The following is a 57,671-nucleotide window of genomic DNA, read 5'->3' as shown; positions in this document are numbered from 1 at the left end:
CGTGGTTTCGACATTCGTCGCACTGGTAGTAAAACCAATGTAGTCACCCGACCCTGCCGGATCTTCACGTAGCTCAACGGCTAAACCATTCGATTTAAGATCATCGTTAGTATTGAACTCCGTTGGCTCCATACGGAAACTAACCACATCATCACTTTGATTGGTAAACGTGATGGTTTGAGTGGAGCTTACCGCGCTGCTACTCGGAGCAGAGCCATCACTCAAATTAGTTTCAGAAACAGTAACGCTTGGAATAACGTCAATCGTAGGGTTATCACCATCCGTAATCGTCAGCGTTACGGTTGAAGTCAGAGCGTCATTATCAAAATCACTTGAAGTAACCACAATCGACTTCACGATGTCTTCGCTTACCGAGTGGTCTAAATTACGGTTCGGCTCAAAGCGCACTTCACCTTCAAGGGTGATATACAGTTCGCCTTCTGTGAAGCTGAATTGCTGCTCGCCTGAAATACTTTGATCCAGTGTGTTTACGACACCATCATAAGTGAACTGAGTGATCGTCGCACCATCGGCACTCTGATTTGGCATCACATCAATGGTATTGGTTGTGATTGTGCCGTCTGCAAGATTTGGCTCGATAATATCTAACGTACCGTCTTGCATGATTTGAACATCATCACCGATAGTCACATTGAGTTGAGACACCAATGAATCGTCACCGTCCGTATCAACCGCATTAACAGGTAGATCAAAGCTCAACTCGTTATTATCTAAACCATCCACATGGTCTAGCGCTTCAAGCAGAGTAAAGGTGTATTCCCCTAATGTGGTCGTAGAGAAGCCAATGGTGAATACCGGAACTTCGGTATTCGAGCCATCAGTAATAAAACCGATATAAGTGCCCGGGTTAGCAGAATCTTCTTTTATCTCAACCGCAAATCCATTCGATTTTAGTGCACCGCCCACATTAAACTCGGTTGGCTCAATACGGAAACTCGCCACATCGTCGCTTTGATTGGTAAAGGTGATGGTCTCAGTTTGACTTACTGCACTGCCGCTTGGTGAAGAACCATCTACAAGATTCGTTTCAGACAAAGTAACGCTTGGCACGGCATCAATGGTTGGGATATCACCATCCGTAATGGTTAGCGTCACTGTGGAAGTCAGTACATCGTTGTCTGAATCGCTTGAGGTCACCACAATCGACTTAACGATGTCTTCGCTAGCCGTATGGTCTAAGTTTCGATTTGGCTCGAAGCGAACTTCACCTTGAAGAGTGATGAACAACTCACCTTCTGTGAAGCTAAATTGCTGCTCACCATTGTCCGTTTGATCCAGAGTTCGAACTTGACCGTCATACATAAACTGGGTGATCGTCGCACCATCGGCACTCTGATTTGGCATCACATCGATGGTGTTGGTTGTGATTGTGCCGTCTGCAAGGTTTGGCTCAGTGATATCTAACGTACCACCTTGCATGATTTGAACATCATCACCGATGGTTACATTTAACTGAGACACCAGTGAATCATCGCCATCGCTGTCAACCGCGTAAACAGGAAGATCAAAGCTCAGATCATTCCTAGCTAAGCCATCCACATGGTCTAACGCTTCGAGTAAGGTGAAGGTGTATTGGCCTAAATTAGTATCCGAGAAGCTAATCGTGAACGCGTTGGTTTCAACGTTTGAACCATCCGTAACAAAACCGATGTAACCACCCGGAGTAGTTGGGTCAGCTTTTAGCTCAACCGCCAGGCCGTTTGATGTCAAAGCACCACCGACGTTGAACTCAGTCGGTTCAATACGGAAACTTGTTACATCATCACTTTGGTTGGTAAAGGTAATGATTTGAGTTGAGCTAACCGCGCTGCCGCTTGGTGCAGAGCCATCACTAAGATTAGTTTCAGACAAGTTCACAGTTGGAACATTATCAATGGTTGGGATATCACCATCGGTAATGGTCAACGTGACGGTTGAGGTCAGCACATCGTTATCGGAGTCACTAGACGTCACCACGATCGATTTCACGATGTCTTCGTTCAGCGTGTGATCTAGATTACGATTGGGCTCAAAGCGCACGTCGCCTTGAAGCGTGATGAATAATTCGCCTTCCGTGAAGCTAAACTGTTGCTCACCAATGTCATTTTGATCCAGCGTTCGAAGCTGGCCATCATAAGAAAATTGCGTCACCGTTGCGCCATCAGCGCTTTGATTCGGCATCACATCGAAAATGCTAGTTGTTACCGTGCCATCAGCAAGATTTGGTTCAACGATATCTAACGTACCGTCTTGCATAATTTGAACATCATCGCCGATAGTGACATTTAACGGCGACATCAGTGAATCATCGCCGTCACTGTCTACCGCATAAACAGGTAGGTCAAAGCTGAGGTCGTTATTGCCTCGGGCATCTTGGTGGTCTAATGCTTCGATGAGCGTGAACGTGTATTCGCCTAATGCCCCAGAATTAAAGCTTAATGTGAATACTGTAGTTTCTATGTTTGTGGCACTGGTCGTAAAACCAATATAGTCACCCGACCCTACAGGGTCTTCACGCAACTCAACAGCTAGACCGTTCGATTTAAGATCATCGTTAGTATTGAACTCTGTTGGCTCAATACGGAAACGAATAACGTCATCACTTTGGTTGGTGAACGTGATGGTTTGAGTCGAACTTACCGCGCTGGTACCTGGAGCAGAGCCATCACTCAGATTAGTTTCAGAGAGGATAACGCTTGGAATAACGTCAATCGTAGGGTTATCACCATCGGTAATGGTCAGCGTTACAGTAGAAGTCAGAGAGTCGTTATCGAAGTCACTTGAAGTCACAACTATCGACTTCACGATATCTTCACTCACTGAGTGGTCTAGATCGCGGTTCGGCTCAAAGCGCACTTCTCCTTCAAGAGTGATAAACAGCTCACCTTCTGTGAAACTGAACTGCTGCTCGCCTGAAATACTTTGATCCAGTGTGTTTACGACACCGTCATAAGTTAACTGAGTGATCGTCGCACCATCGGCACTCTGATTTGGCATCACATCAATGGTATTGGTTGTGATTGTGCCGTCTGCAAGATTGGGCTCGATAATATCTAACGTACCGTCTTGCATGATTTGAACATCATCACCGATAGTCACATTCAGTTGAGACACCAAAGAATCATCGCCATCGCTGTCTACCGCATATACAGGAAGATCAAAACTCAGATCGTTATTCGCTAGGCCATCTACATGGTCCAACGCTTCCAACAAAGTAAAGGTGTATTCGCCCAACGTGCTCGTAGAGAAGGCAATAGTGAACACTGGAACTTGAGTATTCGAACCATCGGTAATAAAGCCGATGTAAGTACCCGGGTTAGCAGAGTCCTCTTTTATCTCGACCGCAAAACCATTCGATTTCAGTGCACCACCCACATTGAACTCGGTTGGTTCAATACGGAAGCTCGCCACATCATCACTGCCCGCGGTAAAGGCAATCGTCTCGGTTGCGCTAACAGTACTTCCGCTTGGCGCAGAACCATCAGCTAGGTCTGTTTCAGATAAAGTGACAGGTGGAATAAGATCTATTGTTGGGTTCTGACCATCGGTAATACTCAGTTCAAGTGTTGCAGTATCAGTATCGCCATCACCATCTTCAGCCAAAAATGAAAACTGTTTGACGATAGTTTCGCTGCTTGAGTGGTCGATATCACGAGCGACTTCAAAACTGAGATCACCATTCAGTGAGATAGTGACCACACCCTCTGTAAAACTGAAGATCTGATCAGCATCAGGCAATAAACTTTGATCTAATGAATAATCAACACCGTCGTAGTTGAACGATTGAATTGTCGAACCATCGGCGCCTTCGAAGTTGAATAGGTTATACGAAACAACGGTATCGCCCGCTAAGGTCGGCTCGGTGACTGATTCAACCTTATCAACTAACTCAACGACATCGTCTTTAACGTTGACGAGAATCTCAGCGGCTTCTGGTGTGTTCGAACCTCCGGACAGTGCAGAACGATCTCCATCCGCATCAACGGCATAAATAGGCAGAGCAAAAGTTAACAGCGCATCTTCAGCACCTTGATGTGAAAGCTCTTCATACAGATTAAATTCGTAGCTCCCTAATGAAGGGCTATCAATTTTAACGTCAAAGACTGTAACTCTCGAACCATTGACCTCAACATAACCTTCGTAAGTTCTTATACCGTTGGTTTCATCAATAAGCTCAAGTAGGACGGCCTCACCATTTGAAACCAAGGTGCCACCAGTATTAAATTCTGCCGGTTCGAGTTCATAGTGGTCAATGATGTCACTTTCAAAAACATCTGCCGTAATACTGCCGCTGCCAGACACTTGCGCTGTGCCCTCTTGTGAGCCACCAACAATGCCCGCTTCATCAACATCAACACTGTCAACATTAGTGATAACAGGGCTATTGCCATCAGTAATGGCAATATTGATCGTATTGGTTACAACATCTTGGTCAAAATCAGTAATCGTGATCGGCAAAGCGAACGTCAGTGATTCGGTGCCAACTTGCTCTATCGGATTAGACTGTTCGAATTTATAGGTGCCATCGGTGTCGAGAGAAATAGTGAGAACAACCTCACCTCGGCCTTGGATGGACACAGTAATCGATGTTCCATCATCAGAAAGTCTGGCAAGCGTATTTTGATTGTCACTGAGCAACCCATCAAACTGGTCGAGTGCACTTACATCAAATACGGCTGATTGAAGGTTATCACTACCAATATTCGAGAACGTCCCTTCGATTGCCGCGCTGCTAGTTTCAACATTAGTGATATTGACACTTTCAGCAGACGGATCTATCCCGTCAAATACTGAAACTTGTGCGTTGACGGGTGTTGCTAGCGGATTCCCAGCGCTGTCTTCACCTTGAATATCGAAGGCGATATCGATTTGATCGCCAGTGTAGGAAACTTGACCACCGCCAACAGACGGTACATGGTCAACCGGCTGAGAAATCGTTGTAGTTAGAGAAAGCTCCAGGTTATTGCCAACACTGACGGCATCAATGTCGATACGTAATACTTCGTCGGTACCTTGAACACCAACGATAGAATTCGTTGCAGAATCATAAGTAAACGTGACAGGTTGACCGCTTGAAGTAATGTCGCTATCTAGTTCACTAAGCAGTGAAGTAAGGGATAAAGCTTCTGGAACAAAAGAATCAGGTGCGAGCGCTAAACTACCAGCAATAATCGTTTCTGTCGTTGTTATAGATTGGGGATAGGTATTGCCAGAAATGGAGCCTTCAGTAAGCACTTCACTGATTGATTGACCGCCCGATGAACGAGTGATCGTTCTGAATTCTTCTCTGTCTTCATCGACAGTTTGTACTTCTAGGCCTGCGGTCTCAAAGAAAGTCGATGGCTGAGTCTGTGTGTAGTTATAGTCAATCGTCACGAAGCCGGCGTTTGCGGAACCTAGTCCGCCACCAGCAGCCGTTGCTTCTAAAATTTGAGTCGGATCGGCACCACCTAAAATGGCTTCTTGGATAGCAGCAAGGTCATCATCAGTAAAGGTTCCTGCGTCCGCTTGCTCTAAGTCAAAATTGACTTCACCTGCAATTGGCGCTTCTACCCACGCTACATTATTGTCAACACAACCGATACAATTCTCGCCCACTGGAATAGCAGCGTTTTGAACACCTAATAGAATTTCAGATCCGTTCGAAGTAATAACGATCTCATTTGCACGGATAATATCACCAGCTGAAATCTTTCTGGCACTGCCGTCAGGCTTAACTACGACAACATCTCCACTCACTGCTTCAACTACTGCCGCCTGGCGCGAAACTTCAATATCCATACATCCCCCGTTGTCACAAAACACTGTTCTTCAGAGCTGTGAGAATTATTTGTATTAGTAATTTCAGGTTTTAATCGAATTCATACTTAGCTCTTTTCAACGGCAATTCGTTCTTATCTCCAAACCACCCTTAAAGAGAGATGTATTTCACCTGTTTTATTATAGTTTACTTACCCTTAAGCCTAGTCTTCCCCATAAAAAATGCCATGTCCGTGCTTAGAGACACCTTTTCTAATATCTAAGCATTCTTTGAAAGCTTGAAAAGACTAGCTAAAAGTTAGTAGGACGCTGATTGATATGCAAGAGATATCACAATGTAATTGCACCTTTTCATTCTATAAATATATACAGCAATAAAGTGGATAAATCATTAGCGAATACAGGGCATTAACTGAGGTGAGCTATGCATCCTTAGTAAAGAAGAGGTAAGTCCCAGCTTTGAGACATCACTCGAAATTAAGGTGATGATTTTTGGCTCAAAAACTATGCAATTACTACATGTTACGTCTTTGCCTGCACATTAGTTCACAGAAACGGCAAGACGATTCGCACAACTCTAAATCTATGGTTTTAGTTCTCTTAAAAACAAAAAGCCCATCAAATTTAACCTGATGGGCTTCTAAATAAATAGGTGACACGTTCGGTTAGCTAACTAATACAGTTAACCACCGTTGTCATTTTGTTAGACGATTCGCTGTCCAAACGTAAAGCAGCTCAAGTGCGATAGTTGCGCCTGCCAGGGCTGTAATTTCGCTTTGGTCATACGCGGGTGACACCTCAACAACGTCCATACCAACCATGTTGATACCCTGCAAACCGCGGATAATTTTCAGGACTTTATCTGAGTTCAAACCACCGCATACAGGAGTCCCTGTACCCGGTGCAAAAGCAGGATCCAGACAATCGATATCAAACGTTAGGTAAACTGGCTTATCACCAACAATGCCTTTCACTTGAGCAATGATCTCATCCACGCTCATGTCATTCGCTTGCATCGCATTGATGACATTAAAGCCGTGACCTTCCTGCTTGTACTCTGTACGAATACCAATTTGCACTGAATGTTCAGGCGAAATTAAACCTTCATTTGGCGCATGGTAGAACATGGTGCCGTGATCGTAGCGACTGCCCTGACTGTAAGTGTCAGTGTGCGCGTCGAAGTGAATCAGAGCCATCTCACCGTACTTCTTGCCGTATGCTCTTAGCAAAGGCAATGTAATGAAGTGATCACCACCTAAACCTAACAATGTTTTACCACTGTTTAGAATCGCATCAGCGGCTGCTTCTAAACGCTGAGTTAAGTCTTCAGCATCACCGCAATCAAACACAAGATCGCCAGCATCAATCACCGAGGTATGTTCAAATACATTGAAGTCCCACGGAAATTTCTTGCCTTCCCACGCCAAGTTTACTGACGCACGACGAATCGCATCAGGTCCCATGCGCGCGCCCGGACGACCCGACGTCGCCATATCTAAAGGCGCGCCCAACACAACCACATCAGCGTCGTTATCAATTGGGTTCTGTACCAATGGACGACGCATGAACGTCATTGCATTGGAGTACAGTGAGTAATCAGGTTTAGTAAATAGATCGTTCATTAAAAATCCTCAAGATAGGTGTAACCCATCAAGCCTTGCTCTAACTCTTCAAGTACACTTTGTTGCTCTTGCGCTGATACTTTCGCCGTGACCAAATCTTTGTAGTTCTGACGAATCAGATCCGTATCGATGTGAACATAACGCATCATGTCTTCAACAGTATCGCCTTCGTTGATGTAGTCGATATTCGCTTGACCACTTTCATCAACATTCACCACAACACTATGCGTATCACCAAATAGGTTATGCATATCACCCAAGATCTCTTGGTATGCACCCACTAGGAAGAAGCCCATTAGGTATGGTTCATCTGGGTTCCAAGCAGGTACTGGCAATGTTGTTTCAATGCCTTGACCATCAACATACTGGTCAATCGTACCGTCAGAGTCACAAGTGATGTCCAACACCACAGCACGACGCTCATCCGCATTATCCAAACCACTTAAAGGTAATACAGGGAATACCTGATCGATACCCCAAGCATCTGGTAACGATTGGAACAGCGAGAAGTTCACGAAGAACTTGTCTGCTAAACGCTCGCTCAACTCGTCCAAAATAGGACGGTGGTAACGGTTCTTAGTGCTCATACGAGAGCTAAGTTCGTAGTTAATACGCAAAGACATCTGCTCAGCCCAAGCACGGTGCTGAAGATTCAGCATACCTGTTGCAAATTGGTTGTGCGCTTCTGCGATATCGCTCTGCGTGTCGTTGTAGATCTCGATCAACGCTCGGTCATCATTACCCGCATCTAGCTCTAAGAAGTTCTTCCACATGTTGTTTAGCAACATTGGTGCGTCAACTTCAGGAGCCGCCATATCTTCCGGAGAATAGCTTTCTGTACCGATCACGTTAGTAACAAGCACAGCGTGATGCGCAGTCAACGAACGACCAGATTCAGAAATGATCACAGGTTGTGGCTGATTGTAGAGCTTACAAATATCGCCTACTGTCATCACAATGTTTCGAGCGTATTCAAGCAAGCCGTAGTTCATTGAGTTTGAAGACTGGCTACGTGTACCGTCGTAATCCACAGCCAAACCGCCACCAACATCTAAGTACTTCAATTGAGCACCGATATCGCGCAGTTCACAGTAGAAACGAGCCGCTTCGCTCACACCATTTCGTACATCACGAATATTGGCCATTTGTGAGCCAAGATGGAAATGCACTAACTCTAGAACATCAAGCTGATTTTCTGCTTTTAAACGTTCAATAACGGTCAGCACTTGTGATGCAGACAAGCCGAACTTCGACTTCTCGCCACCACTTGCTTGCCATTTACCTGCGCCTTGAGAAGCAAGACGAATACGTAAACCTAAACGAGGTTTCACGCCAAGCGCTTTCGCTTCAGAAAGAACAAGATCAAGCTCTGATAGCTTCTCTAGAACGATAAATACTTTATGACCCAGCTTTTCGCCAATCAACGCAAGACGGATGTATTCTCTGTCTTTGTAACCGTTACACACGATCACTGAGCTTGCTTTTTGAGCCAACGCCAATACTGCTAATAGTTCAGGTTTGCTGCCCGCCTCTAGTCCCAGCTGCTTCTGCTCTAATTGAGCTTGGCTCGCTAAGATCTCGTCAACCACTTCTTTCTGTTGGTTAACTTTAATCGGGTAAACAAGCAGGTAACGGTTGTCATACTGATATTCGTCGATCGCTTGGTTAAATGCGTTACAGATATTGTGCACACGTTGGTGCACTATTTGAGGAAAACGCACAAGAGCAGGCAAACCAATATTTCTCTGCTCTAACTGTTTTACGATCTGACTAAGCGGAACTTGATGATCCGTTTCGCTCGGTGAAACATACACCTCGCCATTATCATCAATTCCATAAAAACCTTGGCTCCAGTGCTTTACATTATACTCAGCACGGATGCGTTCCAAATTAACCGAATTTTCCAATTCTAGAGACCTCACACTATAGGGCCATCGACAGAAGATACCTCATTGGAATAGCGAGGTATAACCCAACAAAAAACGTTCGAAAACGATTTGTTGGCTGCATTAACCGATATTATTAAGAGTGAGTCCAACCATTGATATTTGTGGTTACGATTGCGTTTTTTTATCGTCGATCCGACTTAAAGTGACAGGTAAGGTATTACAAGGTTTTAGGCCAAAAAACAGGCTGAAGCGTATTAGATTTAAAGCACTTTCTAACAAAAAATTAGGTCAATAACATACCAATAACACATAAAATTCTTAGCTACTATGGTCAAGTTTAGTCAGGGTTTCGCCAAATAGAACCACTTCTCTATCACAACTCTCGCTATCACCGACATAGCTTGTATCCTGTGATTTAATAGCGACTAATACTTCGTTATTCGAACTAAACATCACTCACTTCAATGCTGTAGCCGCTCAGTTATTAAACTCTTCTCGCGTATATCTTGTATTCGATAGGATATTCTTGTAAATTCAACTGACCGACCAATCGGTCAGCTTTCGAATTTAGGGGATGCTATGAGCCATAATCTAGACCTTGAACCAACCACGTCGAACACCAACGACATGGATCAAATATTCAACCGACAAAAAGATCACTACCGCAATAATGTTAATCCAACGCTTGAGCAGAGAAGAAAAGATCTCTCAGTACTAAAAGCGTTGTTAATGCGCTATCAAGAACAACTAATTGAGGCGTTGTCTGAAGATTATGGCCACCGAGCAAAGCACGATAGCTTAATTGCTGATATCACCCCTTCTCTTCACCAAATCAATTACAGTGATAAGAACCTAAAGAAGTGGTTAAAACCATCTCATAGAAAAGCAGGCTTAATGCTGACACCCGCGAAGATCACCGTTCATTATCAACCAGTGGGTGTTGTGGGTATTATCGTTCCTTGGAATTTTCCTATAATGCTCTCTTTGGGCCCTTTAATCACTGCGTTGTCGGCGGGCAACACTGCGATGCTCAAGATGTCGGAGTTTACCCCTGTGACTAACCGAGTTTTAAAAGCCATGTTAGCTGAAGGTTTTAACGAAGGTCAGATTGCGATTATCGAAGGTGAAGCTGACGTTTCCGCGAAATTTAGCCAACTCCCGTTTGATCATATTCTATTTACTGGTTCAACCTCTGTGGGTAAGCACGTAATGAGAGCAGCAGCCGACAACTTAACGCCAGTAACTTTGGAGTTAGGCGGCAAATCTCCAACGATTATCGCCCCTGACTTTGATATCGCTGACGCCGTTGAGCGTATCCTGTTTGCAAAAAGCTTAAACGCTGGCCAGATTTGTGTGGCGCCCGATTACATCTTATTGCCACGAGAAAAAGCCGACGCGTTCATCACAGCTTATAAGCAATACTTCAAAAAGCTGTATAAAGCAGGCATTGAAAGCAAAGACTTAACCTCAGTGATCGATATGCGCCAGTACAATCGCTTGAAAGGTGTGATTGCAGATGCTCAAGCGAAAGGGGCGGTGGTTCACACTGTCAGCGAGCAAGCACAAGACGATGTGAACCATAGAATGACGCCGCACCTTCTCACCGAAGTGAATGACGACATGGTCGCAATGCAAGAAGAGTTGTTTGGCCCCGTGCTGCCTATCGTTCCTTATGATTCTATTGAAGAAGCGATCAACTACATCACGGCAAAAGAACGTCCACTTGCTTTGTATCTGATGAGCCATGATAAGCAGACTCAAGACCTATTCTTATCGAATACGCATTCTGGCGGTGTTTGTATTAACGACTCGCTAGTGCATGTGGCGGCAGAAGATGCGCCGTTCGGTGGCATTGGCCCTTCAGGCATGGGACACTACCACGGCATTGAAGGCTTCAAGACCTTTAGCCATGCCAAAACCGTTCTAAGTAGAGGAAAAATTAACTTCACCAAGTTAATGCACCCTCCTTACAACAACCCAATTAAAAAGATTCTGTTCAAAGTACTAAATAGATGATTACGAAAAGGCAAAAAATCCTAGATGCTGCACTCCTGCTCTTCTCTCAGCAAGGGCTAGAGGGCACATCTACCGGACAAATAGCGAAAACGGCAGGCGTAGCGAAAGCGACACTGTTTCACCACTTCGAGAATAAGTCGCTGTTAATTGATGAACTATTTCGCGAACTGAAACTTGAGCTATTCACTACGCTGGCTAAACACACAGATGTCTCTGAACAAGATCGCTATCAAGCATTGAAGTTCATGTGGATCACAGGGCTTGAGTGGGCGTTAGAAAATCCAGTTGCGATGAAGTTCTTCACCAATGTTCATTTTGATCCGACGACTCAAACTCGAGAAGTTATCGTCTCACAGATGTTCGCATCGCTAGATGAAATCATTTTGAAAGGGCAAGAAGCCTGTGAGCTGATGGTGTTAGACATCAACCTTGTTAGGCACTTCATCCATAGCCACTTTCTGATTTGTGCAAACTGGCTTGTTGAGCAAAACGAATCTCCGCCAGAGCAGACATCAAAGTACATCAATGATAGCTTTGATATGTGTTGGCGAGCCGTCGGTGGACAAAACCTATAATTTGCACATTATTTGAAGCTCTTGCTTTCAAAGAACACTCTAAAGCGCCTCATGGTTATATATAGGCGCTTTAATTATTTGGACAAATTTTAATCACATCACCATATTGACTTTAAGCACCCTCTTTCAGTAACATCACACCATCATTTCAAAAGAGAATAACGCCATAATGAAGTACTAACATCCTGACATCCGATTTATTTTTATAAAAATCATTTGGACACTCGGGGTTAGTGGGCGTTACTTCGTCATCTATTTTCGCGACAAATCAAGCTCTTAAAGATCCGCATTTTGACAACATGTATCTTGCAGAACTGTACTTCAAAGACAGAAATTATCTCAGCGCAGCTTTTCTATCTTTGATTGGTCATCTACCTAAGTAACGTCTTGGCGATCTATTCTTAGAGTCCTACATTGGAGTCTATGTAGAAAAGCGCCTCACCCCTTTTACTCGTTTACACGTAAAGGGAGGTATTTCTATGCCTACTATATTAGCCAGCAATCTCTCATTCCAGCTCGATACTGGTGAGTGGTTATTCAAAGACATCACCTTTAATTTAAGCACTCGCCTCACCGGCCTAGCCGGAAGAAACGGGGCTGGAAAGTCATTGTTGCTCTCGTTACTCGTTGGAAAAAAGCAGCCCACGTCAGGCAGTGTTTTGCGCCAAGGATCGATCGGCTTTTACTCTCAATTACCATCAACGCTACTGGATACCAACATCACCATCGCTGACTTCTTAGGGATAACCGAAAAGTTAGACGCATTACACGCCATAGAACAAGGCAGTTGCGAACTGCAGCACTTCAATATCATTGGTGAAGATTGGGATTTACAAGCGAACACGAAGCAACTTTTAGCCACATTGAAAATAACCAGTGGGTTAACCACGCCGTGCCATACATTGAGCGGTGGGCAGCTCGCCCTATTGCAGCTTCATCAATTATTCACATCAAACAACGACATACTGATTCTCGATGAGCCTTCAAACCATTTAGACAGTGACGGACGCAATTGGGTACTCGAACAATGCAAGTTGTTTGAAGGCAAGGTACTTATCGTCAGCCATGATCGAAGCTTATTGAGACATATGGAGGGGATCTACCACCTAAACAGCTTGGGCCTACGTTTCTATAAAGGAAATTACGATGATTACTTCAAACAAATTTCTAGCCAAAGCGAAGCGCTAGACAAACAGATTGCTCATCATCAATCCGAAAAGAAACGACTCGATCGCCAAACTCAAGCCAACAAGGAAAAGGCGCAGCAGCGAGAGTCTCAGGGAAATCGACTGAGAAAGACAGGTAGCCAACCCAAGATATTATTGGATGCTATGAAAGATAAAGCAGCTCAAAGCCAAGCAGCGTCTGCGACAAGCCAAAGGAACCTCATTGACCAAAACCAACATAAACTGCAGTCGCTTAAAGAACAACAAGAGCAACTGAAGCCGCAAGCGTTGTACCTACAACAAGCGAATAGTTCTAAAAAACACTCACTATTAACCGTTGAAGAGTGTCGCCTAAGTTTTGGTTCCGGTGATCCTATTAGCTTCTCTCTATCACAAGGGGAACGATGTTATCTAACCGGGGCTAATGGGTGCGGAAAATCGACGCTATTAAAATCCATTCATGGCCAACATTCGAACTATATCGGTTCCATTAAGCGCTTAGGGGCGACGGTATACTTGGATCAACACTTTGGCCTGTTAGACACCAATGACACCATGTTCGATAGCCTGATGACACACAGTTTTGGGTTAACAGAAAGTGACGCACGAACCCTTTTGGCAGGGATTGGGTTCAGACGAGACTCTGTATACCGAAAAGTCGCTCACCTCAGTGGTGGCGAGAAAATGAAACTGGCGATGTTGATCGTTAGCCATAAGCAAGACACCCCGCTTCTATTGCTCGATGAACCGGACAACCACCTAGACATCGACTCAAAGCAAATATTGGCATCCGCTTTACGTGAATACCAAGGCGCATTTATCTTGGTGAGTCATGACAGCGACTTTGTTGAGGAGGTCGGTGTTAGCCAAAACCATATAGAGCTTTAACCTTCGCAAATTCGTTCACTTAGTTTAGTTAAGCGAGCATCGTTCCGGTGCTCGCCTTTCTCGATTGAGACAAGTAAACTACGCGCCTCGAACATCTATTCATAAGGCTAAGGTTTGCATACTCTAGAACAACTAAAATCAGGGCAACTTAAAGGTATTAAACGCTTACAACTGTCAGAAGGTCTCATCGAGTTTCCTCTAGAAATCATGGAGCTTGCAGATTCTCTTGAGATTCTGGACCTCTCAGGAAATCAGCTATCAGACTTACCAGCTGAGTTATCGCAGCTGACCAATCTGCGTATTATCTTCGCGTCAAATAACCTGTTTACGCGCCTGCCTGATGTTCTGGGGTCGCTTCCCAAACTTGAAATGGTTGGCTTCAAAACCAACCAAATCAAAACCGTTAGCGAGCAATCTTTGCCAGCTCAATTACGTTGGTTGATCCTGACAGATAATGCAATCGAGGTTTTGCCTAGCTCGCTAGGTGAAAGACCACGCCTACAAAAACTCGCATTGGCGGGTAACAAGATTCGCGTTTTACCAGAAAGCATGGAAAACCTATCAAGCCTTGAGCTAGTTCGCCTGTCTGCAAACCAACTGACTGAATTCCCTGAGTTCCTCATCAAACTACCAAAACTGGCTTGGTTAGCGTTTGCGGGTAACCCGTTTTGCAAACACCCAAGCAGCTTAGATAGCGTGCCTGCCGTGAGCTCACAATGCTACTCACTCAATCAAGTGCTTGGTCAAGGCGCGTCTGGCGTAATTTCTCATGCTAACTGGTTAAACGATGATTTTGATTTCCCACAGGAAGTCGCTGTTAAAGTATTTAAGGGTGAAGTAACAAGCGACGGCTACCCCCACGATGAGCTCGAAGCTTGTTTGCAAGCTGGCCATCATAACAACCTAGTGAAGTCTATCGCTCAAGTTGACGAGTCAGACTACCTAGCGTTAGTCATGGAACTTATCCCAAGCAACTATTACAACCTAGGCTTGCCCCCTACTCTTGAAAGCTGTACTCGTGATACGTTCAACGAAGGTTTCGAGCTTCCGATTGCGCAAATCGACAACATCGTTACTCAAATGATTAATGTATTTAATCACCTACATGACAACAAAGTCTGTCATGGTGATCTATACGCACACAACACCTTAGTCAATGAGCAAGGTCAGATGATCTTTGGTGACTTTGGCGCTGCGACTATCTACGGTTACCTGACTGAAGAGCAGCAACAAGGCATTCGCAGAATTGAAGCGCGTGCTCTCAAGTACTTTATTGAAGACCTATTGACCGTATGTGCAAAGCAAGACCAAGACAGCGAGCTTTATACTAAACTGGCGAACTTCGAAGCTTAATGGCTTAACTTAATAGCGCGTTGATTAGAGATACTCGGTCGAATTGAAAACAACAAAGCCAACATCACTGTTGGCTTTTTTATTCTTGGAACATCACTCATTTTAATGGGCGAGCAAGGTCGACTCAAAAGGATTAGCGTTCAGCTTGCACCAATTTCAGATACGAATGCAGCTCACCATTTTTATATTCCACCGCAGAGTGAATATTAAGGTCAGCACGAGCAACTACTGCAAACTGGTAGCGGTTCTCGCCCTTCAAAATTTCAACGTGCAACAGACCTTCTTTTAACTTCCATTGCCCTGTTGTTTCAAATCGGTCGAACAAACGATATTCAATCAGAGAACCATCGGCATTGAAGTGTACTTCCGTGATATAACCGCCGGGGCAACTTTTCACCCACACTCGCTCCTGGATATCACTAACAGTAAAGTCACGCTTTGTTTTACGCCACGCTAAAAAGCTTCCACTCTCATAAAGACCAGTGTCGAGATCAGTTCTAGAAATTAACGGCAACTCCGTTTGCTCACGACAATAAAGTTGAAGCAATATTTGCTGAGTTGCGCCGTTCTGTAATTCGCTCATTGTGAATCCCCTTTCTTATTCCAAGTAAACATTGCATTGATCAACGAAATCCTTTTAAAGCGGGCTACACAAGCTCGTAAGAAACCACATACAGCTGAGAGATACCCGGATAGATATCTTGAATCACATCTTTCAGTGCTTGCAGCGTCATGTTCTCTTGCTGAGCATGGAACTCACCTAAGTCATCAAACAGGATTGGTTCAACGCTGATGATCTTAAGATTACAGAACACACGGCCTTGCTCTAGCGTCGATACTTCCACAACGCTACCCGGCTGGTAGTCGCGTTCAGATTCATCGCGAATAGTAATGGTCTTTTTGCCAGAAAGGATGTCAGTATCAAAACGTTCGAAGAACGTCATCGTGGTAGGTGCGGTCATTTATCTCGGTCGCTTAACATTAGAGGTTAGGTAGATGTTTATATACCAGAATGCCTGCTCAAGCGAATAAAAATTAGATGCGAAATTTCACCTCGTCATTCCCTAGACTGACGAAGGAAGGAGTAGGGAATCTCTAAAGAGCCAAATTACAGGCAATAAAAAAGGAGAGCCGAAGTTCTCCTTTTCTTAAACCTTTAAGCTAACTCTAAATTATAGAGATGCTTTCGCTTTTTCAACTAGAACAGCAAATGCTGCTTTGTCGAATACTGCGATGTCAGCAAGAATCTTACGGTCGATCTCGATAGATGCTTTCTTAAGGCCATTGATGAAACGGCTGTAAGATAGACCATTTTGACGAGATGCCGCGTTGATACGTGCAATCCAAAGTTGACGGAATTGACGTTTCTTGTTGCGACGGTCACGGTAAGCGTATTGACCAGCTTTGGTAACTGCTTGGAAAGCTACACGGTAAACACGTGAACGTGCTCCGTAGTAACCTTTAGCTTGTTTTAGAACTTTCTTATGACGTGCACGAGCTTGTACACCACGTTTTACGCGAGGCATTATGCTTCTCCTAAACTAAACGAATTTATAAACTAAAAAGAATTAAGCGTATGGCATCATACGTAGAACTGCAGCCACTTCACATTTTGGAAGGATTGAGTTCGGACGAAGCTGACGCTTGTTCTTAGTAGTACGCTTAGTCAGGATGTGACGTTTACCAGCGTGCTTAAACTTAATACCACCAGCAGTTTTCTGGAAACGCTTAGCAGCACCTTTGTTGGTTTTCATCTTAGGCATGATGAATAACTCCGCATTGTTGAGTTGTTAATAACATAGTAATTAGGGCGAATAAAACCCTACAGCCTATGGCTGCAAGGTTTAATTACTTGTAAAGCCGTTAATTACTTCTTTTTAGGGGCCAACACCATGATCATCTGGCGACCTTCAATTCTCGTTGGGAAAGATTCGACAACTGCAAATTCTTCAGTATCGATTTTCAAACGATTAAGAACGTCAACACCGATTTCTTGGTGAGCCATTTCGCGGCCACGGAAGCGAATTGTTACCTTCACTTTGTTGCCGTCTTCAAGGAAACCAGTCAGGTTGCGTAGTTTTACCTGATAGTCTCCAATATCAGTTCCAGGTCGGAATTTAATTTCCTTGATCTGAACCTGCTTTTGCTTTTTCTTCTGCTCTTTCGCAGCTTTGCTCTTCTCGAAGAGGAACTTACCGTAGTCCATCACACGACAAACTGGCGGCTCGGCGTTAGGGCTGATCTCTACGAGATCCATACCAGCTTCATTTGCAGCTTCCATCGCTTCCGCGATTGTTACTACACCAACAGCTTCGCCGTCTGCGCCAGTTAGACGCACTTCACGAACGCCACGAATGTCACCGTTTAAACGGTGCTGGTTTTGTTTGGCCGGTTGTTGGCCACGTCTTCCGCCTTTAATAGCTATTCCTCCAGATTGAGCTTACGGCTTGAAACCTCGGCTTGGATGTATGAAATAAAGTCATCCACTTTAAATTTGCCAAGGTCCTTACCTTTACGTGTACGTACTGCTATTTCGCCGGCTTCCATTTCTTGGTCACCACACACAAGCATGAACGGTACACGTTTCAAAGTATGTTCGCGGATTTTAAAGCCAATCTTCTCATTTCTCAAGTCTGCTTTGACTCTAAATCCACTTTTTTGCAGTTTTTTCGCAATTTCTTGTACATATTCAGACTGTTTGTCCGTAATGCCCATAACAATTGCTTGTTCTGGCGCCAACCACGTTGGGAAGAAGCCAGCGTATTCTTCAATAAGAATACCGATGAAGCGTTCTAGTGAACCTAAAATCGCGCGGTGGATCATAACTGGCGTGTGACGCTCGTTATCTTCACCTACGTAAGTTGCACCTAAACGTTCTGGTAATGCAAAATCGAGCTGCACTGTACCACATTGCCATGCACGGTCCAAACAATCATGCAAAGTAAATTCAATCTTAGGTCCGTAGAACGCACCCTCGCCTTCTTGAATCTCGTATGCAATGTCCATTGCCTCTAGCGCTTGCTTAAGGTCAGCTTCTGCACGGTCCCACATTTCGTCTGAACCTACACGTTGTTCTGGACGAGTAGATAGCTTAACAACAATGCTATCGAAGCCGAAAGTTGTGTAAGTATCGTAAACCATTTCAATACAAGCTTTAACTTCTTGCTGAACTTGGTCTTCAGTACAGAATACGTGAGCATCATCTTGAGTGAAGCCACGAACACGCATAATGCCATGAAGTGCGCCAGACGGCTCGTTACGGTGACATGAGCCAAACTCAGCCATACGTAGCGGTAGATCACGGTAAGATTTCAAACCTTGGTTAAAGATTTGAACGTGACCAGGACAGTTCATTGGCTTAATCGCGTATTCACGGTTCTCTGAAGAAGTAGTGAACATCGCTTCAGCGTACTTATCCCAGTGACCAGAACGTTCCCAAAGAACACGGTCCATCATTAATGGGCCTTTTACTTCTTGGTAATCGTACTCAGTCAGCTTCTGGCGAATAAATACTTCTAGCTCACGGAAGATAGTCCAACCGTTGTGATGCCAGAACACCATGCCTGGTGCTTCTTGCTGCATGTGGAATAGATCTAAGTGCTTACCGATTTTACGGTGATCACGCTTAGCCGCTTCTTCTAGGCGCACTAGGTGAGCCTTAAGCGCTTTCTTGTCGTGGAATGCAGTGCCGTAGATACGTTGAAGCATCTTGTTGTCACTGTTACCACGCCAGTAAGCACCCGCTACGTTAAGTAGTGTGAAGTGTTGGCAGAAGCCCATATGTGGAACGTGTGGACCACGACACATATCGATGTATTCTTCATGATGGTACAGGCCTGGACGATCGTCTTTAGAAACGTTCTCATCCAAGATTTCGATTTTGTAAGTCTCGCCGCGAGCTTCGAATGCGTCACGCGCTTCCTGCCAGCTAACTTTCTTCTTAACAACCTGATACTTGGTCTTCGCTAGCTCTTTCATACGCTTTTCAATCTTTTCTAGATCTTCTTGCGTTAGAGAGTGCTCAAGGTCGATATCGTAATAGAAACCGTTATCGATGGTAGGACCGATCGCCATTTTCGCTTCTGGAAAAAGCTGCTTAATCGCGTGACCTAAAAGGTGAGCACAAGAGTGACGAACGATCTCAAGGCCATCAACTTCATCTTTAGCTGTGATGATTTCTAGGCTTGCATCGTTTTCGATAAGATCACAAGCATCAACACGCTCGCCGTCTACACGACCAGCAATGGTTGCTTTCGCAAGACCAGGACCGATTGATAGGGCAACATCTAGAGTTGATACAGGGTTGTCAAATTGACGCTGACTACCGTCAGGAAGAGTAATAATTGGCATTATTTGTCCTTTACAGTGGTGTTGCACACCAAGCAACACATGAAAATGTTTAATATATGTTTTTCAACCAACAAGTATGTTGATCGGAGATATATGCATAATAAAGATACCCACATAGAAGCAAATACAGATGCCCCATCTGTGAGTAGCCAAACATTGTAACGAAATTATATGAAATGACAATGACAGAGAGAATCTGCCCGCTCTCCAACCACTTCGTTTCATAAGGTTTTATCGTAATAGTGTTAACTTCCCTACCCCTTCGAACCCTCTTTCCAATCAAGCTGTATCAACTCAATTAATTCTCCTATCTCTTTTAAGTTCGCTCTTCCAACTTATCTCTTACAAACGAGTATTTAGAACTAAGCTATATAGAAGCAACGGAATACGGATGAGATGCATATGGGAAAACAGGCTACTGTTATATCGTTCAAACCACTTTTACCATTACTAATAGCAACGGTTGTTTTTGCTCCAACCGCATGGGCCAACAAAGATTACGGACCGCTAATCAGTTATACCCAAGCACCATTACAGTCCGTTCGCCTTACTCCAACGCTCCGCTCTGGCTTTCCACTCGAAGAAAGTAAGGTTGAAGTATTTGCTTCTTTAACCGCTGCGAGTATCTGGGCCAATTCCCACGACTATCATTTAGACTATTATCAGAACCAACTTCAAACAGGCCTGAAATGGCAACTAACCACAGCATGGCAAGTCGAGTTCAATTATCGCTGGCTATACGCTGCTAACAATCACATCGATAAAATAACCATCAACTACCACGATTTACTTGGCCTCGACCAAGCAGGGCGAACTCGTAAAGAGCGACACCAATTTGATATCTACGCACCAGACCACGACATAAATACTAGAGACTTCTCCGGCGACACACTGACTAACGCTTTCACCCTCTACACCCAATACCAAATCATAGACCTTGAAAACCACGGTTTATCCTTTGGTGTATCCCTTTATCACAACAATGTCAGCCACGGCGCCTTCGAAGGAAACAGCAACGAGCAAAGCGCTCAATTCAACTATGCATACCAACTAGACATCAATACCTTTTACACAAGCTTAGGGTTTGCCAATCAGTCTAATCGACAGGTAGAAAATGGCTTTTCACACAAGAAAACAACATGGTCATGGATGGGAGGATATCAACTCACGCTATTTGAAAATCATGAGTTACACCTAGAATATCGTTGGTATGAAGGTGCAGAAGGTAGTGACACTGAGTTTTCAGAAGCCGCGAATGAGATGATGTTTGGGTATCGGTATCTCATGCAACGCTCAGCGGTCGAGATATCCATTATCGAAAACATCTTCAATATGGATAACTCTACCGATGTTGCCTTCCAATTGGCTTATCGTCATCAGTGGTAAACCTATTTAAGGTCGGGATAGTAGGAACAAAAAAGCCGAACGGATAAGTTCGGCTTAGGGAGTCTATGTTGTTCTATATAAGTCAGAGCGACTACGCACTCATGATTCTTGATACAGCGTTGCGGATATCTGAGTCGGCAGCGTTAACTGGCAAGCTGAATGAGATGTATTGGTCGCCGCGAAAGCTCATTGATCGGTCGATTTCTGCTAGGCAGTGAACCATTGAATCTTCTACGATGAATGACAGCTCGATCTCTTTGTTATTCATGAAACCGCCACTGCGAAATTCAATCTCTTGGTAACAACCAGAGCGAGAAGCAAAGCTGTTGCCTTTCAAGAAGCCCTTCTCTACATCAGCTTTCACCATTGCCATGCCCGAAGCTTCAACACCTTGGATGATTTTAGCGACCGTTGGTAGTGGGTGTACGGAGATAAAGTCGCGGTCTTTAGGATCAATCGCGAAGCCGATATCTAGGTTGGTTTCAATCCACACATGGCATTGATTCATTTGTGCATTCAACGCGGTGACTGGCGTTTCGTCATTTAACTTAAGACGGAATGGAACCAGTTTGGTTTCACCCGGTTGAATAACGAAAGGCTCTACCGCTTGAATACGACCCAGTGAAAAGGTTTCGTAGTTGGTACTGTCTTCCGTTTCTACTTTTACTTCTGTGTTGAGAACCAAGTTAATCAAGTCGATTTGTTGCTCAACGTCGCCACCAACAATGTGAACATTGCCAGACAACTCTCCACCTTGGAAAACTTCAATATTATCTAAGACAGTATCAACCTTTGCTGCACCGATGCCCAACGAGGCCTTTAATTTCTTAAACATATTATTTCCCTTTCTAATTATCTGATTTACGAATAGTTATTGCGTGACAATTTGCGACACTTGCCTCACAGAATCAAGTAATTTGCCCCATCTATGTTGAATAGGGTCACATTGCCCGAGGAAATGTTGAAATCGTGAAAAATTCCGTTACTCTATTTGTATAGTCAAATAAGGTTTCATTATGTCGAAAGCGCCGCTCTACCTTCAGATAAAACAGTTCATAGACGATAATATCAACAATGGTCACTGGCCAGTGGGTTACCAAATAACCACAGAACTCGAACTCACAGAGCAGTTCAATGTGAGTCGAATGACGGTCAATAAAGCCATTCGAGATCTGGTGTCTGAAGGCAAGCTCATTAGGAAGCCAAGGCTAGGTACGTTTGTTTGTGAACCCGACGAAAAAGCGCAATCTCCGCTGCTTGATATCAACAACATCGCACAAGAAATCAAAGACCGTGGCCAAACGTATACTAGCCAAGTTATCAAACACGATAGCATTAAGGCTGATGAAAGCACCGCCACACGGTTAGGTGTAATGATTAACGCCGAAGTATTCTATAGTGAAATCATCCACTTTGCTGACAATACACCGATACAATTGGAAGCGCGCTGGGTGAACTCTCAAGCCGCTCCAAAATACCTAGAGCAAGACTTTTCAACCTCGACACCCAATGAATACCTTTCAAAAAACTGCCCGTTAAGTGCTATCGAGCACACGGTTGAAGCCATTATTCCAGACTTACAAATCAGAACGTCACTAAAGCTATCAGAATCAGAGCCTTGCCTACTTTTGAATAGGAGAACATGGAGTAAAGAACGCCTCATCAGCTTTGCATTGCTCTACCATCCTGGCTCTAAGTACAAATTAAGCTCCAAGATACTTCTAGATTAAAGAACATCATCCTGATCGCCGATCACATTTTTGCAACATCAACTTGATTCGGGTCAGCGTTTAGCCTATTTATTTGTATATACATTTAATGTTTAGCAAAGATCTAGGTGATTATGAATTTGATCCTCAAAAACGCACGAGTGGTCTTCATGAGTTCGGGAACCGACGGTTATCAGCCCTCTTCCCCTCAAAATATCGTTATCGAAAGCGGTAAGATCGTGTCCATCTCTTGTTCAAACCACGAGGCACTTGCTTCTGAATTAGAACAAGTAAGTGTTGATGGTTCTTTGGATTACGTCACCTATGACTGCAAAAACAAACTCGTCACCCCTGGGTTAATTGATTGCCACACTCACCTTGTATTTGCAGGTAATCGTGCCAATGAATTTGAGCAGCGTTTGAATGGTGTGTCTTACACCGACATAGCCAAGCAAGGCGGCGGCATTCTGGCGACAGTAACCGCGACCCGCGCAGCGCAAGAATCCGAACTGGTTGAAATGGCTTTGCCTAGACTTGATGGCCTGCTAAGAAGTGGCGTAACCAGCATCGAAGTAAAATCTGGCTATGGTTTAACACTTGAAGATGAGCTCAAGATGTTACGCGCAGCTAAAGCGTTAGAGAATCATCGCCGAATTAAGATCACCACCACTCTCCTTGCAGCCCATGCTGTGCCACCTGAATATAAAGAACAACCGGACAGCTATATCGATCTGGTTTGCCAAGAGATCATTCCTAAAGCTGCAGAGCAAGGCCTAGCCGATGCGGTTGACGTGTTCTGTGAATCTATCGGCTTCAACCTTGAACAAACCGAACGTGTATTTGCAGCAGCCAAAGAACACGGACTAGCGATTAAAGGCCACACAGAACAGCTTTCAAATATGGGCGGCAGTGCGCTCGCAGCTAAATACGGTGCACTCTCTGTCGATCATGTTGAGTACCTTGATGAAACCGGAGTCAAAGCGCTGGCAGAATCAGGCACAGTTGCGACATTACTGCCCGGCGCTTTCTATTTCTTGAAAGAGACTCAACAGCCGCCAGTCGCCCTACTTCGTGAACACAACATTCCAATGGCGATCGCGACCGACTTAAACCCCGGCACCTCCCCTTTTGCAGACTTAACGCTGATGATGAACATGAGCTGCACCCTGTTTGGTACAACACCTGAAGAAGCGCTGCGCGGTGTAACTTGTAACGCTGCTGCTGCCATTGGCGACTCACAAACCAAAGGTAAAGTTGAAATTGGTTATGCCGCTGATTTGGCTATCTGGAATATCGAGCACCCAGCAGATCTGAGCTATCAAGTTGGTGTTCCTCATCTGCATAAACGCATTGTTAACGGCGAGGTGTGTCATGACTCAATCTAATTCTAACGGCATTCAAAAGAACTCAGAAACCGTACATAACTTCGTGTGGACGGGACGCAATGATCTTGAAGATGGCGCACTCGGCACACGCGTACATAACATTACCAAGCAAGTGCAACATAGTGACTTAAGTAATGAGCTTAATGACCGAGCCATCGCCTTGGTAGGCTTTGCCAGCGATGCTGGAGTTGCAAGAAATAAAGGACGCGTAGGCGCGAAACAAGCACCTAACCTGATTCGTCAAGCGTTGGCTAATATGGCTTGGCACAGTGACGCGCACATCGCGGATCTTGGTGATATCGAGTGCCATGATGGTCAACTTGAAGTCAGTCAAAAACAGTGTGCTTCGGTTATTGCCTGTGCTTTATCAACCAACAAAGTGATTACCCTTGGCGGCGGTCATGAAGTGGCTTGGGCATCTTTCCAAGGCCTCGCTGAGCATCTACATAAAACGGAACACCGACATAAAGCGGAACGCCTTGATAAAGGTCAGCCTGTACACAAACCAAAAATAGGCATCGTCAACTTTGATGCTCACTTTGATCTTCGTGAATTTAAAAGCAACATCACCGACGTTAAACCCAGTTCAGGCACGCCTTTTAACCAGATCAGCGATTACTGCCACAAACATCAATGGCCATTCCAATACGCTTGCCTTGGTGTGAGTGCAGCCAGCAATACCAAAGCGCTGTTTAACAAAGCTGACCAACTGGGTGTTTGGTATGAACACGACCGCAACATGACCCAAATAAACCAAGTCGCTCAACTAGTTAAGTTACAAAGATTCATCGCTGAGTGTGATTACCTTTATCTCACTATCGACTTAGACGTATTCCCCGCCACTACGGCACCGGGCGTAAGTGCACCAGCAGCAAGAGGTGTGAGCTATGAAGCGCTCGCTCCTTTTCTAGAACAGATTTTCAAACACAGTGAAAAACTCATTATCGCGGACATTGCGGAATACAACCCAGACTACGACATCGATGGCCAAACGGCTCGATTGGCGGCGCGTTTGTGTTGGGACATAGCCAGTGCAATGGCCAGCGACTAATCCAGCTATACCGATAACTACAACTACAACTACAACTACAACTACAACTACAACTACAACGATATAACGTGAAACAGAAGGAATTCCAAATGACGGAACACCACAACAGTGACCCTCGTCTCGACACGACTCGCGAAATTCGCGCACCTCATGGCACCACTTTGCGCGCTAAATCTTGGTTAACAGAAGCACCGCTACGTATGCTGATGAACAACCTAGACCCTGATGTGGCAGAACACCCACATGCACTGGTTGTGTATGGCGGCATCGGTCGCGCGGCGCGTGATTGGAAATGTTATGACAAGATTGTTGAAGTATTAGAGCGTTTAGAAGACGACCAAACGTTGCTTGTTCAATCAGGTAAACCTGTGGGCGTGTTCCCAACTCATAAAAACGCACCTCGCGTACTGATCGCGAATTCTAACCTTGTTCCACACTGGGCGAACTGGGAACACTTCAACGAGCTCGATAAAGAAGGCTTGATGATGTACGGCCAAATGACAGCAGGCAGCTGGATTTACATTGGCTCGCAAGGCATCGTTCAAGGCACTTACGAAACATTTGTTGCTATCGCGAAGAAACATTTCCAAGGTGAAGCCAACGGCAAATGGGTTCTTACTGGTGGCCTCGGCGGTATGGGTGGTGCTCAACCTCTTGCTGCAACAATGGCAGGTTTCTCGATGATTGCGGTTGAATGTGATGAATCACGAATCGATTACCGCTTGCGTACTGGTTATGTCGACAAAAAAGCCACCAGCATCGATGAAGCGATGGCAATGATTAAAGAATCAGACACGCCAATCTCTGTTGGCCTACTCGGTAACGCTGCAGACGTATTCCCAGAACTAGTTGAACGCAATATCACACCTGACGTAGTGACTGACCAAACCTCTGCCCACGATCCACTAAACGGCTACTTGCCGCAAGGTTGGACGATGGAGAAAGCAGCGCAAGAACGTTTAGTTGATGAAGCGAAAGTAGTGAAAGCCGCTAAGCAATCAATGGCTATTCAAGTTCAAGCGATGCTAGACCTACAATACCGTGGTGCTGCAACCGTAGATTACGGCAACAACATTCGCCAAATGGCATTGGAAGAAGGTGTGGAAAACGCATTTGATTTCCCAGGTTTCGTTCCTGCTTATATTCGTCCTTTATTCTGTGAAGGCATCGGTCCGTTCCGTTGGGCTGCCCTTTCTGGTGACCCAGAAGACATCTACAAAACAGACCAAAAAGTAAAAGAACTGATTCCAGATAACCCACATTTACACAACTGGCTAGATATGGCGCGTGAACGTATTCAGTTCCAAGGCCTACCCGCTCGTATTTGTTGGGTTGGCTTGAAAGATCGTGAACGTTTAGGCCAAGCATTCAATGAAATGGTTAAAAATGGCGAACTAAAAGCACCCGTTGTTATCGGTCGTGACCACCTAGATTCAGGTTCAGTGGCAAGCCCGAACCGTGAAACAGAAGGCATGATGGATGGCTCAGATGCCGTTTCAGATTGGCCTCTATTGAACGCTCTGCTGAATACTGCAGGCGGCGCAACATGGGTTTCTCTGCACCATGGTGGCGGCGTTGGCATGGGCTTCTCACAACACTCCGGAATGGTGATTTGTTGTGACGGCAGTGAAGATGCATCACAGCGTATTGCTCGTGTACTTCACAATGATCCGGCCACTGGCGTTATGCGTCATGCTGATGCGGGTTACGATATTGCCAAGCAGTGTGCTAAAGAGCAGAAGCTTGATTTACCAATGCTAAACGAAGAACTTCGTCGCCTTTAATTTCTGGAGAAAACATGTTGAATTTATTACTTAAACCAGGACTTCTTGGCCTACCTGAACTGCGTAAGATTAGCCGTAGCCCTGTAAATTTATCACTCGACCCTGCTGCAATCCCTGATATTGAAGCGAGCATGCACGTTGTCGAGCAAGTGATTGCTGAAGATCGTACTGTGTATGGCATTAATACGGGTTTTGGCTTATTAGCGAATACCAAAATCGCCCCAGAAGATTTAGAAGTACTCCAGAAAAGTATCGTGCTTTCTCACGCAGCGGGCATTGGTAAATTCATGTCTGATGAAACTGTGCGTTTGATGATGGTGTTAAAGATTAACAGCTTGTCTCGTGGTTACTCGGGTATCCGACTCAAGGTCATCAACGCTCTTATCGATCTAGTGAACGCGCAGGTTTACCCATGTGTTCCACAGAAAGGTTCAGTAGGAGCTTCTGGAGATCTCGCTCCCCTCGCACACATGAGTACAGTTCTACTAGGTGAAGGCCAAGCACGTCACAACGGAAAAATCATCACAGGCTTAGAAGCAATGCAGATCGCAGGCCTTGAGCCAATCACGTTAGCGCCGAAAGAAGGCTTAGCGCTGTTAAACGGCACACAAGCATCGACAGCATTCGCATTAGAAGGTCTGTTCGCAGCTGAAGACTTGTTTGCATCTGCAACCGTGTGCGGTGCAATGTCTGTAGAAGCCGCGCTAGGTAGTCGTCGCCCATTTGACCCTCGTATACACCGCGTTCGTGGTCACCGTGGCCAGATGGATGCAGCGCTTGCTTACCGTCATATGCTTGATCAAAAGAGTGAGATTGGCGAATCACACACTTGTTGTGAAAAGGTTCAAGACCCTTACTCACTGCGTTGTCAGCCTCAAGTGATGGGTGCGTGTTTACAGCAAATTCGTAATTCAGCAGAAACCTTAAACATTGAAGCAAATGCGGTATCCGACAACCCACTTGTTTTCGCTGACGATGGCGACATCATTTCTGGTGGTAACTTCCACGCAGAACCGGTCGCAATGGCAGCCGACAACCTTGCATTAGCCATTGCCGAGATCGGTAGCTTGTCAGAGCGAAGAATGGCACTACTGATTGATAGTGCACTAAGTAAGCTTCCACCTTTCTTGGTCGATAACGGCGGCGTGAACTCGGGCTTTATGATTGCTCAGGTTACCTCCGCAGCATTGGCAAGTGAGAACAAAACATTGGCTCATCCTGCGTCAATAGACAGCCTGCCTACTTCTGCAAACCAAGAAGACCACGTATCAATGGCCACCTTTGCCGCTCGTAGGCTTAGATACATGGCTGAAAACACCCGTGGGATATTGGCAGTAGAATATTTAGCAGCAGCACAAGGGCTAGACTTCCGCGCTCCGAATCTATCTTCTCCTCGTGTGGAAGAAGCGAAACAGATTCTGCGTGAAAAAGTGAGCTTCTACGACAAAGACAGATATTTTGCACCGGATATTGAACAAGCTAACCTGTTACTCAAGTTATCCGTTCATAATCACCTAATGCCAGAAGGCACTTTGTGTAGTTTTTAAAGCAGAAACACTCTAAACAACACCTCATAAAGTGTTGTATAAACAAGGGCTATTGATTAGCCCTTGTTGCATTGAGTCAAAGACCATATCCTCTTAAAAATCGTCACATACCATCCAACGTATTTATCTAATTGACTGATATATAAACAAAGTTAACTGGATAGACCATTAGATCGAAGTTAGTTAGCTATAATCCACCCCAGATTTGATGACTAATAGCGATACTATGTTTCTGAGACCTTACTTTTCTACTGAAGACAATCAATTTCAATTCACTCGTGAACAGGCTAGCCACTTTGCTAAAAAAGTAGCCGCTGACTTCAACCCAATTCACGATGAAGACAACAAGCGCTTCTGCGTGCCTGGCGATCTTTTGTTTGCAGTGCTTCTGCAAAAAAAAGGTATCAGCCAAAAAATGCGTTTTGATTTTTCTGGTATGGTGGGTAACGGTATTGCATTAAGCGTTGACAACAAATGTGAGAAAGAAAGCTCACTGGTTGACGAGAAAGGCAAAGAGTACCTACACATGTCTTGTGAAGGTGAAAAGAGCCAAGATCAAGCGTTCATCGAACACGTAGTAACAAACTACGTTAAGTTCTCTGGTATGAACTTCCCACACATCATGGTTCCTCTTATGGAAGAACAACAAATGATGATCAACTGCCAACGCCCTCTTGTGATTTACGAGAGCATGGAAGTTGAATTTACTCGCCTAGATCTTTCTCACCCAGAAGTTGAATTCTCTGGTGCAACTTTTGATGTTGAAGGCAAACGTGGCATCGTAACGCTGAACTTCGACTTCAAAGAAGACGGCGAAGTAGTAGGTAAAGGCGTAAAACGCATGGTAGCAAGTGGCCTTAAGCCGTACGACCAAGCTTCTGTAGACGACCTAGTAAACCGCTTCAACGAGCGTAAAGAGATGTTTCTAGCTCAGTTCGCAGCTGCTGCTTAGTCAACATCCTTATTTACACCACTTGATGTAAATAGCTCTAGAACAAGATCAGTAAAGCCCAACTTGATATCCTCAAGCTGGGCTTTTCTTTTTAGATTCCGTTCACAAAAAACATTCAAAATAGGCTCAGATCCAGCGCCTAACCTTTTGTTTGTAATCAACATATTCAGCGCCGAATAACTGCTCTAGAGCGCGTTCTTCTGGCTTAATTTGGAACTGATTCATGTAGATTACGAAGCCAAAGCTGAGTAGCACACTGAAGATATTCTGGAAGAAGTAGCCAAAGCAAAACAGTAGGATGAATAGCCCTAGATACATTGGGTTTCGTGTGTAACCAAAGATTCCACTGTCCACGACTGTAGAAGCGGTCTCGACTTTGATCGGATTAACAGTGGTTTTCTGTTTTCGAAACTCCCATATACCAGCTAATCCAACCACACCACTCAATGCAATTCCGATCCCCAAGACGATGAACTTATAAGGCAATAACACCACTCCTGCATTCAGCTGATGGGCACTGAAATAAGATGTTGAAAATACAATAATGAACAGCGCAACGGGTGGGACTTTTAATTCTAGAGATTTCATACTTTTCCTTTTTAACATTCCTTTGTTAGTTTAGAAAAAAGCCCAGCAATTGCTGGGCTAAATGTATTAAAGAATTTTGGCTAGTGCCTGTAATGGGTGAGCAAGCTTTTCACCTTCAAAGCGCTTCACTTGACTACGACAGGAATAACCCGTCACTAAGCAACGCTCTTTCGGTAAATCTTGCATTTGAGGTTTCCAGCTTAAACCGTATATGTCTTTCGACATTTGCAACTTGTCAACTTCGTGGCCAAAGGTACCAGCCATACCACAACAACCGACAGGAACGCTGGTTAACGCAGCACCAAAGTGTTTAAAGATAGCGCCCCACTCTTTTTCAGCGTTCGGCATTTTGGTCTTCTCAGTACAGTGGGCAAACAAGTACCACATCTCTTCACTTGCAGAGCGCTCTTCGAACTCACCTAACGATGGCATTAACCATTCATGCACGGTCAGTACATCAAAGTCGCCACGCTTGTCACCTAAGATCTCGACGTATTCATCACGGTAGCAAAGTACCAGTGCAGGATCGACACCGACCAAAGGGATACCAATATCCGCTACCATCGACAAGAAATCAGAGGTCGACTTAGCTTCACGTGCAAAACGATTTAAGAAGCCCTTAATGTGCAGCGCTTTACCATTTGGTTTGAACGGCAGTAGCACTGGTGTTTTACCAAGCTTTTGAGCCAGAGTGACGAAATCTTCAATCACTTCTGCATCATAGAAGCTGGTAAACGGGTCTTGAACGATCAATACATGCTGTTTCTTCTGGTCAGAAGAGAGCCCTTCTAAATATTGAAGATCGAACAGTTGCAGCTCTTTGCTCGCCAGACGATTTTTTAGCGTAGGCACCGACATCAGTGGTGCATCGACATAACCGACCGTTTTCGCCGTTGCGGTTTGAATCCACTTTTGACCCAAGGCAGCGTTAACAACTTTTGGCGCTTTCGCCATCAGCGGCAGCATGGTCTCAATGTTAGCGACCAAATAGTCTTTTGCAGGGCGTTGGTAACGCGAGTAATAAATGTTTAAGAATCGAGAACGGAAACTCGGTACGTCGACTTTAATCGGACACTGGCTCGCACACGCTTTACACGCAAGACAACCGTTCATCGCTTCGTGAACTTCATGCGAGAAATCGTACTCATGGCGTTTGTTCATCGTGTTACGAACACGCTCAACCATGGTTTTGACCGGAGTATTATCCTTCAGCGCTTCTTGCTCTAAATCGAGAATATCGACGCCTTGTTCCGTTAGCTGACGCAACCACTCTCTTACTAAACCTGCGCGACCTTTTGGAGAATGACGACGGTCAGCCTTGACTTTCATCGAAGGGCACATTGGCGAGCTAGTATCGTAGTTGAAGCACAAGCCGTTACCATTACATTCCATGGCTTGTTTGAAGCTGTCACGAACTTGTACGTCGATCTGGCGATCATAGAAGCCACGCTTGGTATCGGTGACTTTCACCAATTCAGCGTCACTTTCTAATGGCGTACAGATCTTGCCTGGGTTCATCTTGTTGTGCGGGTCAAACGCTGCTTTAACACGTCTTAACTCAGTAAACAGCTCTTCACCAAAGAAGTCAGGGCCATACTCAGAACGGAAACCTTTACCGTGCTCACCCCACATCAAGCCGCCGTATTTCGCCACCAGCTTAACCACTTCATCAGAGACTTCATGCATTAATGCTTCTTGCATCGGGTCACACAGATCAAGTGCCGGACGAACATGTAACACGCCCGCATCCACGTGACCAAACATGCCGTAGTTCAACTCTTTTGAATCGAGTAAGACTCTAAATTCAGAGATGAAGTCGGCCAAGTTTTCTGGTGGTACACAGGTATCTTCAGCAAAAGCGACCGGCTTAGCTCGACCTTTCGCCGCACCTAATAAACCCACCGCTTTTTTACGCATGTTGTAAATTCGGCCAATACTCGCCAAATCACTGCACACTTGGAAGCCAATCACACCGGCTTCTTCGGTTTCAAGCATGCTTTCAAGTTGTGCAGTCAGCGCTTGAACTTGTTGTTCAACTTCCGCTTCATCTTGGCCTGCAAACTCAACCATGTTGATGCCAAGCATCTCTTTATTAGGAACATCCATAAGCAGGTCGCTCACGGTGTGCCAAACTATGTCTTGCTTCGCAAGGTTCAATACTCTTGAATCAACCGTCTCAACAGACAGTGCTTTCGCTTCTACCATAAACGGAGCATTGCGCAGCGCAGAATCGAACGTGTTGTATTTCACGTTGACCAGCGTTCGCGCTTTGGGAATCGGCGTTAGATTAAGCTTTGCTTCCGTGATGAAAGCTAGTGAACCTTCAGCGCCACATAGGACGCGAGTCAGGTCGAAGCTGTCATCTTGTTCATTGATTGCGTTCTTTAGGTCGTAACCTGTTAAGAAGCGGTTCAATGGTGGGAATTTATTAAGAATTTGAGCGCGCTTGTCTCGACAAACTGCCTCAGTAACCATAAGTGCATGGTGAGCAAACTCACCCTCAACTGGCAAGCCATGTGATAAATCAGACTCCAAACACGAACCATCCGCGAACACCGCTTGTAGCGACAACACATGGTCAGACGTTTTTCCGTACTTCAACGACCCTTGGCCCGACGCATCGGTGTTGATCATGCCACCTAGGGTTGCTCGGTTACTGGTAGAAAGGTCTGGAGAGAAAAAGTAACCATAGGGACGTACCGCATCATTCAATTGGTCTTTAACGACGCCAGACTGAACTCTTACCCAGCCCTCTTTCTCGTTAATCTCAAGAACCTGGTTCATGTATCGTGAAAGGTCAACCACGACACCTTTTGTTAAAGATTGTCCGTTGGTTCCGGTACCGCCGCCACGAGGGGAAAAGGTCACGCGTTCGTAAGCGGATTTAGCACCCACCTGACCGAGCAACACAACGTCTTGAGTTGTTTTAGGAAGGATGACCGCCTGCGGCAATTGCTGATAGACACTGTTATCAGTCGCCACAGCCAAACGGCTAGAATATTGAGATTCAATGTCGCCAGTAAAGCCCGCTGTTTTTAGTTCATCTAAAAAGCGTACGACTACTGGATCGACATCAGCATTGAGTTGAAGTCTTGGTAACATTTGCTTCCTGCCCCTACTTCGCTGATCCTATCAGCATTGGGTTATCTGGGATTTTTAGTAATTTTCTTTGAATTTCGTCACTTTACTACTATTAAGATCATATAAAAAGGTGATCAAATCAGAATCTCAATGCAAGAATGGAGAAATAGTCACTTTCGTCTTGATTCAGTAACAATATACTGAATAACATTTTGTTAAAGACATCTCCATGAGCGCATCACAATGAAAAAAAACAAAACAGTCACAACTGAAGATATTCTTCTTAAGCTATGCCAATCAGTCTCAAGCGTACTCACTTCAGCGACGGCTTCTCAGGTGTCCTATTCAGCTATGGTTCAAAAGATCAACAAGACAAGTCTGAAGCCGGACTTTGGTTGTTTCGTCTTATTTGACGGTGGCTTTTCTGGTCTTGTTGTCATCAATTTTACGTCTAAAGCCGCGCTAGAGATCTACACTAATTACATGCGTAACATGGGGATGCCAGAAGATGAGTTGGCCGTACTGCACACTTCAGATGAAGTGGGTGATGTTTTGGGCGAGCTAATGAACCAGTTAGTTGGTGATTTCACTAATAAGATCCGTAAAGAACTGCAAACCAACATCACACAGAACCAACCGAAGATGCTGGCACTCAACAAGCAAGTGAATCTTTCTGTTGATACAAATCTAGATCGCCCACAAGCTCGCCGTGTGACTTTCTCGACTGCAAATAACAACATCTTCTACCTAGAGCTTGCAATGGATAAGACAGAATTCATCCAATTGGAAGAATTTGAGATCGCTGAAGACGAATGTCCAGACAGTATCCTTGAGGCAACTCAGAAAAAAATGCAGGAAGCGAATAAGCCAGCACAAAGCTCAAGCAATGACTCTGCAGCCGATCTACTCGATGAACTAGGAATCTAGTGCCCTAAAGCTCTAGTCATTCTGAAAAATCATGTCACTAACGCCGTCAATACTCTTGATGGCGTTTTTGTATTACCCAAAAGCCGTCTCTTCTATCCTTTATAATCGCTCACCGCGTAATAACAAATGACTTTTGACTTTGCTGTTACCTGCCAAAACATGTAAAATGTCGGACTTTTCAAAATTTGCGGTAATGATTAAGTAGTCGATGGATAAGAAAAAAGCCCTAAAGAAAATTGCCAAGTGTCTTGAGCTTGGAAACTCTGCGAACGTCAATGAAGCGGCCAATGCGATAAAAATGGCGCATAACTTGATGCTGAAATATGGTCTCGAGAAAGACGATATTGAATTTATCAAGATGGGAAAAACTCAGTCCAGTCATCTGTTACCTGCAAATATCAGCTCTACACTGCTGCGTGTTATTCGCGGAATTAACACCAAGTTTGGCGTAGAAGCCGTATTACTGAACCACAAAGGCCTTAAGCGTGTGGAGTTCATTGGTGAAGCCGATCGAGCGATCTTTGCTGCCTTTGCTTTCGATATCATTTATCGCGAATTGAACGAGCATACCGGTCAATTCAGAAACAGCTTTGCAGGCTCTGGTACAGGAACTCTCGAAGTCACTCGTCGTGTGAATTCTTACGTCTCTGGTTGGGTAGAAGGAGCGCTTGAAAAGTTGCCAACCATTACCCCGGACGACGAATCAAACAATAAAATCAATAACTACATTGATAAAGAATTTGAAAATATTGACCGTGAAACTTTCAAACAACAACTCAGAGAAGCGATGAAAAACCTCACCGCTGACTATGAAGTTGGTTTGAAGAAAGGTCGTAAGCTTTCGGTAAATCGCCCAGTTGGCGGAACTCAAGCAGTTAAAAAAATCACTAAATCGTAGAGCATGTCATTTAGCTAAATCATAATGCCTGCTCTTTACATTTCCTCAGCACATTGTTAAAACCATCAATAATACTTATAGGACTATATGTTTGTCATTCGCAATCCATGCGTTTGACAGAAGTACATGATGGAGAAATACGTTGAAAAAAATCACACTAGCCCTAACGCTTACTGTCGCTCTAACGGGTTGTCAGGCAACTCAACGCCAAAATGCGACAACAGGCGAATCTGAGACTAACTCTGCAACTCAAGGCGCTCTAATTGGTGCAATCGCTGGTGCCGTTGCTGGTGTTGCTACTGGTGACGACTCTAAAGATCGTCGCAAACGTGCACTCATCGGTGCTGCTGGTGGTGCTGCAGTTGGTGGTGGTATCGGTTACTACTTCGACCAACAAGAAGCGGCACTTCGTGAAGAGCTTATGAACTCTGGTGTCCAAGTTGAACGTGTTGGTGAGAACCAGCTTCTACTTCGCCTAGAAAACGGCATTGGTTTTGATTCAAGCTCTTACGCTTTAAAGTCTAGTATCCACAACACACTACGCGGCGTTGCTCGTATCTTAGTTGAATACCCAGACACCAGCCTAGTGATCGACGGTCACACTGACAGCACTGGTAGCGAGTCGTCTAACCAAATCCTTTCTGAGCGTCGTGCTGAATCTGTTCGTGCATTCTTGCTCTCTCAAGACGTTGCAGCAGGCCGTGCCATTGCTCGTGGTAACGGTGAACGTTACCCTCTATGTGACAACAACACGTCTCAAGGTCGTGCTTGTAACCGTCGCGTAGAAATTCAAATCTTGCCGCTTAAGTAGCACGATTAAAGCCCAGTTACCTTTATCTATTGAATTAACCACTATATAGTTGCTTGTTAATCGTATGGCTTATTTTAAGCGGTGCGATCTAACATTCAACCACATAGCGTATTAACACTGATACATCGGCACTGGGCTTTTTTACGAGACTTATCTTTTGCTTATCTTATCCAACTTCTGGTCATCGTCACTTCTTAGAACTCTATTTCTGACCCTCGTCTTTTCCACGATACAATTGTTCGCCCCACATTTCGTTCAAGCACAAAGCAGTGATGAGTTTTCACTGAAGTCACAACCTCAAGACCCTGATTCTCAGTATCAATTAGCCCAAACGTATGAACTGGGTACTGACGTAACTAAAAGCACTGATGAGGCCTTCTACTGGTACTCGCAATCAGCGGATAACGGCAATGCAAATGCGCAATTTAGGCTGGCTGAATTGTATTTATCTGGGGCAGGTGTAGAGCAAAGCAACAAGCTAGCTTTAGAATGGTTTATCAAATCAGCATTGCAAGGTAACAAACGCGCCTCAGTTGAGGTCGCAAAGATCTATGAGTCCTCGCTTGAGAAAGATCTACTCCTACCATTAGATGCAGCACAGCTATGGTATGAAGCGGCCCTAAAAGACAACCCTGATGCAGAAGATGGTTACAATCGCGTTCTGGAAGCACAATTTAACCAACAACGCGCCAAGCAGATCTCTTCGATTGAGCAGCTCAATGACAACGTCAGTGCAGAAGCCAATACGAATCAACCAAGTACCTCCCCTTTGGCACTAACTGCTAGAGACCAAGCAACACGTTCTAACCTAACAAACTCTGACTATATGATCGGCGCAGTACTGGCCGTTTTAATTGCAATCGTGAGTATCAGCGCGACTCTGGTTGTATCGCGAAAGCGACAGATTCTGAAGTCTGGTGAGTTAAATCAGCAACAGCAGACACTTGAAGCGCAACTTAGCGCGAAAGACTTCACCATTAAGCAGCAAAAGCGCCAACTTCAGACTATCTATAACGAACTGAAGAAGCAGAAAAACAACAAGAGCTTGAACAATTTTCAGGTAGCTTGTGCGCTATTTGGCTACACGCCTAGCTCAATTCCGGACCAGAAAAGCATCAAGATACGATACAAACAATTATCAAAGATCTACCATCCAGATGGTCACGGATGTGACGAAGAAATGAAACGTTTGAACAATGCGCTAAAAACCATTTTACAAAATGTTACAAAACCGTAAACAACTACACATATTAAATTTGCAAGGTCGCAAAGATATCGATTTTATTAGTGTTGCAATCGATCCCCCTCTCAAAAACGGGTAACAAACTATTAACTAATGGGTCTTACTTGTGTCATAATTTGCGCCGAAAATACACCTGACTTAAACAGGTGAGGAGAGAATATGTTCACAATAGAAGGCGTTTGTGATTGGTGCAAAAAGCCAAGCCTAGTTAAAAAGCACGACTACCTAGATGGTAAGTGTCATCATGCATGTAAAGAGTGCAATGATATTGCAACCATTGATGTTCGCCAGTTCAATATTGGTGAAATGGAAATGAGAGCAAAACTCTCCCAAGCGACATTGAGATAAGCAACACCGTTGAAATATAAGAAAGCGCCTAAGGCGCTTTTTTTGTGTCTGTGGTTTTAGATCTTCTATCTTCTATCTTCTATCTTCTATACAGGTGTATACAGTACTTTTCTGTCAAAACCACTGTATACACCTGTATAAAGCTCACATTTTTTCAACTTATGAGACAAAACCGCAAATTCATTCTAATTTAATTTATCAAATAATTTCAGTAACTTAACAACATTACACCTATAACTCCAGACAAAATCGTCCAATAATCCCGCAAAAAACGCTTGATCTTATAAGCAACTAAAACTACTGTATACACATACAGCATGTATATAAGGACAGCAAAATGATTCAAGCACACGTTAAAGCCCAACACTCTAGCCCGCTAGTTCACTGCGCATTTACATCAGTTTCTCGTAAAAGCAAAAATTCAAACGAGGAAGCGCTATTTGCAAGAATGGCGTTGCTGTCCAACCAACATCAGTGGCTACTGTTTACCGCTCAAACACCGAGACCATCGGCTAAGCAGCTTAAGCAACATAATGTTTGCTGCGACCGAGTTATTCATATGAAAGCCTCTCATCAAATGACTGAGGTAGAAACCGTCGAGAAAGCCATTCGCTCTAAGAATGCGAGTGCGATTGTGGCAAGTGCATCGATTGATCAATTCAGTCAGCAATACCTAAGAACATTAGGAATGCGCTTTCAGTGTGAAGTCTTCTTTATGGATGCGAATTCAGAGCGTATTCACTAAGCCACCTTGCTTAATAACATTGTTGGCTCAAAAACATAGCCCATACACATAGCTTAATCTTTTAGCTAACAAACTTAAGTTAACTTAACAGCATAGCTCCAAAACACAGTCCAAATATACTGCCTTCCCCTGCCCTACGATTCGCCTATTTTTTGGCGAATTGTTAGGCGGGGGTTTTTATTTAAACAATAGATTTAGCAATCGTTTGCTTTTTATCTGGAAGGAAATAGTAGATTGAGTATAATGCCCGTCTAATCATGTGCACACCGCACTTCTCTGTATGACGTTTGATAAAAGATAGGAATGTCTAAATGAGCCTTGCTGATCAAGTTCTTGCCGTAAATGATGACCTACCAATCCGTACTGACAAACCTGTCCACAGTGGCAAAGTTCGCTCAGTCTACTGGTTAACTGAAGAAGATAGTCAACGACTAATCAAAGAGAAAGGCTACGATGTAGCACCAGATGCGCCTTTAGCAATCATGGTGATCAGTGACCGTATCTCTGCATTTGATTGCATCTGGCGTGGTGAAGGTAATCTTAAAGGTGTTCCAGGTAAGGGAGCGGCTCTGAATGCTATCTCTAACCACTGGTTCAAATTGTTTAAAGACAACGGACTTGCTGACAGTCATATTCTTGATATCCCTCACCCGTTTGTATGGATTGTACAAAAAGCTCGCCCAGTCATGATCGAAGCAATTTGTCGTCAATACATTACTGGTTCAATGTGGCGTGCATACGCAAACGGCGAACGTGAATTCTGTGGTATCGAGATGCCTGAAGGCCTCGAGAAAGACAAGAAGCTACCAGAGCTACTGATCACGCCTTCGACAAAAGGGATTTTGAAAGGAATTCCTGGTGTACCAGAAGCTGACGATGTGAACATCTCGCGTAACAACATCGAAGATAACTTCGCAGCGTTCAACTTTACTCAAGCAAGTGATATTGCGCACTACGAGAAGTTGCTAAAAGAAGGCTTCAACGTTATCAGCCAAGCACTCGCGAAAGTCGACCAAACCTTTGTGGATACAAAGTTTGAATTTGGTTACGTCAACGATGCTCAAGGTAAAGAAAAGCTGATCTACATGGATGAAGTGGGCACGCCAGATTCATCTCGCATTTGGGATACTCAGGAATACGACAAAGGCAACATCGTTGAAAACTCTAAAGAGGGTTTCCGTCAGTTCTTGCTTAACTACTTCCCTGATGCCGACATTCTTTTGAACAAAGAACGCATGCCAGAACGTGAAGCATTAGCTCGTGACAATGAGCTGCCTCTTGATTCACTGATGTCTCTGTCTCGTACTTATCTTGATATCGCAGCGAAAATCACAGGTGCAGAGATCGTACTGAGCGAGAATCCTAAGCAAGAAATCATCGATGTACTGCGTGCTGACTATGGTCTAGTTGACTGATTGCATTCTAGAAGGCTAAAAAGCTTCTAAACACAAGTTCCAGATACTAAAAGGGCCTCATCATTATTGAGGCCCTTTTTACGTGTGCGATTTTTAATATTCTTTGAGCTCGCATCTAAGCGATATGTTCTAAGCAATAAGCTCTAAGCTCTAAGCTCTAAGCTCTAAGCTCTAAGCTCTAAGCAATAATGAGAGATTACAGCTTGATAGTAAACTCTTCTCCAGTATTCTCGGCGATCACCAAATGACTGCGCGTCTCGATGTACTCTATCTGCTCTTCTTCAAGAGAATACGGCATAACAACTTTGAGCTCATTGATCCCTTCCAGCCTAGCTAGCTTAAGTAAGGTAACAATGTTTGACTCATCACTTTTACGCGTCGACATTGATTTTAATGCCATCTGCCATAAACGATCTTCAGGGCTTGCTAGCTCTTTAATGCTATCTCGCCAGACGGTACTGAATACTGGCGCAATTGTGGTTAGTGCTTCCAGAAAAGTCCATTTTTTACTGCATGAGGCGCCAAGAAAGGTTGTGTAATCGAACTCTACACGCGTCTCTATCTGTTTTTCCATGATGTCCCCCGACACTTTGACAACACAATATACTCAATATCTATCAACTCTTTCTTTATAGCAATAGGATATAGAAGAATAGTCTTTTATGACCTTTTGATTGGTTAAAAAGGCATATAAAAATCAATTTTGTAACAAAATAAGCACTGAATAATCATATATGCACCTATTTGATTAATATTTTAGAGATAAAACTTATCTATCTATTTTATATCAATTATCCGGCTCGCTTTTTTGTATTGAATACGCCAGCCAGACCATGTTGGCAGCTCCCAACGTTTTGGTGATAACTTTCGGCTACCCGATTGATAGTGCACGTAAATCAGCTTTCGTGCGGGCAAGTATTCTACATCGAGTTGTAAGTCGGCAAGGCTCAGTGCAAACGGGTATTTTTCAGAGAACTCTGAATAGAGCCAACTTGGAATCCCATCGAAAGGTATGTCTGCATGGTCGAACATTTCCAATTCGCTCACATCAGTGACACCTAGCACCTCAAGCTGCTCTATCAACCATAGCTCAAAGTTAATGTTCTCAATTTCTGGTGTGTATTGGGTTTGTTCATCGAGACCGAGTTTCACATACAGCTGCCAATGCTTGATTTCTCGAGTTCGCATTTCAGCAAAACCTGGAAGCTGAACACCACCCAACACAAGATCGACAATCGGCTTTAATGATAACTGCCCCTCAGCGGCCACGAGCTTGGTCGTGATCGTACGGCCTGCGTACACCAACGCCATCTCGGTAAAGACGCCGTCATCATTTACTCTTGTTTCACCTTGCTCCCACTCTCCTAGTTCAGCTTCAACAATAAGCTCCAGAGGAATAGGCGCAGTTGTAGTGGCTAAGGTCAGTGTCTGTTTAACGCCTCTTCCCGGTAAACTATGAGTGTCTAACACCAACATCGCTTGCGCATTATCGGGGAAACGATTCTGACGACCAAGTACTACTTCTAACATCCCATTGGCAAAGGCTTCTTTCCGTTTCAGTCTGCGTACGAACACCAGTTCTGGGTGAAGTTGAATAATAGTGTTAAGCAGTTCGACACGTTGGTAACGAGACGCAACCTCTAACTGCGGAAGTTCAAACACCTCACGCATTTGCTTTGCCAGCCCTTGTGCTTCATTCAGTGCCTGTTGGTCGATTTCTAAATGCGGATAATCGCGACCACGAACAATCTGAATTAACAGGCTTAAGTCACACCCTTCTTTCTCTTGTTGAGCGAGTGCTTCAAGATGTTCTGCATTGCTCGGCAACTGATACAAACGAGCAGGAACGGACAACGCCGCGGTGAGATCGACCATCGCTTCTTTTAATGCTTTGGTTTTGATTCGAGTAACAATATCGGCATACAAAGCATCAATCGGCAGCGGATACAGCTTTTTGCCATGCTCGGTAATTTGATGGTCGCTATTAATCGCCTCCATCGTGAGCAAGGTTTGAGTCGCGCTGTTTAATGACTTCTCAGGAATAGGATCAAGGAAGGACAAGCTCTCAAACAGAGCACCACAACATGCCGCGGCCAACATAGGTTCTGTCAGCTCTTCACGCTGCAATTCAGGTGGTGTGACTAACTCTAACGCCGCATGTTCGCCATATAGACGGACACAAATGCCATCCATCACTCTACCCGCACGGCCAGCTCGTTGTTTGGCACTCGCTCGTGATATGGATTTAAGCATCAGTGTGGTTCTTCCGTTTCGTTGAACGGTGCGTCTTTCTAATCCTGAATCTATCACCACACCAATATCAGGTATGGTGAGGGAGGTTTCAGCAACGTTGGTCGCAAGTATGACCTTTCTCAGGCCATTACCTTCAGTATTGATATTACGACCCGATAACGCTAAATCTCGTTCTTTTTCACTGACTGACGCATGCAACTTCACCACTTGGATATCTGGATTCTTTGCCAAGGCTTGCTCACATTGCACGATCTCTTTTTTACCCGGTAGGAAAACCAAGATATCGCCATGTGAAGCGATCAGTTGATGATTCACTTCTTCAGCAATGCGTTGCTCTAGATGTCGAATATCGGGCAATGCTCTGGATTCATTCGCCCTGTGTTCAATAGCAACTTGATAAGTTCGGCCTTCACAGCTAATTCGATTCGCATCCAAGTAATGAGCAAGACGCTCCCCTTCAATGGTTGCTGACGTGATCACCAAGCGATGGCTCTCTTTTTGCTTCAGAATCGCCACCAGCAGATCAATGTCCCAGCGCCTCTCGTGAAATTCATCCACCACAATCACATCAAAACTGGTTAATCCGTCCTCTGATAACCAACGCAGCGCGATACCGGGCGTCACAAACACAACGTTGGTTTGCTCGTTGTATTTCGATTCAAGCTTAATCGCATAGCCGATCTTGCTACCCAGTTTTTCACCCGACTGCTGCGTGAGATATTTGGCCAATGACGTACAAGCGATTCTTCTCGGTTCCACCACCAAGACTCGACCATGCTCAGAAGCCCAAATAGGTAGGCGTGTTGATTTGCCCGATCCAGTTTCTGCTTCGACTACAAGATGAGAATTGGCGATTTGTTCGTGGAATACGTTTTGATAAGAATCGATAGGAAGTAATGACATAAAAAGGAGAAGTCGCGAAAAAGTGTGAGCGAAGTATAACCAATTATGGCGCTAGAATTCGATAAGTGTGGGACATGGGTAAGAATATCATTTTGTTTGCAAAGATCGGAGGGAAACTATTTACAATTGAATAACTAAACCGTTATCATTTTTCGGTTACCCTTTCTCCCATATTAGGCATCCAATGAACAACGATAAACGCCCTCTATATATCCCTTATGCTGGTCCTGCTCTACTAAGTACCCCTCTTCTAAACAAAGGCAGCGCATTCTCTGCTGAAGAGCGCAGTTCTTTCAACCTTGAAGGCTTGTTACCGGAAACAACCGAAACAATCCAAGAGCAAGTAGGACGTGCATACAAGCAATATTGTAACTTCGAAAGTGATATGGATAAGCATATCTACCTTCGTAACATCCAAGACACTAATGAAACGCTTTTTTATCGTTTAGTTCAAAATCACATCTCTGAAATGATGCCTATCATTTACACGCCAACGGTTGGCGCAGCATGTGAGAACTTCTCAAATATTTACCGTCGTGGCCGTGGTCTGTTTATCTCATACCCGAACCGCGATCGTATCGATGACCTACTGAACAATGCGACAAACCACAACGTTAAAGTAATCGTGGTTACGGATGGTGAACGTATTCTTGGTTTGGGAGACCAAGGTATCGGTGGTATGGGTATTCCAATTGGTAAGCTAGCACTGTATACAGCTTGTGGCGGTATCAGCCCAGCTTACATGCTACCTATCGTACTCGATGTCGGTACAAACAACCCGCAACGTCTTGCTGACCCAATGTACATGGGTTGGCGTCATCCTCGAATCACAGGGGCTGATTACGATGCGTTCGTTGAAGAGTTCATTCAAGCCGTTCAACGCCGTTGGCCTGATGCATTAGTTCAGTTCGAAGATTTCGCACAAAAGAACGCAATGCCTCTACTTGAACGCTACAAAAATCGCCTATGTTGTTTCAACGATGATATCCAAGGTACAGCAGCCGTAACGGTTGGTTCTCTATTAGCGGCATGTAAAGCAGCAAATAGCAAACTTTCAGATCAACGCATCACCTTCTTGGGTGCGGGTTCTGCAGGTTGTGGTATTGCTGAAGCTATCATTGCTCAAATGGTGTCTGAAGGTATCAGCGATGCGCAAGCACGCTCTCAAGTTTACATGGTTGACCGTTGGGGTCTGCTACAGGAAGGCATGCAAAACTTGCTTGATTTCCAACAGCGCCTAGTACAAACCAACGCGAACACCAAAGATTGGGAAAGTGACGGTACTGGCTTCTCTCTACTCGACGTTGTTCGTCACGCGAAACCTACAGTATTAGTTGGTGTATCTGGTGCGCCGGGTCTGTTCAGCAAAGAAGTTATCAAAGAGATGAACCTTCATTGTGAACGCCCTATCGTGTTCCCGCTATCAAACCCAACAAGCCGTGTTGAAGCAACACCAAACGACATTATTCGTTGGACTGATGGTCAAGCACTTGTTGCGACCGGTAGCCCGTTTGAGCCAGTCACTCATAACGGTACCACTTACCCAATCGCTCAGTGTAACAACAGCTACATCTTCCCAGGCATTGGCCTTGGTGTATTGGCTGTGAATGCTTCACGCATCACTGATGAAATGCTGATGGAATCAAGCCGTGCTCTTGCAACATGCTCTCCACTAGCAATCAATGGTTCAGGCGCTCTACTTCCACCATTAGAAGAGATCCACACCGTATCGAAGAAGATTGCCCTCGCTGTTGGTAAGAAAGCAATTGAACAAGGTGTTGCTCTAGAGATCACTGAAGAAGCATTACAACAAGCGATTGACCAGCACTTCTGGCAGCCGGTTTACCGTCGCTACAAGCGTACTGCATTCTAATAAAGCGTGCTGCGCTTTGAAGAATGCGTACTGCGCTCTCAATAAAGCGTACTGCGCGTTGAATAAAGAGCGTTAACGACTCTTATATCAGCCTCTGCAACTGCAGGGGCTTTTTTCTTTACACTGTCTTGTCTTTTTAGCTGATTTTTCTCATTTTTATTTGGTATTATCGAGCACTCAAAAATTAATGCTCAGCCAAAGGACCATACCGAGAGTGAAATTTGATTCTCACATTTTCCGTAGCTACTTATTAAAAGCTTACAAAAAACTGCAAGGTTTTCTGTTTGGCGCTTTCCTCGTGTTCTTAGTAGGCAGCGCTGCGGTTATTGCGATCGATTATTGGGTTTCATGGCAAGCGGAAGATCGCATCATCTACGATATTGATGAAGTGCCCGAGCTTGAGGTCGCGGTTGTGCTTGGCACAAGCAAATATCTGGGCAGAACACTCAATGACTATTATAAACACCGAATTGAAGCTGCGATTGAGCTGTTCGATCGTGAAAAAGTAGACCAATTTCTACTGAGTGGCGATAACGCTCATCGCTCATACAATGAACCGTGGACGATGAAACGCGACTTATTGAAAGCGGGTGTCCCCGATGAACGCATCAATCTAGATTATGCTGGTTTCAGAACCCTAGATTCGATTGTTCGCGCCAAGAAGATATTCGATACTGATAATTTTCTGATCATCACTCAGAAATTCCACTGTGAAAGAGCGCTCTTCATCGCCAATTCTTACGATATTCATGCGCAATGTTTGGCGGTTTCAGGACCGACTCATCACTCAGGAACCTCAATACGTTTACGTGAAGTGTTTGCGCGCACCAAAGCGTTTCTTGATCTGTATATTATTGGTACTGCGCCAAAATTCCTTGGCCCTAAAGAGCCGATTCAACCCAGCCCAAAACCAGGATCATTGCCGATTCCTAACCCAATTGCAGACCCCACTGCAAACCCTATTCTAGCCCCCTCAACAAGCCCTATTGAAGACCCAGCAGAGACCGATGTGTAGAAAACTACACATTTTGAATTTGTTGCCTCACACTTCCCCATTGTTAAGCAAAAACACACCAACACTCCTTTATTAACTTGAGTAACATTCTGCCAACAAAGTCTGACCCTACATCAAGTCTATATACCTCGAAGCTTTTTACTTTAAGAGCGGTATAACTTGAAAACAAGATACCTCGAAAACAATAAGCACCGCTTTTGAAGTTAGTGCACCAATAAAACGAGGATAAACAAAAGGAGCGTCTTATGACGGCACTTGTTACTACACTGAAACACTGGTTGTTTACCCGCAACAGCATGATATTAATTGGTAATTTCACGTTATTTGCACTTTTGCTCAATACCCTGCCATTCGAAGCGCAAGTGAATACAGGTTTAAGTATTCTCGTGTTCGTTGCCATTTTATGGTTAACAGAAGCTATTCACGTCAGCATCACCGCTTTGCTCGTTCCCCTATTGGCTGTCTTGTTTGGTGTATTCAACACGCCCGCTGCGCTGGCTAACTTTTCGAACCCAATCATCTTCCTATTCATGGGTGGCTTCGCATTAGCAGCCGCACTGAATAAGCAAGAGCTCGATAAAGCGATCGCTGACAAAGTCCTGTTGATAGCAAAAGGCAGAATGTCGGTCGCCGTGTTCATGCTGTTTGGTGTGAGTGCAGGTTTATCAATGTGGATCTCAAACACAGCCACCACAGCGATGATGCTTCCTCTTGTTCTTGGCATCATGAACAAGGTTGACCAAAGTGAAGACAGAAACACCTACGTGTTCGTTCTACTTGGTATTGCTTACTGTGCATCCATTGGTGGTATCGCAACCTTAGTTGGTAGCCCACCAAACGCAATCGCTGCTGCAGAAGTTGGTTTAAGTTTCACAGAATGGATGGCGCTAGGCCTACCTATATCAATGATCTTATTGCCAATCACGATGATTGTTTTGTACGTGATGACTAAGCCTAAGCTCGACCATAAATTTGAGCTAGACCATGCTCCAGTTGAGTGGACAAACAGCAAAAAAATCACACTGTCTATCTTCCTTTTAACAGTCACGCTTTGGATATTCGGAAAACCAATCAATGCAATGATTGGCGGTTTCTCTAAATTTGATAGCTTGGTGGCGATTGGCGCAATTGTACTGCTTGGCGCTTCTAGAGCAGTGGAATGGAAAGACGTTGAGAAGACAACGGATTGGGGTGTACTGATCCTGTTCGGCGGCGGTATCTGTTTAAGTAACATTCTGAAAGCGACTGGCACCAGCGTATTTCTAGCACACTCATTAAGTGGCTTTTTAGAAACAGCAGGCGTGCTTCTTACGATTCTTGCAGTGGTAGCATTCGTGGTATTCCTAACGGAATTTGCAAGTAACACTGCGAGCGCAGCCTTGCTTGTTCCTGTATTTGCAACCATTGCTGAAGCGTTGGGTATGTCACCTGTTATCTTATCTGCACTGATTGCGATTGCCGCATCTTGTGCCTTCATGCTACCAGTGGCGACACCACCTAATGCGATTGTATTTGGTTCTGGTCATATCAAACAAAAAGAAATGATGCGAGTCGGTATGGTGTTGAACCTAGTTTGTATCCTAGTACTAACACTGTTCGCTTGGATCTTCTGGTAAGCACGAACGTCTTTCGGAAAATGCTCCAACTGAACTGGCTGCAGTTCCCCCGCTGAACCAGTAAAAAAATGTCCGCTCAGCTAGCAAGATCAGTTTATCTAACAAAATCAGCTAAACGGGCATCTAAAAACAAGAAACGTTTTCCCTTTTGGTGGCCCCGCGCCACCTTTTTTATATCAACTTACCACCAACCACTCATTACCGTTCTAAGATCTGGCTCTCACGCCACACTTGGAACCAAACGAGTCCAACCTAACAGCAGCATAGAAGCACACATAACCCAAACGACAGTGGCTAAAGAAAGCGTCGATACCAAATTGCAGCGATAGCTGAACACATAAACCGCGCCAAGATAAGCCGCGTACGGCACAAGCGAGAACAAACCAAAGAGTGCCGTGGTACGTAGCTCCACCATGGTTTGTTCCGTACCAACAATGTAGTGAGCAATCAGAGCAAAGGTTGGAAACAACGGCACTAAGCCAGCGATGTAAAAGCTCTTACTTTTCGACAACAGCGCAATCAACAGAACAGCCGCGGCACCCAGCAGACATTTAAAGAACAGTGAGATCATTTTTTATACGTTATCCAAGCAAATCAACAAACGCTCTAGAGAGTAAACTCATATAGCACCCATAAAAACGCCACACGTCACATATGCACGTGTGGCTTATAAACTAACCAAAACAATTTTCAGATTAATGACTCAAGATCACCTGATTTCGCCCTGAATGCTTCGCTTGATACAAGGCTTCATCAGCGCGAGCAATGGTCTCTGTTACACGCTCTTGTTTCATCTCAGCAATACCGATACTGCAAGTGAGTGGGTCGCCATGAACCCAAAGGTGTTGGCTGACTAAAAGTCGAATCTTCTCAGCCTTTCTCTGTGCTTCACCAGACTCAGTCTCTGGGCAAAAAACAATAAACTCTTCACCGCCCCAACGTACCAATTTGTCAGTCGCACTAATCGAACTGCCAACCACCATGCTGAATTCTCGTAAAATATGATCACCCATTTGGTGTCCGTATTTATCGTTAACGCTCTTAAAGTAATCAATATCGAGATACAACATGCTCAGCTTTCCATGACCTTGTTTCACCTGCTGCGACTGCATTTTCAACCAATCACGAATCGCGTGTCGATTGAGTATCCCAGTCAGTTCATCACGATGGGCCTTTTCTGAGAACTCAAAGTTTTGCTCTCTCAATGCTCGATTGACGTTCTTTAAGTGATGATGTCTTTTCTCTGCAATCACCATGCGTTTTCTTGAACGGTGCAACTCTGAAAGCAGAAACACTGTGCCCGTACCTACCCAAACAAACAGCAAGATAAGGAACAAGCTTTCGCCTGAAATATAAGATCCCTCGAACTCAATACTACGGATAACAATTCTATGGTGGCCAAGCTTTGCACCAGATGCGGTAGCAAACTCGACCATATTCACGTTCGAATACTCAGGAGCCGAATGTTCTAGCGCGATATCGTTATCGGCGAGCCACCATGTCATCACTTGTAAATTGTCGATTGGAATCTCAATAACGCCGCCATCCACGCCAGGCGAAAACTCCATGCCGTTGTACTTATGCGTGTACTCGTCATCAGGAATTGAGTAAGCGGGATTGTAATTGCGTAGATAGGTTCTTAAACGGCCACTAGAATCCGCTTCCGCATGGTAATCAATATTCACTCTAAAGGTGTGGTACTGGGAAAGGTCAAGACCAACCGTGATGTCTGGGTTGATACGAATCGACAATCCGCAATAAGGCCACGGATACTCAGACTCTTTAAGTTCACAGTCGAGAATATACTGCCCATTTTGATAAGATAATTGGGAGGTACTGACACCCCTATCAACTTGATCGCTGGTCGCGATAAATTCATATTGTTCAGGCGTAACTGCCGTTATCACACGATTTCCGCTCACACGGTAATACTGCACAATGGCAAGTGTTGCGATAACTAAAAAAACAACAATTTTATGGATCCACTTCACGTCTAAGCTTCCGGCTTAAGGTCCCTATAGTTGGGATTTCACGATAAAAAATAAGTTGGGTGAATTAGTGATCTTAATACCAATAAATCACTGAAAAACGTTATATCACGCTCGAACAAAATGTCATACTATATTTTTATGCACATATTTAGTGCCAATTATTCACGCCGAGAATCAAGTAATATTGCGTATAAAAACAGGCTCTATTTGTTATACTCATCGCATAATCATCGTTAACCGTAGCGCCTGCTTACAGAGCGTCCGAGTCGACGAAATAATAATCAAAATACAACGAGTAATGTCATGTCTTTATTAGCAAAAGGAACACTCAAGAAAATGAGTGCTTCGCTTGATGGTGCGGTTACCTACCGTTTACCTGTCGGTGAAGAGTTTGTAGAACTAAACCCTCTGATTGGTAAAACCATCAACCTCACTCACACCGGTAATATTTTTTGCTGCTCGTGTGGTAAGAAAACCAAGAAAAGCTACTCTCAAGGCCACTGCTTTGTGTGCATGAGGAAGCTAGCAAGCTGCGACATGTGCATCATGAAGCCAGAGACTTGTCATTACGATGAAGGTACTTGTCGTGAGCCTGAATGGGGGGAAGAGAACTGCATGGTTGATCACTTCGTCTACCTGTCGAACACTTCAAGCCTTAAAGTGGGTATCACTCGTCATACACAGATCCCTACACGCTGGATCGACCAAGGTGCCACTCAAGGCCTGCCTATCTTAAAAGTGAAAACACGTCAGATTTCTGGCCTGATTGAAGTTGAATTGGCGAAGCACATTGCAGACAAAACCAACTGGCGCACGTTGCTAAAAGGCGACGGTGACGATATGGAGTTGGTAGAAAAAGCCAAAGAACTATTGCCACTAGTAGAAGATAAGATTCAAGAGATCAGAGCAAAGTTTGGTGACGATGCTATCGAGATACTCAGTGAGAACATCACTTCACTAAGCTACCCAGTTGAGCAACACCCGGTGAAAATTGTATCGCACAATTTTGATAAGAACCCAGAGGTAACAGGTGTACTTCAAGGTATTAAAGGCCAATACCTTATCTTAGATACCGGCGTGATTAACATCCGTAAATTTGGCTCTTACGAAGTAGAAGTTTCTGCTTAGTAAGCTTACGGTTTTGAGATGATCGCTGTTTTGATAAACCAAAGCTAAACGGCTTTGATGAGCTAAACGGTTTTGATGAACTAAGATCAAAATGCCCTCAGCAATTGCTTGAGGGCATTTTTGTATCATGACCAGACATTAAAATGGGGTGACACTCTAATTAGCTTTGTTACTTAAACTTCTCGGTTGATTGGAGTTATTAAAGTGATTGAGTTCGTTTAGTACGGTAATGCTTGGCTTATATCGCTAACAAACACTTCACCGCACACGCAGTTCTTTCCATTTGCTTTAGCTCGGTAAAGAGATTGGTCAGTCAGATTCACAAGCGTATCGATGGACACTTGTCCTTCGCAAGATCGACTATCACTCACTCCGATACTCACACTCACATTAAAACGAATCTGTTCGCCCACTTTGAACTCGATCTGATTAAATTGCTGCCGGATCTGATCAGAAACTTCTCGCGAAACTTGAGGTGACGCATTGGGAATAAAGAGAATAAACTCTTCTCCACCCCAGCGGCCTGCCACACCACCGACTCTCTCAACATTACGTTTAGTAATGTTAGCCAATGCGCAAATAACCTCATCACCCACCATATGTCCGTAAGTATCATTGATCGATTTGAAGTCATCGATGTCAAGCAGCATACTAACGACATGAGTATCAGAGGCAATATGCTCCCTTAACCACTCATATATAGCTCTGCGGTTGAGTAAGTCAGTCATTTCATCGTAATTCGCTTGATGAACCAATTGCTTTTCCAACATCACCTTTTGAGTCACGTCTTCGAGCACAACCTGAACGGCTGGCTGACCTTGCCAAGTAATCGCATTATCGTAAATATTGAAGAATCGATGAACGCCATCGAGCCCAATGTTTTCAACCACGGTGCTGGTTCCAGACAACTCACCAGACACGATCGCTTGATAGTGCTTACTGATGCCATCCGCATTCTGTTTTGGCACCAATTCGAGGATAGAGTCCAGCTTTAAAACTTGCTCGATAGAAGTACCGCCCTGCATTTTGACCCACGATTGATTGACCATCAGCGGTTTGAAATCTCGGTGAACCAAGATGCCCTGCCCTGATTGCATGATCATATCGTGGTACATCTTATCTTGCTCACGCACCGCATTTTGTAGCTGGATCGCGGGGGAAAGGTCGATCACCGTGACTTGCAGTGCAGGCCGGCCTTGCCACTCTGTTACATGGTCAATAGAGAACACAGTGAACTCTCGACCATTGCGATCAACATTAACATAGGTGTGGACCTGCGGATCGCGTTGACCACTGGTCGTTTCAAGGTAATTTTGATAGGCTAAAACATGGTATTCTTCTGAGATTAGATCTAGGAAGCTATCTATATTAATAAGTAGTTCTTCGGGTGATTGGTATCCATAGATGCGAGCATAATTAGCGTCAACACTAACTACATTCATATCTTGAATAGTTATTACACCGTACGTGGATTCGAAATTTATTGAAGACATTGCCAACTCCGCACTCTCGCTATACTCCACAAACTGGAGCATAACAACACATCCAGCCAACGCTTCCACACAATCTATCTCGCGCTAGGGACATTAATATGCTATCTAGTATATCGTACTGTTGCAGGCTTCTCTACAATTCAATCGCTAACACGAGTTATCAAAAGTAGACAAATATCTCAATCCTATTATTCGCGTCAAAAAACAAAAAAAGATAACGTATAGCTATGTAAACATTATCTTTTCTTTTTACTTTGAACTGACTTGCCACTCTAGTGCTCGCCACCTCAAACTCGTTCACTACTCTTGTTAGCCTGTGCGTTATTCATTCCAATCGGAAAAATAAGAGACTAAGAAGTCGATGGCGAGCCGTGCTCTCTGTGGAAGGAAGCGACGGTTTTGATATACGATCCAACTGCTTGTACCGGCTCCCCAATATTCTTCTAACACGGGAACGAGTTTTCCATTGCTAAGGCCACCATTGAAGCTACTTTTGGGAAGGTAAACGATGCCAAGCCCCTCTTCACACGCTTTAAGTACCGCACTCGAGTTATTACTTTTCCAACGTCCATGCACTCGCACCGCATTTAATGGTTTTCCGTCTTTCTCAAACAACCACTGATCACTGTTGGCAATAATACAACTGTGCAACTTCAACTGTTCTGGCTGTGTTGGAGAACCAAATTGGTCGATGTAGTCCTGACTCGCGGCCGCTGCCATCGGGCGATCCACTAACTTTCTCGCCACCAAGCCAGAATCATCAAGTCGACCATAACGAATAGCGAAGTCGATGCCGTCTTCAATGAAATTAACCATGTTGGTATTGAAGTTCATTTCGATGGTGAGTTCAGGATGATCTTTGGCAAATTCCATTAGCGCCGCAGCGACATGATTCTCGGCAAACGCCCCCGCCGCACTCACTCGTAATGTGCCACTTAACTGAGCTTGTTGAGAAGTCACTTGCTCATTTGCTTGTTGCAGCCCAATAACCAGATCTTTGCATTGCTGATAATACGTATGGCCAGACTCGGTCAAACTTACCATACGAGTAGAGCGAGCAAGTAACGCAACACCCACTCTCTCTTCTAACCTTGAAACTTGGCGGCTTACATGACTGGTACTGCAACCCAATTGTTTTGCTGCCGCTGAAAAGCCGTGACACTCCGCTACCGCCACAAACTCATTAATACCTTCAAAGCTATCCATACTTCACCTGCTTATATCTAACTCATTCGCGTCCGATTAGTTCGCATCCCACTGGTTCGTATTCCACTAGTTCAAATCCGACTCATTCATATCTTCATACCCAACTATTGCTATATAGCAATAATGTTTTGCGTATTACCCATATTATCACTCATACGATTTGCAATTAATATAACGACATCAGCAATTCAACTATGCTTAGACAAACATCAGCCCTGAAGGAACGAATCATGAAAAAAATACTAATCCCAGTGACTAACCACGCAACACTAGGCGATACAGACCAAGCGAACGGTACTTACGCTCCAGAACTGACTCATGCATTGAAAGAAATCATTGCGGCAGGTTTTGAGTACGACATCGCTTCTATCAAGGGTGGTAAAGGTCCACTGTATGGAACCGATATTGAAGGTGATTCAGTAAACGTGGAGATCTTGGCTGACGATGACTTCCAGAACCGCATTAACAACACGATTCCTGTTAGCCAAATTAACGTAGAAAGCTACGATGCTATCTTCTACCCAGGAGGTTTCGGCCTACTGTCTGACTTAGCGACCGATGAGCAATTCGCAACCATCGCCGCTAAACACTATGAAGATGGCGGTTTGATCGCATCAGTATGTCACGGCCCAGCAGCGCTGCTTCCTATTACATTAAGCAACGGTGAGAAGTTACTGAGTTCTAAATCGGTGACCGGCTTTACACGTGAAGAAGAAATCGACTTTGGCACCATCAATGACATTCCATTCCTATTGGAAGAATCTCTTGCTCGCAGTGCAGCACGTTTCAACAAGGTTCAACCTTGGCAAGAGCTTGTGATTGTTGATGAGCGAGTAATAACAGGCCAGAACCCAACCAGTGCGCACGCAGTAGGTGCAGCTCTAGTTAAGCACCTGTCTTAGTTAAATCAAGGGCTTATTCGAATAACTGGCGTTGATCAAATAAGCTCAATCAAACAAAAAGAGCATGCTTCCTACTCAATATTATTGAGAGAAGCATGCTCTTTTCTAATTCTGTAGCTATTAAAGTGCTAGTGACTTCTTGCTAATTACTTCTGCTAGTGGCTTCGCAAGATCCCTTCAAGCACATTAAACAACAAGTCGATCTCTTCAATCGAGTTGTAATGCATACAACCAATACGCACCACGCCCTGCTCTTCAATACCCAACTGCTTCACCAGCCCTAATGCGTAGAAGTGACCATTCCAAACACAGATATTGTGCTCACCTAGCTTCTTAGCGATGAACTCTGGAGAGTAGTCATCAAAGGTAATCGCAAAGGTTGGGGTTCTTAGATTCGAATCAAACTCGGTTTTCCCGTAAAGCTTTGCTCCGTCAAGATCGGATAAGCGTTTAAGGAAGTACTCACTGAGTTGGCTTTCATGCTTATTATACAGCGCGTAACTTTGCTCTAAACGAGAACGTAATGAATCAGCTGGATCACCTAACTGCGCCAAGTAATCCACCGCCGCAATCACACCCGCAAGGCCTTCGAAGCTTTGCGTGCCTGTTTCAAATCGACCTGGACCGATATTGGTTGCAGGTTCTACCTTGTAAGGCTTTAAAGTATGCAGCCATTGAGGCGCAACATATGCAATGCCAACATGCGGGCCGAAGAACTTATACGCAGAACACGCTAAGAAATCACAATTCAGCTGCTGAACATCGATCAAATGATGCGGTGCGTAATGAACCGCATCGACATAAACCTGAGCACCGTGCTGATGTGCAAGCTCGATAACTTTTGCCATATCAACAATCGAGCCAGTGGTGTTCGACGCAAACGTCACCGCGACAAGCTTGGTTTTCTCGTTAAGCAACGATTCAAAATGCGCCATGTCCAAACTGCAATCCGACTCATTGACGCGAACTTGGCGAACAATCGCGCCTTTGTCGTCTGCCGCTTGCTGCCAGCTCGATACGTTCGAATAATGGTCGAGCGCCGTGACGATAACTTCATCGCCCTCTTTCCAATCGCGGCTGATCGCTCGGCTAAGTTGGAAGGTCAGAGATGTCATGTTCGCGCCGAACACAACGTTGCCAGAAGACTCCGCATTAAGCAGTGCTTGCGCCGCTTCTCGCGCTTGCTGCATTAAGCTTGTGGTCTTTTGGCTAGAAAAATAGTGCCCGCCTAGGTTTGAATTGAAATGCCCTAGGTATTCCGTCATCGAGGCTAATACACTCTCAGGCACTTGAGAACCGCCCGGACCATCAAAGAAGGTTACAGGTTTATCATTATGGTACTGACCTAAAGCACTAAACTGCTGGCGTACATCATTAAGAATGAAGGACATTGCGCGCATCCTTAGCCGTTAAAACAAACACATCCATGTAACCCTTCTCTTCGTGGTCTATGGTGCGGATAGGTTGTGCATTGTGCCAAAGCTTACTGTCTGCAAGCATCGCAACCTCGCCATCGCCTAACACTTTTCTAAAGAACGGTGCTTCATGGCTTTCTTGATAAAGCATCACTTCACCACCAACAATGTTGTGACGAGTAACACCAATAATGGCGATGTGGTCAAAGCCGTCTTGATGGACACCTTCCGGTGCAACCTGTGTTTCTTCGTAAATAGCAGCAATACGGATCTGATGGATTTCGATTTCTTGCCCGTCTTCAAGACCATTGGTTTCAATAAACAGTTCACACATTTCCTGCATGCCTTGACCGTTTAAAATATCTTGTTCAACGGCTTCAAATTGGCGAACCACATCACCTTGAAAATGATTGATGTTTTCAGACTGAACAAAGTTATGTTTGTCTAGCTCAACGACCTGTCCATTACTGAATTGAACCACCGAGTACCTTCTCAATCGGAATTGGCCGTCCGCATGCTCTGTGCTCGGTAGCTTAGAGAATGATGGTGACAACTCCTTAACTGCGTGGTTACTGAGGTGGGTAATATGTAGGGTATTTTCGTGAGCATGTAACATCATCGACTCCTTAATGATTGTTAATTTACTTTCGACATTTAACGTTTTATTTACATAAAGGATACTTGAAGATCTCGCCAAATCAACATTAAACAATCATTTATCCCGTCAGATTTAATAATTCAGATTCTAAAACCAACTTGAAAATCAAAAGCAGTGTATAACACCAGAATAAAAGATGACCAACTCTTAAAACTAGCACACTCCACTAGCTAGTTATAAATCCCTAAAAATTTAAATTTAACGATATTATTAACTGGCAAGCCATGTTTCATATTGTGTCAGCCCTTTCGCTTCAATACGCCAGCCTCCTTACATGAGCTCAGCCCTCACTCTCGCCATCATTCATTTCTATGCTTTTACACAGCAAAATACGATCTACCTATCAGTTGCCAAGCTATTGATTATTTACACAACAAACTGAAATTGGTTAATTTATCAGTAAGCCAGAAACCAAACGCCTTTGCTTGCGCGTCTGGAACAGGTCGAGTTCGGGGGGAACTCGGCCGCCCCAAATGGCTGCTAAGACTTCACTGATTGCCTCGAAAGCATTTGAAGTGACATGTTACGAAGGGATTTACTCAGTGGTATCTGAGATACCAGAGCGTGAAGTATTTGAAATCCATTACGACGAAGGACGTTACTTCGAGATTGGCGGCATGTGTTCACAAATGTCAGACAGTTTTCGCTAACACGTTTATGCCGCAAAATAGCTATGCTGATCACTTAATCAATTGTTTCCACTCTCTTTCATATTCCTAATAAACGTGCAATTGGGTACACTGATGTAATGAGTTATATATTGCATATAAGGTAGTTGTATATGAAGCTTAACTTTAGGAGGTATAGATTTTAGCTGAACCTCCAAAGGGTTTTGTTGTATAGAAGCATTTTCTACCGGTACCGTCATTTGTAACTCAGGGGCAAAACCTTAAAGAGATGGCCTATCGTCGAGATGGCATACTAGCTTAAAGCTTTATATTGATTCATGGCTCAATAAAAACAAGCCTTTCAATGTTAGAGAATGGGATTAAAAGAATGAATAATGAGCTATTTGTCGTTATTAGCGATATACATGCAAGTGAAAATAACTGTGATGAAGTTAATAGACGACTTACTGAACTCAAAGAATGGATAAAAAGAAAGTGTATATGTGGTGAATATAGTTCTGTAGCTATACTAGTAGCTGGTGATATTGCTTATAGTGGCTCTAGTGAAGAGTACGACCTAATACGATCGTCTTTCAAATCTCTTTCAAATGAATTCAAAATAATACTCACTCCAGGAAACCATGACCATGATTTTTCTAAATATACAGGCGGAGCTCGTGATGTATTGATCAATTCAAAGGGTGTTCCTTTTGACAAATCTGTCTATCAAATTGTAGCAGCTGGCCAACAAGATTATTTTGATTTTGAATCTGATATTTGTAACGTTGAGGCTTCGAGCTCAACTCTGCTATCCAAAGAATTTAAACTTAGCAATAATATATCTGTACAAACAACAAATACAGCATGGTGCTCGAAAATTAATGAAAAGGGTGGAGACCTCACAGTCCCCATTGACCAGTTAATAGAGCCTTCTGGCAATGAAGAAATCAAGGTTTCGTTCTTTCATCATCCGCTAAGCTGGTTAGAACCAAATAACCATAAAGAAGTTAGAAACTTCCTTAATAGCAATAGAAATATCATTATATCTGGTCACGAACATATCGAACGCAGTTTTAAAGTTGAAACTGATAATAACAAAAGGCGTTGTTGATCAAATCGGT

The 57,671-nt window shown here is 44.3% G+C and carries 45 protein-coding genes (1 of these 45 running past the window's edge); 25 read left to right on the top strand and 20 right to left on the bottom strand.

Features of this window, described 5'->3' with window-relative positions; translation table 11 throughout:
* From BCU75_RS18995 to speA, 3 genes are all read right to left on the bottom strand, one after another.
* A protein-coding gene (locus BCU75_RS18995; RefSeq protein WP_102474749.1) for a retention module-containing protein crosses the window boundary here: on the bottom strand, window positions 1-5,781 show its 5' portion. The gene continues 21,963 nt to the left of window position 1, outside the view; only the first 5,781 of its 27,744 coding nucleotides appear in the window; the start codon lies at window positions 5,779-5,781; the stop codon falls past the left edge of the window.
* 674 nt (window positions 5,782-6,455) lie between these two features.
* Window positions 6,456-7,382 (bottom strand): agmatinase, encoded by a 927-nt coding sequence (gene speB / locus BCU75_RS18990; RefSeq protein WP_009846513.1) that lies wholly within the window; start codon window positions 7,380-7,382, stop codon window positions 6,456-6,458.
* Window positions 7,382-9,289, bottom strand: a complete 1,908-nt coding sequence (gene speA / locus BCU75_RS18985; protein WP_102474820.1) for an arginine decarboxylase — start codon at window positions 9,287-9,289, stop codon at window positions 7,382-7,384. Before speA ends, speB begins: the two co-directional genes overlap by 1 nt.
* Window positions 9,290-9,850: 561 nt before the next feature.
* Between speA and BCU75_RS18980 the strand changes: the two genes are divergently transcribed.
* From BCU75_RS18980 to BCU75_RS18960, 4 genes are all read left to right on the top strand, one after another.
* Window positions 9,851-11,287, top strand: coding sequence for a coniferyl aldehyde dehydrogenase (locus BCU75_RS18980; protein WP_102474748.1), 1,437 nt, complete (start codon window positions 9,851-9,853; stop codon window positions 11,285-11,287).
* Window positions 11,284-11,862, top strand: a complete 579-nt coding sequence (locus BCU75_RS18975) for a TetR/AcrR family transcriptional regulator (protein WP_102474747.1) — start codon at window positions 11,284-11,286, stop codon at window positions 11,860-11,862. The genes BCU75_RS18980 and BCU75_RS18975 overlap by 4 nt, the downstream gene beginning before the upstream one ends.
* A 479-nt stretch (window positions 11,863-12,341) precedes the next feature.
* Window positions 12,342-13,916 carry an ATP-binding cassette domain-containing protein gene (locus BCU75_RS18965; RefSeq protein ID WP_102474746.1) on the top strand — a complete coding sequence of 525 codons (1,575 nt, stop codon included), beginning with the start codon at window positions 12,342-12,344 and terminating at the stop codon, window positions 13,914-13,916.
* 114 nt (window positions 13,917-14,030) lie between these two features.
* The gene (locus BCU75_RS18960; protein ID WP_102474745.1) at window positions 14,031-15,269 is read left to right on the top strand and encodes a leucine-rich repeat-containing protein kinase family protein; all 1,239 of its coding nucleotides are present in this window, start codon (window positions 14,031-14,033) and stop codon (window positions 15,267-15,269) included.
* A gap of 133 nt (window positions 15,270-15,402) precedes the next feature.
* On the opposite strand, the gene BCU75_RS18955 is transcribed toward BCU75_RS18960, so the two are convergent.
* The 6 genes from BCU75_RS18955 to thrS form a co-directional block, all read right to left on the bottom strand.
* Complete coding sequence (locus tag BCU75_RS18955) at window positions 15,403-15,852, bottom strand: hypothetical protein (RefSeq protein WP_102474744.1); 450 nt, start codon at window positions 15,850-15,852, stop codon at window positions 15,403-15,405.
* A gap of 64 nt (window positions 15,853-15,916) precedes the next feature.
* A complete protein-coding gene (yqfB, locus tag BCU75_RS18950; RefSeq protein ID WP_102474743.1) occupies window positions 15,917-16,231 on the bottom strand; it encodes a N(4)-acetylcytidine aminohydrolase in 315 nt (104 codons plus the stop codon).
* 210 nt (window positions 16,232-16,441) lie between these two features.
* Complete coding sequence (gene rplT, locus BCU75_RS18945; protein ID WP_004733517.1) at window positions 16,442-16,795, bottom strand: 50S ribosomal protein L20; 354 nt, start codon at window positions 16,793-16,795, stop codon at window positions 16,442-16,444.
* 42 nt (window positions 16,796-16,837) lie between these two features.
* A complete protein-coding gene (gene rpmI / locus BCU75_RS18940) occupies window positions 16,838-17,032 on the bottom strand; it encodes a 50S ribosomal protein L35 (protein ID WP_004733518.1) in 195 nt (64 codons plus the stop codon).
* 104 nt (window positions 17,033-17,136) lie between these two features.
* Entirely contained in the window at window positions 17,137-17,688 is a 552-nt protein-coding gene (gene infC, locus BCU75_RS18935) for a translation initiation factor IF-3 (protein ID WP_076646145.1), read from the bottom strand.
* Between the two features lie 2 nt (window positions 17,689-17,690).
* Entirely contained in the window at window positions 17,691-19,619 is a 1,929-nt protein-coding gene (thrS, locus tag BCU75_RS18930) for a threonine--tRNA ligase (protein ID WP_086049209.1), read from the bottom strand.
* Window positions 19,620-20,021: 402 nt separating this feature from the next.
* Here thrS and BCU75_RS18925 point away from each other — a divergent pair, with 402 nt between their 5' ends.
* Window positions 20,022-21,005, top strand: a complete 984-nt coding sequence (locus BCU75_RS18925) for a DUF3187 family protein (RefSeq protein WP_102474742.1) — start codon at window positions 20,022-20,024, stop codon at window positions 21,003-21,005.
* Window positions 21,006-21,096: 91 nt separating this feature from the next.
* Here the strand turns inward: BCU75_RS18925 and BCU75_RS18920 are convergent, their stop codons facing one another.
* Window positions 21,097-21,840, bottom strand: coding sequence for a sporulation protein (locus BCU75_RS18920; RefSeq protein ID WP_102474741.1), 744 nt, complete (start codon window positions 21,838-21,840; stop codon window positions 21,097-21,099).
* Window positions 21,841-22,021: 181 nt separating this feature from the next.
* Between BCU75_RS18920 and hutC the strand changes: the two genes are divergently transcribed.
* The 6 genes from hutC to BCU75_RS18890 all read left to right on the top strand — a co-directional run bounded on the left by hutC (window position 22,022) and on the right by BCU75_RS18890 (window position 29,433).
* The gene (hutC, locus tag BCU75_RS18915; protein WP_102474740.1) at window positions 22,022-22,735 is read left to right on the top strand and encodes a histidine utilization repressor; all 714 of its coding nucleotides are present in this window, start codon (window positions 22,022-22,024) and stop codon (window positions 22,733-22,735) included.
* 113 nt (window positions 22,736-22,848) lie between these two features.
* On the top strand, window positions 22,849-24,099 hold the full coding sequence (hutI, locus tag BCU75_RS18910; protein ID WP_102474739.1) for an imidazolonepropionase: 1,251 nt from the start codon (window positions 22,849-22,851) through the stop codon (window positions 24,097-24,099).
* On the top strand, window positions 24,086-25,150 hold the full coding sequence (gene hutG / locus BCU75_RS18905) for a formimidoylglutamase (protein WP_102474738.1): 1,065 nt from the start codon (window positions 24,086-24,088) through the stop codon (window positions 25,148-25,150). Before hutI ends, hutG begins: the two co-directional genes overlap by 14 nt.
* 89 nt (window positions 25,151-25,239) lie before the next feature.
* Window positions 25,240-26,934, top strand: a complete 1,695-nt coding sequence (gene hutU, locus BCU75_RS18900) for a urocanate hydratase (protein ID WP_102474737.1) — start codon at window positions 25,240-25,242, stop codon at window positions 26,932-26,934.
* A 14-nt stretch (window positions 26,935-26,948) separates the two neighbouring features.
* Window positions 26,949-28,481: a histidine ammonia-lyase gene (hutH, locus tag BCU75_RS18895; RefSeq protein WP_017085756.1), complete on the top strand. Its 1,533-nt coding sequence runs from the start codon at window positions 26,949-26,951 to the stop codon at window positions 28,479-28,481.
* Window positions 28,482-28,707: 226 nt separating this feature from the next.
* The gene (locus BCU75_RS18890) at window positions 28,708-29,433 is read left to right on the top strand and encodes a DUF3581 domain-containing protein (protein WP_102474736.1); all 726 of its coding nucleotides are present in this window, start codon (window positions 28,708-28,710) and stop codon (window positions 29,431-29,433) included.
* Between the two features lie 126 nt (window positions 29,434-29,559).
* On the opposite strand, the gene BCU75_RS18885 is transcribed toward BCU75_RS18890, so the two are convergent.
* Window positions 29,560-30,021 (bottom strand): methyltransferase family protein, encoded by a 462-nt coding sequence (locus tag BCU75_RS18885; RefSeq protein WP_102474735.1) that lies wholly within the window; start codon window positions 30,019-30,021, stop codon window positions 29,560-29,562.
* 66 nt (window positions 30,022-30,087) lie between these two features.
* Window positions 30,088-33,123 (bottom strand): D-2-hydroxyglutarate dehydrogenase YdiJ, encoded by a 3,036-nt coding sequence (gene ydiJ / locus BCU75_RS18880; RefSeq protein ID WP_102474734.1) that lies wholly within the window; start codon window positions 33,121-33,123, stop codon window positions 30,088-30,090.
* A gap of 222 nt (window positions 33,124-33,345) precedes the next feature.
* Here ydiJ and BCU75_RS18875 point away from each other — a divergent pair, with 222 nt between their 5' ends.
* From BCU75_RS18875 to BCU75_RS18845, 7 genes are all read left to right on the top strand, one after another.
* Window positions 33,346-34,029 (top strand): DUF3334 family protein, encoded by a 684-nt coding sequence (locus BCU75_RS18875; RefSeq protein WP_102474733.1) that lies wholly within the window; start codon window positions 33,346-33,348, stop codon window positions 34,027-34,029.
* A 208-nt stretch (window positions 34,030-34,237) separates the two neighbouring features.
* A complete protein-coding gene (locus BCU75_RS18870) occupies window positions 34,238-34,927 on the top strand; it encodes a DUF2786 domain-containing protein (RefSeq protein ID WP_076678867.1) in 690 nt (229 codons plus the stop codon).
* A 142-nt stretch (window positions 34,928-35,069) separates the two neighbouring features.
* Window positions 35,070-35,738 carry an OmpA family protein gene (locus BCU75_RS18865; RefSeq protein ID WP_102474732.1) on the top strand — a complete coding sequence of 223 codons (669 nt, stop codon included), beginning with the start codon at window positions 35,070-35,072 and terminating at the stop codon, window positions 35,736-35,738.
* Between the two features lie 157 nt (window positions 35,739-35,895).
* Window positions 35,896-36,975, top strand: coding sequence for a tetratricopeptide repeat protein (locus BCU75_RS18860; protein WP_102474731.1), 1,080 nt, complete (start codon window positions 35,896-35,898; stop codon window positions 36,973-36,975).
* A gap of 165 nt (window positions 36,976-37,140) precedes the next feature.
* Complete coding sequence (locus BCU75_RS18855) at window positions 37,141-37,329, top strand: hypothetical protein (RefSeq protein WP_004733419.1); 189 nt, start codon at window positions 37,141-37,143, stop codon at window positions 37,327-37,329.
* Window positions 37,330-37,666: 337 nt separating this feature from the next.
* Window positions 37,667-38,074 (top strand): SulA-like leucine-rich domain-containing protein, encoded by a 408-nt coding sequence (locus BCU75_RS18850; protein WP_004733418.1) that lies wholly within the window; start codon window positions 37,667-37,669, stop codon window positions 38,072-38,074.
* A gap of 311 nt (window positions 38,075-38,385) precedes the next feature.
* Entirely contained in the window at window positions 38,386-39,489 is a 1,104-nt protein-coding gene (locus tag BCU75_RS18845; RefSeq protein WP_102474730.1) for a phosphoribosylaminoimidazolesuccinocarboxamide synthase, read from the top strand.
* Between the two features lie 196 nt (window positions 39,490-39,685).
* On the opposite strand, the gene BCU75_RS18840 is transcribed toward BCU75_RS18845, so the two are convergent.
* Both BCU75_RS18840 and BCU75_RS18835 read right to left on the bottom strand, forming a co-directional pair.
* Window positions 39,686-40,063 carry a hypothetical protein gene (locus tag BCU75_RS18840; protein WP_004733416.1) on the bottom strand — a complete coding sequence of 126 codons (378 nt, stop codon included), beginning with the start codon at window positions 40,061-40,063 and terminating at the stop codon, window positions 39,686-39,688.
* 203 nt (window positions 40,064-40,266) lie between these two features.
* The gene (locus BCU75_RS18835) at window positions 40,267-42,645 is read right to left on the bottom strand and encodes a helicase-related protein (protein WP_102474729.1); all 2,379 of its coding nucleotides are present in this window, start codon (window positions 42,643-42,645) and stop codon (window positions 40,267-40,269) included.
* A 184-nt stretch (window positions 42,646-42,829) separates the two neighbouring features.
* Between BCU75_RS18835 and BCU75_RS18830 the strand changes: the two genes are divergently transcribed.
* The 3 genes from BCU75_RS18830 to BCU75_RS18820 all read left to right on the top strand — a co-directional run bounded on the left by BCU75_RS18830 (window position 42,830) and on the right by BCU75_RS18820 (window position 47,149).
* Window positions 42,830-44,518, top strand: a complete 1,689-nt coding sequence (locus BCU75_RS18830) for an NAD-dependent malic enzyme (RefSeq protein ID WP_076678874.1) — start codon at window positions 42,830-42,832, stop codon at window positions 44,516-44,518.
* A 214-nt stretch (window positions 44,519-44,732) separates the two neighbouring features.
* A complete protein-coding gene (locus BCU75_RS18825) occupies window positions 44,733-45,533 on the top strand; it encodes a SanA/YdcF family protein (RefSeq protein WP_102474728.1) in 801 nt (266 codons plus the stop codon).
* A gap of 245 nt (window positions 45,534-45,778) precedes the next feature.
* Window positions 45,779-47,149: an SLC13 family permease gene (locus tag BCU75_RS18820; protein WP_054547383.1), complete on the top strand. Its 1,371-nt coding sequence runs from the start codon at window positions 45,779-45,781 to the stop codon at window positions 47,147-47,149.
* A gap of 220 nt (window positions 47,150-47,369) precedes the next feature.
* Here BCU75_RS18820 and BCU75_RS18815 read toward each other — a convergent pair whose 3' ends face one another.
* Together BCU75_RS18815 and BCU75_RS18810 are read right to left on the bottom strand one after the other, a co-directional pair.
* On the bottom strand, window positions 47,370-47,720 hold the full coding sequence (locus BCU75_RS18815; protein ID WP_102474727.1) for a GlpM family protein: 351 nt from the start codon (window positions 47,718-47,720) through the stop codon (window positions 47,370-47,372).
* A 124-nt stretch (window positions 47,721-47,844) separates the two neighbouring features.
* A complete protein-coding gene (locus BCU75_RS18810) occupies window positions 47,845-49,140 on the bottom strand; it encodes a GGDEF domain-containing protein (protein ID WP_102474726.1) in 1,296 nt (431 codons plus the stop codon).
* Window positions 49,141-49,443: 303 nt separating this feature from the next.
* Here BCU75_RS18810 and BCU75_RS18805 point away from each other — a divergent pair, with 303 nt between their 5' ends.
* Window positions 49,444-50,268 carry a DUF2797 domain-containing protein gene (locus BCU75_RS18805; protein WP_102474725.1) on the top strand — a complete coding sequence of 275 codons (825 nt, stop codon included), beginning with the start codon at window positions 49,444-49,446 and terminating at the stop codon, window positions 50,266-50,268.
* A gap of 218 nt (window positions 50,269-50,486) precedes the next feature.
* Here the strand turns inward: BCU75_RS18805 and BCU75_RS18800 are convergent, their stop codons facing one another.
* Both BCU75_RS18800 and BCU75_RS18795 read right to left on the bottom strand, forming a co-directional pair.
* The gene (locus BCU75_RS18800) at window positions 50,487-51,710 is read right to left on the bottom strand and encodes a sensor domain-containing diguanylate cyclase (protein WP_102474819.1); all 1,224 of its coding nucleotides are present in this window, start codon (window positions 51,708-51,710) and stop codon (window positions 50,487-50,489) included.
* 372 nt (window positions 51,711-52,082) lie between these two features.
* Window positions 52,083-52,967 carry a LysR family transcriptional regulator gene (locus BCU75_RS18795; RefSeq protein ID WP_102474724.1) on the bottom strand — a complete coding sequence of 295 codons (885 nt, stop codon included), beginning with the start codon at window positions 52,965-52,967 and terminating at the stop codon, window positions 52,083-52,085.
* A 230-nt stretch (window positions 52,968-53,197) separates the two neighbouring features.
* On the opposite strand from BCU75_RS18795, the gene BCU75_RS18790 reads away from it, so the two are divergent.
* Complete coding sequence (locus BCU75_RS18790; RefSeq protein ID WP_102474723.1) at window positions 53,198-53,869, top strand: type 1 glutamine amidotransferase domain-containing protein; 672 nt, start codon at window positions 53,198-53,200, stop codon at window positions 53,867-53,869.
* Window positions 53,870-54,024: 155 nt separating this feature from the next.
* Here the strand turns inward: BCU75_RS18790 and BCU75_RS18785 are convergent, their stop codons facing one another.
* Both BCU75_RS18785 and BCU75_RS18780 read right to left on the bottom strand, forming a co-directional pair.
* Window positions 54,025-55,260, bottom strand: a complete 1,236-nt coding sequence (locus tag BCU75_RS18785) for a cysteine desulfurase-like protein (RefSeq protein ID WP_102474722.1) — start codon at window positions 55,258-55,260, stop codon at window positions 54,025-54,027.
* Window positions 55,244-55,900 (bottom strand): 2OG-Fe dioxygenase family protein, encoded by a 657-nt coding sequence (locus BCU75_RS18780; RefSeq protein WP_102474721.1) that lies wholly within the window; start codon window positions 55,898-55,900, stop codon window positions 55,244-55,246. The genes BCU75_RS18785 and BCU75_RS18780 overlap by 17 nt, the downstream gene beginning before the upstream one ends.
* Window positions 55,901-56,415: 515 nt before the next feature.
* Here BCU75_RS18780 and BCU75_RS24280 point away from each other — a divergent pair.
* Complete coding sequence (locus BCU75_RS24280; protein ID WP_157933915.1) at window positions 56,416-56,592, top strand: hypothetical protein; 177 nt, start codon at window positions 56,416-56,418, stop codon at window positions 56,590-56,592.
* A gap of 346 nt (window positions 56,593-56,938) precedes the next feature.
* Window positions 56,939-57,661, top strand: coding sequence for a metallophosphoesterase family protein (locus tag BCU75_RS18775; protein WP_241905394.1), 723 nt, complete (start codon window positions 56,939-56,941; stop codon window positions 57,659-57,661).
* The last annotated feature ends 10 nt before the right edge of the window (window positions 57,662-57,671 follow it).

The organism is Vibrio splendidus, assembly GCF_002873455.1.
In the GTDB taxonomy this organism is placed as follows: domain Bacteria; phylum Pseudomonadota; class Gammaproteobacteria; order Enterobacterales; family Vibrionaceae; genus Vibrio; species Vibrio splendidus_J.
The sequence above is the reverse complement of the archived record's forward strand: the minus strand, read 5'-3'. Positions and strand labels throughout refer to the sequence as shown.

Bases quoted from the DNA above. Each gene is read 5' to 3' on its own strand.
- BCU75_RS18920 (WP_102474741.1), bottom strand. From the start codon at position 21,840: ATGTTTAAGAAATTAAAGGCCTCGTTGGGCATCGGTGCAGCAAAGGTT.
- BCU75_RS18805 (WP_102474725.1), top strand. From the start codon at position 49,444: ATGTCTTTATTAGCAAAAGGAACACTCAAGAAAATGAGTGCTTCGCTT.
- yqfB (WP_102474743.1), bottom strand. From the start codon at position 16,231: ATGACCGCACCTACCACGATGACGTTCTTCGAACGTTTTGATACTGAC.
- hutH (WP_017085756.1), top strand. From the start codon at position 26,949: ATGTTGAATTTATTACTTAAACCAGGACTTCTTGGCCTACCTGAACTG.
- BCU75_RS18800 (WP_102474819.1), bottom strand. From the start codon at position 51,710: ATGAATGTAGTTAGTGTTGACGCTAATTATGCTCGCATCTATGGATAC.
- BCU75_RS18965 (WP_102474746.1), top strand. From the start codon at position 12,342: ATGCCTACTATATTAGCCAGCAATCTCTCATTCCAGCTCGATACTGGT.
- BCU75_RS24280 (WP_157933915.1), top strand. From the start codon at position 56,416: ATGGCTGCTAAGACTTCACTGATTGCCTCGAAAGCATTTGAAGTGACA.
- BCU75_RS18855 (WP_004733419.1), top strand. From the start codon at position 37,141: ATGTTCACAATAGAAGGCGTTTGTGATTGGTGCAAAAAGCCAAGCCTA.
- BCU75_RS18820 (WP_054547383.1), top strand. From the start codon at position 45,779: ATGACGGCACTTGTTACTACACTGAAACACTGGTTGTTTACCCGCAAC.
- BCU75_RS18790 (WP_102474723.1), top strand. From the start codon at position 53,198: ATGAAAAAAATACTAATCCCAGTGACTAACCACGCAACACTAGGCGAT.
- BCU75_RS18890 (WP_102474736.1), top strand. From the start codon at position 28,708: ATGTTTCTGAGACCTTACTTTTCTACTGAAGACAATCAATTTCAATTC.
- BCU75_RS18845 (WP_102474730.1), top strand. From the start codon at position 38,386: ATGAGCCTTGCTGATCAAGTTCTTGCCGTAAATGATGACCTACCAATC.
- BCU75_RS18850 (WP_004733418.1), top strand. From the start codon at position 37,667: ATGATTCAAGCACACGTTAAAGCCCAACACTCTAGCCCGCTAGTTCAC.
- rpmI (WP_004733518.1), bottom strand. From the start codon at position 17,032: ATGCCTAAGATGAAAACCAACAAAGGTGCTGCTAAGCGTTTCCAGAAA.
- BCU75_RS18980 (WP_102474748.1), top strand. From the start codon at position 9,851: ATGAGCCATAATCTAGACCTTGAACCAACCACGTCGAACACCAACGAC.
- BCU75_RS18840 (WP_004733416.1), bottom strand. From the start codon at position 40,063: ATGGAAAAACAGATAGAGACGCGTGTAGAGTTCGATTACACAACCTTT.
- BCU75_RS18835 (WP_102474729.1), bottom strand. From the start codon at position 42,645: ATGTCATTACTTCCTATCGATTCTTATCAAAACGTATTCCACGAACAA.
- hutC (WP_102474740.1), top strand. From the start codon at position 22,022: ATGTCGAAAGCGCCGCTCTACCTTCAGATAAAACAGTTCATAGACGAT.
- BCU75_RS18815 (WP_102474727.1), bottom strand. From the start codon at position 47,720: ATGATCTCACTGTTCTTTAAATGTCTGCTGGGTGCCGCGGCTGTTCTG.
- BCU75_RS18955 (WP_102474744.1), bottom strand. From the start codon at position 15,852: ATGAGCGAATTACAGAACGGCGCAACTCAGCAAATATTGCTTCAACTT.
- BCU75_RS18875 (WP_102474733.1), top strand. From the start codon at position 33,346: ATGAAAAAAAACAAAACAGTCACAACTGAAGATATTCTTCTTAAGCTA.
- hutU (WP_102474737.1), top strand. From the start codon at position 25,240: ATGACGGAACACCACAACAGTGACCCTCGTCTCGACACGACTCGCGAA.
- rplT (WP_004733517.1), bottom strand. From the start codon at position 16,795: ATGCCTCGCGTAAAACGTGGTGTACAAGCTCGTGCACGTCATAAGAAA.
- hutG (WP_102474738.1), top strand. From the start codon at position 24,086: ATGACTCAATCTAATTCTAACGGCATTCAAAAGAACTCAGAAACCGTA.
- BCU75_RS18785 (WP_102474722.1), bottom strand. From the start codon at position 55,260: ATGTCCTTCATTCTTAATGATGTACGCCAGCAGTTTAGTGCTTTAGGT.
- BCU75_RS18775 (WP_241905394.1), top strand. From the start codon at position 56,939: ATGAATAATGAGCTATTTGTCGTTATTAGCGATATACATGCAAGTGAA.
- BCU75_RS18795 (WP_102474724.1), bottom strand. From the start codon at position 52,967: ATGGATAGCTTTGAAGGTATTAATGAGTTTGTGGCGGTAGCGGAGTGT.
- BCU75_RS18830 (WP_076678874.1), top strand. From the start codon at position 42,830: ATGAACAACGATAAACGCCCTCTATATATCCCTTATGCTGGTCCTGCT.
- speB (WP_009846513.1), bottom strand. From the start codon at position 7,382: ATGAACGATCTATTTACTAAACCTGATTACTCACTGTACTCCAATGCA.
- BCU75_RS18870 (WP_076678867.1), top strand. From the start codon at position 34,238: ATGGATAAGAAAAAAGCCCTAAAGAAAATTGCCAAGTGTCTTGAGCTT.
- BCU75_RS18925 (WP_102474742.1), top strand. From the start codon at position 20,022: ATGGGAAAACAGGCTACTGTTATATCGTTCAAACCACTTTTACCATTA.
- hutI (WP_102474739.1), top strand. From the start codon at position 22,849: ATGAATTTGATCCTCAAAAACGCACGAGTGGTCTTCATGAGTTCGGGA.
- thrS (WP_086049209.1), bottom strand. From the start codon at position 19,619: ATGCCAATTATTACTCTTCCTGACGGTAGTCAGCGTCAATTTGACAAC.
- BCU75_RS18975 (WP_102474747.1), top strand. From the start codon at position 11,284: ATGATTACGAAAAGGCAAAAAATCCTAGATGCTGCACTCCTGCTCTTC.
- BCU75_RS18885 (WP_102474735.1), bottom strand. From the start codon at position 30,021: ATGAAATCTCTAGAATTAAAAGTCCCACCCGTTGCGCTGTTCATTATT.
- BCU75_RS18780 (WP_102474721.1), bottom strand. From the start codon at position 55,900: ATGTTACATGCTCACGAAAATACCCTACATATTACCCACCTCAGTAAC.
- ydiJ (WP_102474734.1), bottom strand. From the start codon at position 33,123: ATGTTACCAAGACTTCAACTCAATGCTGATGTCGATCCAGTAGTCGTA.